The organism is Paenibacillus terricola, from assembly GCF_014779765.1.
In the GTDB taxonomy this organism is placed as follows: Bacteria; Bacillota; Bacilli; order Paenibacillales; family Paenibacillaceae; genus Paenibacillus_T; species Paenibacillus_T terricola.
The window spans coordinates 403420-461090 of sequence record NZ_JACXZA010000006.1 but is presented as its reverse complement, the minus strand read 5'-3'; the positions used below and the strand labels follow the sequence as shown (position 1 = coordinate 461090).

Sequence of the window (57671 nt, the reverse complement as noted above, 5' to 3'; positions counted from 1 at the left end):
GTTCTGGGGAATCTTCGGAGCAAGCTCGGTATGGAAAGATATCGGATGGAATACGATCGTTTATCTCGCTGCTATCTCGTCCATCGATCCAGCGCAATATGAAGCGGCGGAAATGGATGGAGCAGGCCGGTTAAGACGGATGTGGTATATTACACTGCCAGGTATTAAGCCGGTTGTCATCGTATTGTTAATTATGAATATCGGATATTTGATGGAATCGGGATTCGAACCGCAATACCTGCTCGGTAACGGTATGAACGTCGATTATTCCGAGAACATTGACATATTTGTTCTGAAATACGGGCTTCAGCAATTTAACTTCCCGCTTGCTACTGCGGCAGGCATGTTCAAAACGGTGGTCAGCTTCATTCTCTTATTCTCAGCGAATCATATCGCCAAGCGAATGGGACAAGAAAGATTGTTCTAGAAGGAGGGTTTCAACATGGCGAATTTGGCGTCTGTATCCAAGACAAGAAAGTTCTCGAGTCGGAACTCTTCTCTGGGTGACAAAATATTCGATATCATCATTTACGTAGTTCTCACTTTACTCATGGTCGTTACGCTGTACCCTTTCATCAATACGTTGGCCGTTTCTTTAAACGCCGCAGCGGATTCGATGAAGGGCGGTATTCACCTGTTGCCGCGGCAATTCTCATTGGAGAACTATAAGTTTGTATTCAATGAAAACACGGTATACAATGCGACGTTGATCTCCGTTCTCCGCAGCGTTATCGGTACAATCGTTACGGTATTCGCTTCGGCAATGGTTGCTTACACGATTAGCCGGCCGGAATACGTGTTGCGGAAATTCGTTACGATCGCCTTCATTATTACGATGTACATTAACGGAGGACTCATCCCGAACTTCTTGCTCATCCGGGATTTGGGCTTGCTTGATACCTTTGCGGTTTATATTCTTCCAGGCATCATCGGCGTGTTTAACTTGATCATCATTCGTTCCTTCATTGAACAATTGCCGGACAGCATTCTCGAGTCGGCTCGAATCGATGGAGCGGGGGACTTCAGAACATTCGTTAACATTGTGCTGCCGCTTTGTCTTCCTGTACTTGCGACAGTGGCGTTGTTCTCGACCGTATCGCAATGGAACTCTTGGTTCGATGTATTCTTATACAACTCGTCCAATGAGCATCTGAGCACCTTGCAATACGAGCTGCAGAAGATTCTGCAGAACTCGAATACGACTTCGAGCGCGGAGTCCGGGTTTGCGAACTCGGGCGCGGGCGATTCGATGAAAGTGTCGCCGCTCTCCATTCGCGCGACGATGACGATCGTAGCATCCGTGCCGATGATCATCATTTATCCGTTCCTGCAGAAGTATTTCGTCAAAGGAATGACGGTTGGCGGCGTGAAAGGGTAATAGAAACGAGCATAAGGAAGAAAGAGCAGGGGCCGAACACTAATGTGTTCGGCTCCTTTTTCGTTTATATCGCCAAGGGGAAACTCAAATTTTTGCATAAGAAGTGGTAGTCCTTATTTTATACTGCATGTACCAAAAAGTCTTATTGCAGGCAAAATTGAATGCGAATAGAGTTAGAGGAGAAATGGAAGCAAATTTCATAGTGCAGAAGGGATGGTCCTCGCAATGGAGTTCGGCTACTCGTTTGTTCCGAATGAAAGCTGCCAATATGACAGGGAACAAGGATATGGTTTCTCCTTGCCGCCTAAGCGTTCGAAGACAGAAGATATGAGAGATTCGTGGCCTGGCGATTATTTCGATTCCGTCATACCGTCGCTATTGATGGACGTGCCGAATGGCACCTACAAGGTGGCCTTAACGTTCGGCTCATCCGATGCCCCCACCGTAACGACGGTGAAGGAAGGTCTGGGACGACTGCGGCTGCATGAAGTGAAGACGGAAGCGGGTCAATCGGTAACGCATTCGTTTGCTGTACATGTGATGGACGGGCAGTTGAAGCTCGCTTTCGGCGGGGCGGCTCCTCTGGTGCAGAAGGTTGAAGTGAAGCGGGTGGCGGACATTCCGACCATTCATCTTGCCGGCGATTCGACTGTAACGGATCAACCGTCAGGTCATTATCCATATACGGGTTGGGGTCAAATGATCGGTCTGTTCCTTGCGGGCGGCATCGCGACAGCGAATTATGCATGCTCCGGAAGAAGCAGCAAGAGCTTCATCACGGAGGGACGTCTGAACCGGTTGGAGAAAAAGCTGCGCCGAGGCGATTTCCTTCTCGTCCAGTTCGCGCATAACGATGAGAAAGATAACGATGGAGGAACGGATCCTTTTACGACGTATCAGGCGTATTTGAAACAGTATATCGATGTTGCTCGCAGGCACGGGGCATGTCCGGTGCTGATCGCGCCGATGCATCGGCGTTTCTATGAAGAGGACGGCACGATTCGCAATACGCACGGCGATTATATCGAGGCGATGCGGCAGCTGGCCTTGCAGGAGCAGGTACCGTTCATCGACTTGGCCTCGTTAAGCAAAGCGTACTTCGAAGAGCTGGGAGAAGAGCGCTCCAAGCAGGTATTCCTATGGACAGAGCCTGGACAATACGAATGTCTTCCGGAAGGCACGCAGGATAATACCCATTTCTCCGAATTCGGCGCGATTGAGATTGCTAGGTTGGTCGCGCAAGGAATCCGTGATGCTGGAGTAGAGCCGCTCGTACACCATTTGATCGCTCAAAAGGAAGGGGCAGCGCTATGAAACCATCTGTATGCATAGAATCGGTGTTCCGGGGATTGGAACTGACGGAGGCATTATCTTTAGTCAAATCGAGCGGATATGATGCGTTCGAGTTCTGGAATTGGAGCAACAAAGACATCGACAAGATGCGGGCAGAGATGGATCGATTGGAGCTGTCTATCGCGACGTTCTGTACGGAGGGCGGGACTTTGGTCGATCGGGAAAAGCATCAAGCCTTCTTGGTCGGTCTATCGGAAACGGTCAAAGTTGCGCAGGGCCTGGGCTGCCGTTCTTTGATCGTAACGGCAGGGAATGAGCTTCGCGAGGTGCCGCGTGAAGCGCAGCTCGAGAATATCGTGGTCGGACTTCGAGCGGCGGTCCCGATTCTTGAAGCTGCGGGTGTCACGCTGACGCTGGAGCCGCTTAATACGGCGGTTGATCATCCGGGATATATCTTGGCAAGGTCCGACGAAGCATTTGACATTATCGATCAAGTTGGCAGCGAGCAGGTGAAGGTGTTGTACGATATCTATCACCAGCAGATTACAGAAGGCAATCTAGTCGCTACAATGCTGCCAAGGCTCTCGAGCATTGGCCATATCCATGCTGCGGGTTGCCCAGGAAGACATGAGCTGTATAAGGGCGAGATCCATTACGCCAACGTATTCCAAGCCCTTCGATCCGCGGGGTATGCCGGTTATGTCGGACTCGAGTATTTCCCTTCCGAGGATGCGGCCAGCGGCTTGGCGAAGGCAAGAGAGTTGTTCTTGTAGGTGACTAAATTGTTCATGACTTAGAAAGCCGAAGCATTAACGATGCAGATGAAAGACACATGTGCGGAATCATCCGCGCATGTGTCTTTCTTGTTAGGACAGTTAAATTGCACATAAAGTAAAAAACAGAGACATATGAAAGCGATTTCTTCTCGAATAAAATGAATGTGATAAACCTGAAGGCAGGAATTAATGCGGCCTTTACGAGAACGGGTCACATGGCATTAAGCCGAGGTGCCCAACCCATAGTGTGGTTACAAGCTGCAGTTCATTTAGGTCGGTAGAAAAGAGACATCTCCATTTGTCATACATTGAGTTGCTTCTTTTCTATTTTTTTGTGTGTCCAGAAGAGAGAAGTCTTTTGAAAGGTGGTGGTAAATTTTGATTGACGAGAACGGTTGAACGCTGCTTCGAGAGATTATTTATTGAAACGCATTGCCGAAATGGAGGTGCTTATTAGGTTCATTGAATGGAAACTCAATCCGTAATAATTCCATAAAGGGAGGAAATTTTTTTGAAAAGAGTAACTGCCTTTATATTGATGTTCGTTCTGCTTCTGAGCTGGATGCCCGGTTTTTCGCAGCGGACTGCGTCTGCAGCCATACAAGATTATAAAGTTCTAGATCTCAAATTTGATGATAACCTTAATGACAGTTCCGCCAGCGGCATTGCCGCAACGTGGAATGGAGACGCAGCAACCTATATTACAGGTAAGGTAGGGAAGGCCATTAGCTTCAATGGCACTAACAATTCCATTGATTTGGGGACGTTATCCGCACTGCAGCCGCAGAACTTAACGGTTTCCTTCTGGGTGAAGCCGGATGCCGCTCTGACAGGGGAGCATATGGTTGCGTGGTTCAAGCCGAATGGAAACTTTGCGGGCAATGGCTTCTACTTATCCATTCTCAACGATAACGTACCGCTGAAGCTGTCGACGGGAACGGCTCCGCAAGAGTCATACGTAGAAGGAAGCCGAGCTGCCTTCTTCCCGGTAGGCGTGTGGACACACATCGCAGTGACCTATGATAACGCCACAGGGACAACCGCCATTTATCGTAACGGCATCGCACAGCAGGTGAAGTATAATACAACAACGAAAAGCGGAATTGTAGGCAATGGTACGGACCATAAGTATCTTGGCGACAACTCGCCAGGATATGCCGGGGGATTTGCCAAGCTCAATATGGACGAATTCAAAGTATATAGCACTGTGGCAACCCCGTCTGAAATTCAGAGCCTATATACTACTGAAGGCGGAACAACATCTTTGACGGTTTCCACTAGCGGGACGAATATCATTGTAAATACCGGGGCGGGGTTAAGTTACATCATCAACCAGTATGGAGATCTGATATCCGCCAACATGAACAGCACGGAGCTGCAAGGTAATTACAAGCCTTCGCATACCAATTCCGGATTCCCTTCGGGGACTGTCTCCTATCAGCTATTCAATTCAGGTTCTACCGTGCTTATTACGGTTGCAACCGAACCGTTCACACATTACTATGCGTCCCGTGCAGGCGAGAATATTATCTATATGGCTACTAATATTACACAGGCGGTATTCGGCGAATTTCGATATATTTTCAGAGGAAATGGAAGCGTTCTCACTAATAGAATTGCGGAGTCGATGAATGAAGGAGCGGCTGGAACGGCCGAGAGCGGAGATGTTTATCTTCATGCAGACGGTCATACTTCATCGAAATATTACGGCAATGAACGGGCAAAGGATTTGTCCATTAAGGGCGTTACAGGCAATAACGTCGGTGTATTCGTAGCTTATGGCAGCCGAGAAAAAAGCTCGGGAGGTCCATTCTACCGAGATATTCAATTCCAAGACGCGGAGGTCTACAACTATACGTTCTCCGGTCACGCGCAGACCGAACCGCTTCGCCTCGGCTTGCATGGCCCCTATGCATATATTTTTACGACGGGATCAACGCCTAGCCTTCCGAGTTACAGCTGGATGTCCAGCCTGAATCTGCAGGGTTGGGTAGCCGATTCTACACGAGGCCGAGTTATCCTTAACGGTCTGAATGGCAGAGTGAGCGGTTACGACTATACGATAGGTTTCTCCAACAGTGATGCCCAATACTGGTATACCCCTGCTCCAGCGGGAACGACCTCCATGTATGGAATCATTCCCGGTACGTATGTCATGACCGTGTATAAGGGAGAATTGGCTGTGTACACGGAGAATGTGACGGTTAATCCAGGAGCCCCTACTACGCTTAATACGCGTACGATTACGGGGGATCCAAGCACTGCATCTGCTATCTGGCGGATCGGGGACTGGGACGGTACGCCGCTCGAATTTAAGAATGCCAGCAGTCTGTCGAGGATGCATCCATCGGACATCCGCAACGCGAGCTGGGGACCTACCACCTTCGCCGTCGGTAGTCCAGCGGATCAATTCCCGGCTGTACAGTTCCGTGGAGCCAATACGCCAACTACGATCACCTTCAACTTGACTGCTGCACAAGCAGCTGTTGCTCACACCTTGAAGATTGGAATTACGGTTGCGTATAACAATGGGCGACCGAATGTAGCGGTGAATGGCATAAATTATGGGGCAAGTATTTCAGCTCAACCTGCAGGACGAAACATCACAATCGGTACGTATCGTGGCAATAACACCACATACACCTACAACATACCAGCCTCAAGCTTTGTTGTCGGTACGAACACGATGGAAATTGGACCGCTTAGCGGATCGAGTGACCTTGGCTCGTGGCTCAGTGCGAGCTTTGCCTATGATTGCCTCGAATTGCAGTGAATTTATGCGTTCGCGTAGCATTACAAGAGATCGAATAGAGAAAGATTGATCGACAAATTCATTAGAAGCCGGACATCCTAGCGGGATGTACCGGCTTTTTATTTATAGCAGGGTATTCATAAATCATTCCCAGTCAGAAAAATGAACATAAATTAAAAATCACAGACATATGAAAGCGCTTTATAGCTCTCTATAATATAAATGCTTGTTCAAGAAACAACTATGATGGAGGGTCCCTATGAGAAAGTTTCCGATGATCCTGCAATTGGCTTTGATTTTATTCTGCGTGATGGCGATTCCTCTGGTTATCGTTACTTGGTTCAGCGGTGCACAGATCGTTCGAAATTCGGAGGAAGCCATTGCCGAGTCCTCGCTTGCAGGGTTGAATGCCAGTCAAATGCTAAATGAGAATGCACTAAATAACATTGCTCAGAATACGGTGCGCTTTGCTTCCGCTGGCACTTTTGATCGCATTCGTTCCATAGAATCCTACGTCAAACTCAATGCAGAATATCAGAATGTGCGCAATGCCAATACCATTCTCAATGAATTAGTCACATTGAATCAAAGCATTGACGGCATTTATTCTTCCTTCTTCTACTTGAACGATGCTGATTATGTGGTTTCATCCGACAAAGGCATTATTAAGCTCGCGAATTATGAATCGATCGACTGGATGGGTCAGGCCTTGCAAGAGCGGATAGGCATTCAAGGCGTTTGGTATCCCCGCATGAATGGCGCAGGCATCCACATCATTTCATTCATCTTCCCGTTAAATAGCCTTTCAACAGCTACGCAAGGCACGATTGTAATCAATTTAAAGGAAAGCCAAGTCGAGAAGTATTTGAATACTTCAAACTTCGGGAATCAGAATTATTGGCTAATGAAGGCGAATGGGATCATTATTTCTCAGACGGATAAGCAATTGCTGCTTACCAATGGCAACGAAGACCCCGAGCTTCAAAGCATTCTGGAACAGCAGTCTACGGAAGGCTATGAGGTGCGGGAGGTAGATCATAATCGGTTGATGTACGTCTGGTCAAGGTCGAATGAACTGGGCTGGATTAACGTAAGTAAATACTCGGTTGACGAGCTAATGAGGAATACGCACATTCTTCAGAAGAAAATAATTGTGCTCAATCTAGTCATTCTCTTCTTAGGCTCTATCCTAACGGTCATTGTTGCAACTTGGCTATCTAACCCGGTACGGAAGCTGGTACGAACGGTGCGTGAGCGAGTTCATCTAGGAGATGGCTCTAGGACGAATGAACTAGCGTTTCTGGAAAAGGCCTTCAGGAGAATGCAGGAGGATGAAGAAGAGCTCCATAGGCTGCTGGATGAGAAGGAGCATGACGTTCAGAAGGCAGCTATTCAAAACCTTCTTCGGGGGGAAGTAACCAGGGAGATCGAAGACATATTCCAAGCGCCTTATTATCTTGTCGTAGTGGCTTCCATTGATCGTTATCGTGAATATATGAACCGAACCAATCCTGAAACCCGAAAGTATCATCGTTATGCTTTAATTTCCCAGTATGATGGATTATTCCCATATGACGTAATAACAAGATGCGTTTATCAAGGCGACGGTCAATTTGTCATGATTATTAATTTCAATCAAGAGCTTTACGCTGATAACGGTAAAGTAATCGCAGCTATTCTCGGTATTATTAAACAACAGGCTGTGAAGACGCTTGAACATTCCGTAACGATCGGCGTAAGCCGATGCTCGGATGACATCGGCACGGTTCCGAATCAATTAGCTGAAGCGATGGAAGCGATCAAACAAAGGATGGTTGCAGGAAGCGGCTGCATCTTGCATTGGAAGAATGAGATGGCTCAGAGCACGAAGTATATTTATCCGGCTAACCGTGAGATGAGAATACTTAACTTCATAGACAATCGATCGCTTCATCAGATTAAGGAGGAGCTTGACAGCATCCGTAATGAAATCCAAACAGCGGAACATGTGTCGTTCGACAATATTTTATTTATTTACAACCAATTAGCGGGGGCAACGATTAAGCATCTCCGCGAGAACAATGTCAATACGACACGGATATTCACCAAGCGAGGAAGCATTTATGCCGCACTTGCGTCTTGCGATACGCTGAGCGAGATTGAAGAACATCTATATAGCTTCTATAGCGAAATCATTAAATATTTTACAAGTGCAAGCGAGTCGAAAGAGTCGAATCACGGTGAACGCATCGTCCATTACTTGAACGAAAATTATTATAAGGATATCGTCTTTGAAGAGATGGCCAAGGAAATTGGAATCAGCTATTCGTATATGCGCAAGATCGCATACGAGATGACAGGATTGAGTCTGGTCGATTATCTGAATAAGCTGCGAATCGACAAAGCCAAAGATATGCTGATGGACTCTGGGCAGACGATCGCACAAATCGCCTCAGAGGTTGGGTACTATAACGTCCGAAGCCTTAATCATTATTTCCGCAAATTCGAAGGGATGCCGCCAAGCAGCTTCAAGGCTGCCAAGATGAATGGCATTAAGCCTATCGATTGACTCCACTGTATTGCAACAGGTGTTTTTTGATTATAGGTGCATCAAATGATCTATTTTACGCTGAATTCATTAATATAAAGCGATTAAAGATCAGAATGCGACTGTCAGAATCATTATCTGTCGTTTACCGATCGGAAGAAGTGACGCTAAGATGAGGCCATCCGAGACACAAGCAAGGTCATACGGAAAGTCGCACAACGAGGAGGTGAAATCTTGAAATCTGCTGTCACTGCAACTATCAAAAACGAAAACGGTTTATTGGAAAAGAGCAAAGCGAAGAAGGGATTTAAGTATTATTTTCGCCGAGACTGGCAGTTCTACTCACTGCTGCTCATTCCTATTGCTTTCGTCCTGGTCTTCAAGTACGCTTCCATGTTCGGTCTTATTATCGCGTTCAAAAATTACCGAATAGCGGATGGCTTCTGGGGAAGCGAATGGGTAGGTCTTGACGTATTTAAACAGCTCTTCTCGAAACCGGACTTTGTCCGTGCGATTCGCAATACGTTGCTGCTCAATATATTGGGTTTGACATGTGGATTCATAATGCCGATCGTGCTTGCCTTATTGCTGAACGAGCTTAAAGGTGTCGTATTCAAACGTGTTAATCAGACGCTGCTGTATATGCCCCACTTTGTTTCATGGGTTATTATCGGCGCGATTGCCTATCAGTTGCTCGGCAAGGGCAGCGGTATGATCAATAATCTGATTGACCAGTTAGGCGGCGAACGCATTCCATTCTTACAGGATGATTTGCATTGGTTGTTTTCTTATATCGCCATCGGGGTGTGGCAAAGCATGGGCTGGGGATCGATTATCTATCTCGCTGCCATCAGCGGCATTAACCCGGAGCTTTATGAGGCTGCAACGGTCGACGGTGCCGGTAGATTGCGGAAAATGTGGAATGTGACGTTGCCTTCAATCCGACCAACCATCGTGACATTGTTGATTCTTAGCCTGGGCGGCATTATGGGTGGCTCTTTCGAGCATGTGTTTGCACTTGCGAATAAAGCGACCACCGAGTTTACGACGACGATTCCTGTCCTTGCGTTCCGATGGGGGATCGAGAATGGAAGCTTCAGCCGTGCAACAGCTCTAGGACTGTTCCAGTCTGTCATTGGGCTTATCCTGGTGTTGATTGCCGACCGTATCGCCAAGAAATTAGGCGAAGACGGATTGCTTTAGAGAGGGAGAGTACCATGAAACCATCCGTAAGCAGCTATGTCGTACCCCGTCGTTGGCGGTTCGATATATGGGATGTGCTGATTCGAATCGTATTGCTTGTAACATCATTATTATGCTTGTTTCCTTTCGTCCATATCATTGCCAAGTCGCTTAGCGATAACGCCTATGTAGTTGCCAATAAGGTATTCCTTATTCCGAAAGGATTTAACTTCGAGGCTTACGGCAAAATCTTTGCCGACTCAAGCATCATCAGATCGCTTTACGTCTCCATCGTCATTACCGTGCTATTCACGTTGCTTGGCATGATCGTAACCATTTGCGCTGCGTATCCATTATCGCGCAAGGATTTGAAGGGACGCACGTTGATTACCTTCATCTTCATGGTCACGCTGTACTTCGGCGGAGGCATGATCCCGGATTATTTGCTCATTCACAACTTGCACATGCTTGATACGATTTGGTCGTTGATTCTGCCAGGCGCTTTCAGTGCCTTCAATCTTCTCATCTTCAAGAGCGCAATCGCGTCAAGCGTTCCGGAAAGCTTGGAGGAATCGGCTCGAATCGATGGGGCTGGAGCTTACCGCATTCTGTACAGCATCGTTCTTCCATTGACTAAACCAACGCTTGCAACGCTGGCTCTGTTCTACGCGGTAGGCCGATGGAACGCCTACGGGGATGCGCTGTTCTATATCAAACAGAATGTTGAACTGCGGCCGCTGCAATTAAAGCTGTACTATCTGGTCGTGCAAGCGAGTGAAAGCTTCCAATTGGAGATTACGACTGTGTCTTTGACCAATCCGGAAGTACTCAAAGCAGCCTGCGTCGTATTCGCAACGCTGCCGATTCTTGTCGTGTACCCCTTCATTCAAAAGTACTTCGTGCAGGGGGTGATGCTTGGCGCAGTAAAAGAGTAGCAGTTATGAATGGCAGCGTTATAAAAAAGGGAGGATCTACATTTATCATGAAGAAAACGGCTAAGGTAAGCATGGTACTCGTACTCTTGATCGGTCTGCTTGCTGCTTGTTCCAAAGACAGCAATGAAAAGAAAACAGATAATCCAGAGCCAGCACAAACGACCACGACTACTGACAATCAGGAGACAACACCGGATAGCAAATTCGCTGATTATTCGAAGGGCTTCGAGAAAGCGGTTACGATTAAAATTCCGGTCTATGAACGCGCATTCGAAGGCTGGAATGTCAGCGATAACTACTATACGCGCTGGATTCAGAAGGAATTCGGCGGGAAGTACAACGTGAAAGTAGACTTCGTTCCGATCTCGCGCGGCGGAGAAGTGACGGATTACCAGCAGCTTCTCGCTGCAGGCAATGCACCTGATATCATCTACCATTACGACATGCCGCAAGCAATGGCATACTATAGCCAGAATGTTATGCAACCGCTTAATTACGAAGAGGTGGCGAACTATGCGCCAACTTACTGGAATAATCTGAAGGCAATCAATGAGCAATACGGCGTTCTCGACGGTAAGAATACGTTCGTCTTTGCTTCCCGTCCGGACTACGGCAACTTCGCTGGCATCATTCGCAAGGACTGGGTTGAGAAGGTCGGCATGAAAGTGGAAGATCTGACTTCCCTCGAGAAATTCAACGAAATGCTCGTGAAATGGAAGGAAGCAGGACTTGGAACGGCCGGCGCAGGATTAACGGCAAACATATATAACTACGCTGGCGCATTCCGCGATTATCCGGTCGATCCTAAAGAAAATGTAATCTATTCGGATATCGCTGTCGGCGAATTTACGACGAAGGCTACGGAAAGATGGCTGAAGAACCTTAGCTATCAGTATCATAACGGTCTGATTGACCCAGAGTTCTATCTGCGCAAAGACGGCGTTTCTCAGAAGGCTGAATTCGTAGCGGGCAGAACGGGTACTTTTGGCGATTATATGGCAAGCAACATGGATCTATTCGAAGCTACGAAGAAGAATAATCCGGAAGCTGAATTCGCTTATCTCCCTGCAGTTGCGGGCATTCCAGGCGGTAAAGATCTTCCGATTAACTCGCCATATCCGTTCGGCATGATTATGGGCATTAACTCTGCAACATCGGACGAAGCGCGTATCGCGATCTGGATGTACCTCGAGTGGATGAGTCAGCCAGACGTTCTGTTCTTCCTGCAGAATGGGGTAGAAGGCGAGAACTACACGCTGGACGCAGACGGCATTCCTGTGAAGAATGATGCATTTACCGGCGAATCCGCTCTTTCGAAGAACAACAACAAAGACTACTGGTGCCTTGTAACCGAAGCGCCGTCGTACGGCTCGGAAGAACAAACGCTTAAGGCGCTGAAGAAGTTCTGGACGCCGCCGGGTTATGAGCAGATCGTTGATGATATGCTCGCCGCAGCTGCAGAAGCTAAGGCAAAGAGAGGCACGACACATGATCCTATGTTTATCACTCCGATCGCTGCAGTGAACGAGTACAAGGCGGATCTGAACAACCTGTTCCAGGAGCTCTATCTGAAGATCGTAATGGGACCGGAAGATCAATTCGACAAGCTGTATGCAGCTGCGAAGGAACAATATCTGAAAGCTGGATATCAAGAGATTCTCGACGAGAAGTCGAAGGCCTATGATGCAGGTCAATTCATCAGCTAGTTAAACATTCGTGAAAGAGAGCTCCTTGAAACAAAGGGGAGCTCTCTTCTTCATGCCATGAAAGAAAACACCAAAATCAAAAAAACGAGACATATGAAAACGCTTTTAATTTCATTATACTATTCAGACGAAGAGCAAAGAGGATGTGTAATAGCATGTCACTAAGAGGGATTTTGAACGCCGATATTGGTCTAGGCACGATTAACCGCAACATTTATGGCCATTTCTCCGAGCATCTCGGAAGATGCATCTATGAAGGAATCTGGGTGGGAGAGGATTCTCCGATTCCGAACACGAACGGAATTCGCAACGATGTCGTGAACGCGCTAAAGCAGATCAAGATTCCGGTTCTCCGCTGGCCCGGCGGCTGCTTCGCTGACGAGTACCATTGGATGGACGGCATCGGTCCGAAGGAATCGCGCAAACGAATGATCAATACGCATTGGGGCGGCGTGGTCGAGAACAACCATTTTGGCACGCACGAGTTCATGGAGCTCTGCCGCCAGCTCGAGTGCGAGCCGTATATTAATGGCAATGTAGGCAGCGGCACCGTCCGCGAGATGTCCGAGTGGGTAGAGTATCTGACATTCCAAGGGGAGTCGCCGATGGCGGCGCTTCGTGCGGAAAATGGTCGGAAGGATGCTTGGAAGGTTACTTATTTCGGCGTCGGCAACGAGAACTGGGGCTGCGGCGGCCAGATGCGTCCGGAATATTATGCCGATCTATATCGTCAGTACCAGACGTATGTCCGCAACTATGACGGGAATCGAATTCATCGAATCGCATGCGGTCCGAACGTAGACGATTACAACTGGATGGAAGTCGCCATGCGTGAAGCCCATCGTTTCATGGATTCCATTACGCTTCATTACTATACAATACCAGGCCAGTGGGGCGAGAAGGGTGCAGCAACAGGCTTCTCGGAGGCGGAATGGTTCGAGACGCTGCGCAAGACGCTGAGGATGGACGAGCTAATCACGCGTCATACCGCCATTATGGATAAATACGATCCAACAAAACGAATCGGCTTGATCGTCGACGAGTGGGGCACTTGGTACGACGTGGAGCCGGGCACGGTTCCAGGCTTCCTTTATCAGCAGAACTCGCTGCGGGATGCGCTTGTCGCGGGCGTTAACTTTAACATTTTCCACAAGCACCGCGACCGCGTACGAATGGCGAACATCGCGCAGACGATCAACGTATTGCAGGCTGTTATTCTAACCGATGGCGAGCAGATGGTCTTGACGCCGACGTATCATGTATTCGATATGTACAAGGTGCACCAAGATGCGGAGTTGCTTCAACTGTCGTTGGAAGGCGGAAGCTACAGCTTCGAAGGCAAAGAAGAGATCCCGGCGGTAACGTCGACGGCGTCGAAGGACAGCGAGGGCAAGATTCACATCAGCCTCTGCCACTTGAATCACTTGGCGTCAGCGGAAGTGTCGATTGATCTTCGTGGTTTGGCGGATACGTCGTTGAAGGCATCTGGCGTTACGATTACAGGCGATGCCATTGATGTGCACAATACGTTCGATCGGCCCGACCAGGTGAAGCCGCAGCCGTTCTCCGAATGCTCGATCAAGGACGGCGTGCTGACAGTTTCGCTGCCAGCGATGTCGGTTACTACGATCGAGCTTGCATAGCCCCTCGGATGAATCGACTGACAAATGTCTCGGAATGCAAGGGCTGTCGCGAGGAATACAAAGTATCCGATGAGCAGATTAAACGATTGTTGGCTAGTCCCATGTTCTCCTCACCGGAATTGGTCGTGACCGATGAGGTTTACATGCAGCGACTGGCAGCATGCAACGGCTGCTCCAAGCTGGCAGGCAGCGTGACCTGCCAAGCTTGCGGCTGTATTGTGCCTGTCGTTGCCAAGCTGAGGCAGCGGCGATGTCCGCTCCCGGGCGGAGGTTTGTGGGAATCATAAGATTATAGGCTGATAGTTGGATATCCGTACAGGTGTCCAGATGTTTGGGCCAATATGCCATTGAAAAAGCTGCCGAATTATCGGTGGCTTTTAGTCTTTTCGTTTCGAGACAGTATTCAGCAAGCAGGGCATCTGATATAACGGTAGAAGAAAGTCAGCGTGAAAGGAAGGCTGCCCTTTGTTCAGTAAAATTCGAAATCTCAGTCTGACTAGGCAAATTCTATTACTGATTCTTATGATGCTGATCATCCTTCTGATTGCGTTCACGATACAAGATCGCATTGCAAAGCGAATTATTGAGCAGAAGGTGAAGGATTCGGCAGAGAAAATCTCGCTGCAGGTCGTCGAGAAGATGAGCAGCTTCAACGAAGATATACAAGGCATCTCGAACTTCTTATTCTATAGTCCGACGGTTCAGTCGTATTTGAACACGAGAGATGAATCGACACGAATTCTCAATCACCAAGAAATTCTTCTAATGTTCGATAATACGAATTCCATGAAAACAAGCATCAGAGGTATTCAGTTGTATGATATACAGGGCAAACAGCTTGCTAGATATGGGGAGGGAGACGATCTGGCCGAAGCAGGTCAGGTCAATAAATTAACCTATACCGGAAGATTGAATCTGGAGGCACGCCCTTCGGAGAACTTCTATGCCATTACTATGCCGGTATTCGGCATCGATAGTTATGGAGTAGCGACTGAATTGAAAGGCATTGGGCGTCTGTATATGGATGTGAAGAACTTCTATCCCATTCTAGAAGGGGCCCAAATAACGGACAATACCCAGGTTAGTCTTCTGGATGCAGAGAACAGAACGATTGTAAGCGAAGGAAATTTAACGACCAACGAAGTTTTAAACATTGATCAGTGGCAGAATAACTCCAATTATATCGTACAGTCGTTCATACTCCCTTATTCCAATTGGAAACTGGTGACGATTATTCCGAAAGGGGAGTTGTTGGAGGATCTAGATACAATTAAACAATTCAATATTTCGACTTATGCCGTTATGTTCGTGTTATTGCAGCTGTTTTTATTGCTCTTCTCTAATCGTATTCTGAAGCCGATTAAAGCGCTGCTGGATTTTGTCAAAACCTATCCTAAGCAAGGGGGGGACAACCGATTTAACGTTGTTCTTCACAATGAGATCGGCGTACTCGGTACAAACTTGAACAAAATGCTGGACGATATCAATTTATTAAGCGATGAAGTTCAGTCTGCTCAGAAGCGGATGTATGAAATTGAGCTGACGAAGAAACAGATGGAGGTTTCCGCGTATCGAAACCAGATTAACCCCCATTTTCTATACAATACGCTTGAGAGCATTCGTGCCGTCGCTTATTACCATGACGTACAGGATATTGTGAGCATCTCTGAATCACTGTCCAATATGTTCCGGTATGCCGTTAAGACCAATAACTTCGTGACGGTCAAGGATGAAATCGCGCACGTGCAAGAATATGCCCGCATTATAGATTTCCGATTCCGAGGAAGATTCCAATTTCAGTTCGTTGTGGATGAACGGTTGAAGGACATGCAGATGTTGAAAATGCTGCTGCAGCCGCTTGTAGAGAATGCCGTATATCATGGGCTTGAGCGAAAGGTTGGAGCCGGAACCGTAAGAGTCGAGGTTCATCGGCTGGAAGGCCAGCAGATACGCGTTGCCATACAAGATAACGGCAAAGGGATGGACGGAGGAAGGCTGCATGAAATAACAACGCGATTGCTTCAGTACAATTCACAACAGATACAGGGAGATGACAACGACAAGGGCATCGGCATGCTTAATATTTATCGTCGAATTAAGCTGTTCTATGGCGCTGCGGCTGAATTGACCATAGCAAGTGAACGGAATGAGGGAACGACAATTACGGTTACGTTCCCGGATCATCTGAACGAAACGTTCTGAGAGGGTGAAGGTTATGTATCGGGTATTAATTGTCGATGACGAACCATGGGTAGCCTATGGCCTATCTAAGCTCATTAATTGGGAGGAACACGGCTTTGAGGTGGTCGGTGAGGCGCATGATGGTTTAACGGCGATCGAGTTGATTACGCAAGAGAACCCCGAGGTTGTCATTTCGGATATTCGTATGCCCGGACTTGATGGCATTGAGCTGCTCGAGGAGATAAGGAGGCGCAAGCTGAATGCGACTGTCGTTCTAGTGAGCGGTTATTCGGAATTTCACTATGCGCAGCAAGCGTTGAAATTAGGCGCGTTCGATTATTTGTTGAAACAAGTCGATAAACGTGCGCTTGTTGAAACGATGTCGCGGCTGAAAGAAAAGTTGGATGACGAACAGCAGATGAATCGAGAGCCAGATGGCTTTCTTAACGACTTGTTTGATCTGCTGGATTATGATAGCCCCGTGACAATTGACCATTTTCTAACGAGCAAAGGCTATCGGTTTCAGCGTCCCCAATATTGTATAGTGAGCTGTCAATTCCCGTATGCCACCGTATCGCATAGCGATCAGCCGATTACCAAGGAAGGGATTGAATATCTTTCCTTTCGAACAGGACATAATCAAACCACACTGTTATGCAATTACGATGATAGTCACTCACCCAATGCCATGAACAATTGGATAGTCAATCACTTTGCTGATGCCGTTCATGTCGGGGGCAGTACGGCGGTTTCTAAGTCTGCCTTGTTATCGAAGCTTTATAGGGAAGCAGATATCGCGCTCTTTAGCTCTATATGCAACCCCGCACTAACTATAATAACTTATAAAGACCGCATAACAACGCCTGAGCTATCCGCCGATCTTCTTCTGCTGGAGCTTGCGATCAAAGAACAAAGGACATCTCATGTCAAGGAACTGTTGGCATCTATCGGAAATCGTTGTATACAACAGAATCTGCTTGTAGATCAAGTTACTGGAATGTACAACCAGATTGTGTCTTTGCTCCATAAATACTATAGCTTGATAAGTACAATGCGAGATGTCGAATTTATGACCTACGATCAGGTCGCTCGACAATACGGCAGCTATCATCAGTTGTTCGGCTGGCTTGAAGAGGTGTTCGGGACGCAGCATGAAACGGAATGGATCGTAAATAACGAACGAGTGAAGGAAATCATGCGATTCATAGATGCCAGATATACAGAGGATATTGTTCTAGGTGACGTGGCCAAACATTTCTCTATGAGCATCGGATATTTAAGCTCGCTTATTAAGAAACAGACAGGGAAGGGATATTCCGAATATATTACGGCCAAAAGAATTCAACGTGCAAAAGAACTGCTTGTCAATCCGACGTTATCCGTACAAGAGGTCGTGCAGTCAGTTGGATATAAAGATTATTTTCATTTCAACAAGCTGTTCAAGAAGCATGTTGGATTGACCCCAAGCAAGTATCGGAGGCTATAGGGGTCTGGTAAAATAAATCACCAAAATATAAAATCTCAACCATATGAAATTTTTGTCGCTCTATCTATAATAAACACACACTCAAGTAAGATCAGTCTTGGGGGGACTTAATATGAGGAAAGTATTCGTCTCCTTATTGGCAGCTGTGGTGATGATTGTAACGATAACGGGCTGCTTCGATAAGAATGGGAATCAAGAACGAGCTCTTGTTGATAACGAGTCGGACAAGCCGGTTTCTAACAATGCGGATCAAGTCGTTTGGTTCTCGGATGTAAGTAGTTGGACGCCCCCTTCTCCTTGGAGTACGGATCCTCAAACGGTTGAAGGCGCGATTACAGAGAAAACGGGGCTTACATTCGATTTCAATATCCCTACGCAAGATGGCGCAACAAAGCTGAGCTTGATGCTCGTGTCTAATGAGGAAATGCCCGATGTGATGACCATTACGAATGAGGTATTGGCAAAGAAGTTGATCCAGGCAGGCAAGGTGTGGGGGATGGAACAATTTCTCCAGGCATACGACCCTGACTCTCATTTGCTGCAGGATTTCCCGGAGGATTTGAAGCAGGTCATATCGGAGAGAGACGGAGGCTGGTATGCGCTTCCGAGCCACATCTCCACGAATGATATGAGAAATTTGTATCCGCCATCCAGTCAGTATTATAGCGACAGTCTATTGTACCGCAGAAATTTCGGCATCATGATCAATCAGAGCATTCTCGACAAATTGGGGCTCAAGCTGGAGGAAATAAGCACGGAAGACGGGCTCTTGCAAGCCTATCAGCAAATAAAAGATCGAAATCTCACGGTTGATGGCGCACCTGTTATTCCGCTTCAGGTAGACGGGAAAACCTACCAGGAAACAACGCTGGTGACGCTGCAAGATATGTTCGGCGTCATGCCTGTTGACAAGAACGGTGTATACCGAGATCGATTGCTTGCGCCTGAAACCAGGCATGCGCTTCATTTCCTATACCGATCGGCGCATGAAGGTTATTTTGGAGTGGGTCAGTTCACGATGGAAACAACCGCTGTCAAGTCAGAATTAATGACTGGCCGTGTATTCAGCTTTATTGGCAATACAGCCAACACGGGGCTCAAAGATATGGATTTCTGGGTCTCGCCAGGGCCCATTCTTTCAAATGAGGGGGCATCGCCGGTTATGGGCATATCGAAGGAAGCTCCTCCCGGCTGGATGCAGACCTATATATCGAAGACAACTCAACATCCAGAGAAGCTTGCCAAGTGGTTGAGCTACATGAGCAGTCCAGAAGGGATGATGCTCCATAATTTCGGCTTTGAGGGCAAGCACTACACGAAGAATGAACATGATCTGGTTGTTCTAACGGAAGAAGGCAAACAGGCGCAAGCTGGGTTTGCTGCATCGGGGGTTAGCGCTTTCTGGCCTTTCGCTAATGTCTCCTGGCATGATTCCGTCTTTCAAGCTCCGATGGAGATGACAGGTGCGGATGGGCTGGTTGTGTTGGCCGTTCAGTCTGCTTTCGGCAAGTCAAAACACACCGTCACTTATGAGAATGCTCCGTTCCGGCTGCCTGCCGATTACATCCAATCGGGCAGCAAGTTGTCGGAGGATCAGGAGCAGATCAATCGATATAAGGAATCTCAAATTACCAAAATCGTAATGGCTAAGAGCGATCAAGCCTTCTCCTCACTTTACGATGAGATGATCGTTAAACTAAGAAACCTTGGAATTAAGGCGATTGATGCCAAGATCAATGAGAAGGTACAAGAGCAGATGGATAAACTCAGCATCGATGTAAGGGGAGTCAACTCGTAAGATTCCGTCATGCCGGCCAAGGTACGGTCAAGGATTGTGCTTTGGCTATGCTATTTAAGCGCGATAGTAAGAAGAATCCTATAATGAGAACAATTGTATCAGCTGATTTGGACGGATAGATGCTTCAACAGGAATAATATTGTGAAAATAATCACAAACTTCGTGCCAGGTGAAGGAGTGGGACATAAATGACGGTTAAAGGAACATTGACCATTCGGACAACAAAACGCGAAGACTCACCGGGAGATTTGTTAGGCATGTTCTTCGAAGACTTGAATCATGCGGCTGACTCAGAGTCTGAAGGCAATCGATCCTGCGCATTTGATCCGATCGATCCACTGCATGTTCATACGTTGACCGCTTGGGAGAAGGTCGAGTGTGAAGACGGTCATCAGGATTTCGACTTAGCTAAGAAACATGCTCGGAAGCTGTTTTTGCAACATCAAGGTGATTATGAGCTTCAGGTTATTGCTCAAGGCTTCGAGAAGCCGTTTAAACAGGAGATGAGATCGATCGAAGGGATGATCGCGATTGCAACGGATCAAGGAGCCGCGGAATTTTCTCGGATTCATCTAATCGATCACGCAACAGGCGAAATTCAAGCACTTGGCGCCGAGCACACCGTTCTGTTCGATACGGAGCAAACGCGTGCTAATGGTAAATCGCGCCGCATGCTGGAGCTTAAAGCAATCGCGAGTGAGCATTACACGCTATCCCTTATAGCAAGAAGGATAGAAGGCAGCAAAGGCGTATTCATTCACTTCGGTCGGCGCGATGACCAGAATCAGATTATATGGGAGATTGGCGGACGGAAGAATCAGGATTCATTGATCAGTGCCTTTGTGGAAGGAAGAAGCTCCGTCCTTATCCAGAGCCTGTTCACGGTTGAGACGAATGTTGATTATCATCTAGTTCTCGTTGTTCATGGCAGAACAATCCGAGCCTATATCAATGGCATCCTTGTTGCGGAGACAGAGTATCGCACTGCCGTCATAGAATCACTCTATTATTCCTCCAGCATAGAAGAAGTGACAGGCGATATCATTCTCAAGGTTGTGAATGTTCAGGGTAAAGAGGCTGCTGCTGCCGTTCGTTTGGAGGATCTCGAGCTTACTCTACTTCATATTGAGGCCGCCCAACTATCGTGGCATGGGCTCCGCGAGGAGAACATTTGCGAAGAACCGGAACGTATCGTACCGGCTTACACCGAATTTGATTCGCAGGGAAGTACATTTGAATACATGTTTCCGAGTCGCTCGGTGACGGTCTTGCGGATGAAGAGCCATTCGGCAGCGAAGTTTTGTTAATGAACGCCCTTATTTGATTCTAGACGCGACAATTGATCAATTTTGCACAGTACAAGCTCTTTATGAGGGATATTGTCAAAATCCGCTGCAAATAATCAATACACGTCGTTTACCGGCCAGGGATGGGCCGATATGATGGGCACATCCCCAGTTGCGATAAACGAGGAGTTGGCGATGCGAAAGTCCCAACTGCACTTAATAAAATGAAACCGCTTCATTTTGCTGCCGGCGACATGAATGACTGCAATATCAAACGCATGAGCCTTTGCCATTCGCAGAGGCTTACGATATGGAGGACGAACATACATGCATATTCAAGCTTCAGTTACCGAATTAAAGCAAGTCATCGATCAAGTAGTGGATTATACGTTCGGCATGGATTTAACTTGGGATTGGCCAGGCGGCGTTGCCTTCTATGGCGTAAGCCGCGCTTTCGAGGTAACAGGCGAACAAGCATATCTCGAGAGAATGATTGCTTGGGCAGATGATTATTTCGAGGCAGGACTTCCTTCTGTATGGACGGTGAATGCATGCGCGATGGGGCATATGCTGATTACACTGTATCAGCATACGAACGAACAGAAGTACTTGGATCTCATCCTAAGCAAGGTCGATTATTTGGAGCATCACGCACTCCGTTTTGGTGACCGCGTGCTTCAGCATACCGTATCGGCTAGCAACGATTTTCCTGAACAATGTTGGGCTGACACACTGTTCATGGCCGCTTACTTCTTGATGCGCGTAGGCGTGTTACTGGAGCGAAAGCCGCTCATCGAAGATGCGCTTCATCAATTCGAACGCCACATTCACTATCTGCAAGATGAGGATACCGGACTCTGGTACCACGGCTATAACCATATTCATGGTGACCATATGTCAGGGATTTACTGGGCACGCGCCAATGCTTGGGCCGCTTATACGATGTCGCGCGCAGCAAGAGTTGTGCCCGAGGGCTATCTGTATCCGCCAATGATGCATATATGGAGCTCGCTGCGCGACCAGCTTGCCGCAATCAAGAAGCTGCAGCAAGACGATGGCCTTTGGGGAACGGTGCTCGATTATTCCGAAGCATACGGCGAGGTATCCGCAACGGCAGGCATAGCAGCTGCCATGGTTATGCAAGGCAATCCGCTGCATGCCAAATATGTGCAGCAAGCACTGAGCGGCGTACTAGAGAACATAGCTGCCAACGGGCGTGTTAAGAATGTCTCAGGAGGGACGGCTGTCATGAAAGATATTGCAGGTTATCTCGGCATTGACCGCAAATGGGCGCAAGGCTGGGGACAGGGCTTGGCGCTCGCCTATCTAACAGCGGTTCTCGAGATGACACAATACATGCAGCAGCGGCAAGCCGTTCCCGCCAAGCCGTAATTTTAGAAGCGATATCAAGAAAGGAGGGGATGCGGTTTTTGGATTTGCAGCTAGAGTTTGCATCCAGTTGAACAACTATTAACTAGGAGGTCCATGTGGTGACAGAACGAAGAAGCAGAAATTATTGGAGCAAGAAAGTATTGTCCGTCTTATTATCCATTGCTGTGGTTGCAGGCAGTTTCTCAGCGGGTACAGGCAATATCGCGCGAGCAGCGGATGCCCCAACGATTCCAACGAGCGGTCTGATTGCGGATTATTCGTTCGCAGAAGCGCCGACGGATGGGAAGACGGTAGTTAACAATGTTACGGGGGAAGGCGCGGTTGGTGCAGCAGTCGTACAGAACGAGCTGACGGCCAAGTGGGAGGATCAATCGCTTGTATTCAATGGGGTAGGAACCTCGAATACAGGGACAGGCACATGGGTGTCATTGCCTAACAACATACTAAGCGGCAAAACCTCGGCTACGATCAGCATTGAAGTGAAGCCAAGCGCAGCCATCATTACGAAAAACCATTTTCTGTGGAGCATCGGCAATGCAGGAACGGCAACCTATTGGTTCGCGAATACGCTGGTTCCTCGTTCTTCGATTAAGTACTACAATACGGAGAAAACAGCTCAATCTCCTAACAAGCTTGTTGCCGATCGCTGGTACAGCCTCACGTCCGTCATTGACGCGGATGCGAAGACGATCTCCTTCTACGTGGACGGAGTGAAGGTTGGCGAAACAACGGAGACGAACCTGTCACTCGCGCAAGTCGCAGATCAAACGCGGAATACGATTGGCCGCGCGCCATTCAACGATCCGATGTTCGAAGGTTCGGTATCGACCTTCCGCGTTTATGATCGTGCATTGAACGGAGGGGAAGTCAAGGCGATTTCCGATGTGGATGCAGGTCAGCATGCGCCGTACTTCCAACAGTTGGCGCAAGCTGCTATTGCGAGCGTTGCAGACATTGAGGTTAACTCCTCAAAGTTAAATCTTCCAAGCTATAATGGCACAGTAACGTGGACGTCCAACACGCCTGCTGTAACCATTGCCGCGGATGGCATTAGCGCGACCGTCGTGCAGCCGGCTGCTGGCAGCGAGCCGTTAGTTGGAACGCTTATCGCTACGATGACCCTTCGCGGTCAAAGCGTGTCTAAGAATGTAACCGTCACCATTCAGTCATTAACGTCGAATCCGATTCCGACAAGCGGTCTAATTGCGGATTATTTGTTCACGAAAGCGCCAGCGGATGGGAAGACGGTCGTGAACAACGCTGTAGGGGAAGGCGCAGTCGGTGCGGCAGTCGTGCAGAACGAGCTGACGGCCAAGTGGGAGGATCAATCTCTTGTATTTAATGGAGCGGGAACCTCTAATACCGGAACAGGTACGTGGGTCTCACTGCCGAACAATATCCTAAGCGGCAAGAACTCGGCTACGATCAGTATTGAAGTGAAGCCAAGCGCAGCTATCCTGACGAAGAACCATTTCCTCTGGAACATTGGCAATGCAGGAACGGCAACCTATTGGTTCGCAAATACGCTGGCACCTCGTTCGTCGATTAAGTACTACAATACGGAGAAAACGGCTCAATCTTCTAACAAGCTTACTGCTGATCGCTGGTACAGCCTCACGTCCGTCATTGACGCGGATGCGAAGACGATCTCCTTCTACGTGGACGGAGTGAAGGTTGGCGAAACAACGGAGACGAACCTGTCACTCGCGCAAGTCGCAGATCAAACGCGGAGTACGATCGGCCGTGCGCCTTTTAATGATCCGATGTTTGAAGGTTCGGTATCGACCTTCCACGTCTACGACCGTGCATTGAACGCAGGGGAAGTCAAAGCGATTTCCGACATAGATGCAGCTCAGCATGCGGGTTACTTCCAGCAGTTGATGCAAAATACCGTTGCGAGCATTGCGGATATCGAGATCGGATACTCGAAGTTAAATCTTCCGAGCTATAATGGCACCGTCAAGTGGACGTCCAACACGCCTGCGGTAATCATTGCCGCAGATGGTATTAGCGCTTCTGTCGTTCAGCCGGCAGCAGGCAGCGAGCCGTTGATTGGAACGCTTACCGCTACGATGACTATTAGGGGCCAAAGCTTGTCCAAAAATGTAACCGTCACCATTCAGCCGCTATCATCTAATCCGATTCCGCAATACGGGCTGATTGCCGATTATTCGTTCACGCAAGCTCCAGCCGATGGCAAGACGGTAGCGAACAAGGCTGCAGGAACGGGGGCAGTCGGTGCGGCAGTCGTGCAGAACGAGACGACGGCCAAGTGGGAGGATCAGGCTCTCGTATTCTCCGGCACCGGGAACTCTAATGCCGGAACAGGCACGTGGGTTTCACTGCCTGACAATATACTGAGCGGCAAGACCTCGGCGACGATCAGCATTGAAGTAAAGCCGAGCGCAGCAATCGTCAATAAAAACCATTTCGTGTGGAATATCGGCAATACCGGCACCGACACGTATTGGTTCATGAACACGTTGGCTCCTCGAACGACGATCAAGTACGGCGGCAGCGAGAAGAATGCGCAGTCCGCGGCGAGGTTGACGGGCGGTCTGTGGTACAGCATTACGTCCGTCATTGATGCGGATACGAAGACGATCTCGTATTATGTTGACGGTGTGAAGGTCGCTTCCACGCAGGATAGCGGCATGTCGATCGCGCAGTTGACGAATCAAAGCCGGAATACGATCGGTCGTTCGCCATACGATGATCCGATGTTCGAAGGCTCGGTATCGAACCTGCGCGTCTATGATCGCGCTTTGGAGGCCGATGAGATTAAAGCCATATCCGCTGAGGACGTAAAGCTTCATGCGGGACCATTAGCGCCGACCGGCCTTGTCGTAAACAAGGTCATCGTGTCGCCTGCAGGAGACTCGGCATCGGTACTGCTGCAGTGGGAAGCAGTGAAAGGCGCAGCCAAGTATAACGTATATCGATCGGTTGCAGGCCAAGATGACTTCAGTTTCCTACAGCAAGTGACAGGAACGTCCTCCACGGACGGGACGGTTGAGATCTCCACGAATTATGAATACCGAGTGACAGTCGTAACGAGTAGGGAGATTGAATCCGATCCGAGTACGTCTGTGACAGTCGAAGTGCAGCTTCCGACCGAGCCGCCCGCGGCGCCAACGGGACTCGCTATTACAGGCATAACGAAGACGAACATCGGATTGAAATGGACACGCGTAGGCGATGGCGTTCTATACGCGATTTTCCGGGCGGATTCCGCGAACGGAACGTATAGCGAGGTTGGCCGTACAGCGGAGACGATGTATATGGATAGTACGGCTGACACGTCTAACGTGTACTACTATATCGTAAAAACATTAAATTACGCGGGATTCTCACAAAGCTCGAATGTCGCTGCAAGTGTTCCTTTCGCGCCGCCAACACGCCCTACAGGCGTTAATGTAGGCAAAGTGAGTAATAAGACGGTTGTCGTAAAATGGGATGCTGTGCAGAACGCAGAAACGTACAACATCTATTACAAGCTCGCTGCTGAGGAGCAGTATGCATATGTCGGAACGGCATCGGCAACCACGTATCCCCTTCAAGGGCTGACGGAAGATACCGCTTACGATGTCAACGTGACAGCTTTCAACTTCAAAGGGGAGTCCGATCCGTCGGAGACAGCAGCTTTCCGTACGAAGAAGGCGTTGAAATTCGACTTCGGCGATGTCGGTACTCCTGTACAAGCAGGCTATAATGCGGTGAACGTTAATACAATTTATGATCCGCAAGTCGGTTATGGACTTGCTGCAGGAACCAGTGCGTGGTCTCGCGATCGCGGGCCAGCGGCTAACCCATCGGCGGAGCCGCTGCGAGACATGACGCGCGATTGGATCAGTCTCGCTGGTCAATTCAATGTCGATCTGCCGAATGGTGTATATGCGGTGAAGCTTTATTCAGGCGACCTCGCAGGCACACAAGGCGTCGACATCATCATAGAAGGCAAAGGCTATGGCTTTATGGGCAGGGCAAAGAATGCTGTTGCCGACCGCTTGATTGAGAACGTCCTTGTTTCAGACGGGCAAATGACGTTCGACTTCGCTGGAGTGGTTAACGGCATCGAGATTACTCAAATCCTGTTATCGCCGACAGCTCTGCAGAAGGATGCGCAGAATAACGATCCAATCAATCCGTATGTATCGCTTTCATGGACACCTTCCATGGAGACAATCAAGCTCAAATACAATGTTTACCGCAAGACCGACAATGAGAGCAAGTTCGTGCTGGTAGGAAGCACGGTGACGAGCGCTTATGTCGACCATACGGTAGATGCCGGATTAGAGTATGACTATCGGGTGACGGCTGTTGATGCTGCAGGCGTGGAATCATCGCCAACTGCTCCCCTGAGCGTCAATCTGAAGGATGAGTCGGTTTCGATCCCTTCGGTTCCCGTTGATTTGCAAATCGGAGCCGTAAACAAGAATGACTTGACATTCACATGGGACGCAAGCGCTGAAGCTAATGTCTACTATATCTACCGTGCGAAGAATGCAACTGGAGCCTATGAACGGGTAGGCAGAAGTTTGGAAACTTCTTTCACGGACACGACGGTACTGACATCGGCTCCTTATTACTACAAAGTTGCAGCGCTGAACGCTGGCGGGATATCGGAGCTATCCGATGTGCTGGTGACGCCTGTTGTAACGACGTTGTACCGTCAAGCGGAGTTCCTTGATCGTGCGCTCGTTGCGGTTAAAACGGACGATGGCATATATGTTGGATGGAAGATGCTAGGTACAGATCCTTCCGATATTGCCTTCAATCTCTATCGTGATGGCGTGAAAGTCAATGCACAACCGGTAACGGGAGCGACTAATCTGCTGGACGAGGACGGCACGGAGACCTCTGTGTACGTATTGAAAACCGTTGCAGCTAATGGAAGCGAGAAAATAGCTTCGAAAGAAGCCAGCGTATGGAATAAGAATTACTTGTCCGTTCCTCTGCAGAAGCCAGCAGATGACGTTATCCCTACCGGCGAGTCTTATACTTACTATGCTAATGATACCAGCGTAGGCGATCTCGATGGAGACGGCACCTACGAATTGATTGTGAAATGGGATGGACGCGGTGCTGATAATTCGCAATTCGGCTATACGGGTATCGTATACCTCGATGCTTATAAGCTGGACGGCACACTGCTGTGGCGCATCAATCTTGGCAAGAACATCCGGAATGGCGCTCACTATACGCAGTTCCTGGTATATGACTTTGACGGAGACGGCAAATCAGAGGTAGCCTTCAAGACAGCAGATGGAACAGTGGATGGTACCGGCGCTGTAATTGGCGATCCGAATGCGGACTATCGGAACACAGCCGGCTTCATTCTGGATGGGCCGGAATATTTGACCATATTCGATGGTTTAACGGGTAAAGCGCTTACGACGACAGACTATATTCCTGAGCGCGGCAATGTACAGGATTGGGGAGATGGATACGGCAACCGGGTCGACCGCTTCCTGGCAGCCGTGGCTTATCTGGACGGCGAGCATCCGAGTCTGATTTTCAGCCGCGGCTATTATACGAGATCGGTTATTGCTGCATATGACTACAAAGACGGACAGCTCGTTAAACGTTGGGTGTTCGATACGAACGAAGCTGGTTCGGAATACGAAGGCCAAGGCAATCATAACATTTCCATCGGAGATGTAGACGGCGATGGCAAGGACGAGATCACGTTCGGCGCGATGGGGATCGACGACGATGGACAACCACTCTACAACACGCGTCTGGAGCATGGTGACGCCATGCATCTGGGCGATCTCGATCCGACACGTCCGGGGCTTGAATTGTTCGATATCCACGAACATCCAGTTGAATATCGTGCAGAGATGCGTGACCCGTTGACAGGAGAGATTCTGTGGGGCATTAAGACCGATTTTGATGTTGGACGAGGATTAACGGCTGACATTGATCCGAATTATCTCGGTGAAGAAGCATGGGGTGCAGCAATCGTGAATAATGGTGCTGAACCAATTCAGGGTCTGTATAGCGTCAAGGGCGAGCTTATTTCGACCAAGGCTCCGTCTTCCACGAACTTCGCGATCTGGTGGGACGGCGACCTGAGCCGCGAACTGCTCAACCATGTAACTAGTGATGGAACCGGCACGATTGATAAATGGGATCCTGCAACGCAAACAACGTTCAATCTGTTGACGGCAGCAGGAACCCAGTCCAATAACGGAACGAAGGGTAATCCGAGCCTGCAGGCAGACTTGTTCGGCGACTGGCGCGAGGAAGCGATCTGGCGCAGCATCGACAGCACCGAGCTGCGAATCTATACGACGACTGATCTGACCGATACGCGTCTTCGTACGTTGATGCACGACCCGATCTATCGACTGGGCATCGCTTGGCAGAATGTTGGATACAACCAACCGCCGCATACGAGTTTCTACCTCGGAACGGGTATGGAAGAGCCTCCGGCTCCGAAAATCATCATTGTGGGTGATCATGCGCAGCCATTGGCAGAGGGGAAACCAGGCAAACCTGTTCTTTCGGATAACAATGGTCACGATAGCGGGCTTAAAGATGGGGATTATTCCGTTACCATGAACCTGTGGTGGGGCAATAACGGTAACCAATTTAAGCTTTATGAGAATGGTGTACTCGTAAGTTCTGTGAAACTGGCAGACGCATCTCCTAATGCGCAGTCTGTGAAAACCGATCTGAGCGGCAAGAAGAACGGTACTTATGTGTACACTTGTGAATTAACGAATTCGTTCGGCACAACCCAATGCGATCCTTATACTGTAACGGTAACGGATGCATTACCGGCGAAGGCGTCACTATCCCACGATAACTGGGATAAAGACGGCAACTACAAGGTGACGATGAATTTATGGTGGGGCACGAATGCTGCCCGATACGAGCTTTACGAGAATGGCACTCTAGTCGACACGCAATCGCTGGTGGCCAGCACGCCAGGTGCTCAATCCGCGGTATCCATCATTAGCGGTAAAGCTCCGGGTACTTATACGTACCAAGCAAAACTAATCAATGACGCCGGAGAGACGGCTACCTCAACTATAACCGTCACCGTTAAGAATTAATGCGCGCACCGAACTAGGATCAAACAACAGAAGCAAAGCAGTCATGTCACTAGTGGCTGCTTTGTTTCATTTAGACCGAGTCTTGTATCCGATCGGCAAAGAGAAAGGGGGACATGTTACATATGGTCAAAGGCATAAGCGTCAAATTGACAGTAATCGTGATTGTGCTCCTGATGCAGTTCACCATGGTTCCCTTCATGGCGATGGCAGCGAAGGAACCGTCTTTTGCCTTGACGATAAGCCCACAGACAACGACTGAAGGGCAGCAGGTGAATGTGAGTGTAATCGGCTCCAACCTTACGGATGTGTATGGGTTCGAACTTCAGATGAGCTTCGACGATAAGCTCCTGAGATATGAAAAGTCAGCAAGTGCAATAGCTGGCTTCTCGGTTCCTCCCAAAGACGCGTCAGGCGACAAGCTCTTATACGCGCATACGAAGATTGGCAAATCCGCTGGCGAGAGCGGAACCGTTGAGCTCGCGATATTCACGTTTACAGCATTGGACAAGACTGCCGAGCTTGCGGTCGTTACACTGGACAACGTCAAACTGGTCAATAGCGACTTGAAATCAACGGAGGCGGCAGTGAATGTATCGACCATCATCCCAATTCAAGCAGTTGAAGAAGCAATGCCGATCAGGTTCACGGACCTCAATGGTCATTGGGCGAACAATGCGATTGTACGTGCAGCAACGATGGGTATCGTGAATGGCTATGCGGATGGAACCTTCCGTCCTGATAATAAGATAACTCGCGCTGAATTCACGGCGATGATCACTCGTGCATTCGAATTGAAAGCAATAACAGTCGGTGTAACGCCTGAATTCGCTGATGCGGCTCAACTGCCAGGCTGGGCGCGAACGGCAATTGCCGAAGCATCCGCAGCTGGTATTATAACGGGCTATTCGGATCATACGTTCCGGCCGAATCAGCTCATTACGCGGACCGAGATGGCGGTTATTATTGTACGCGTTCTCGAACTCCCGCAAGATGCCAGCGGAAAGCCAACCTTCGCGGATTCTGACAGCATTCCGGCATGGGCACGCCCTTCCATTGCGGTGGCAGTGGAAGCGGGGATCATCAAGGGCAGCAGCGGCAACCAATTCCTGCCGAAAGGCAATGCAAGCCGTGCCGAAGCCGTAACCGTCATCGCTGCGGGCTTGGATTATCTTGCAGCAGTACAGTAACGTCCGAATACGACAGCAGATGCATGAGCGACGACACCTGAATTAGGAGGGGATGTTATGAAAGGAGGTGATTTGTCTTCGCGTTCGGTATTCATCCAGAGCCAAGCATAAAGCATTAGCAAAGGGAGGAATAAGGTAGAGATATTGAGGGAACTCGTTTGTTGGCACATCGTACATGAATTTCATACTCCCAAATCCATTTTGATCAGGAGGTACAAGAAGTGACACAACGAACAAGCGGAATTTTCCGGGGCAAGAAACTAATGTCCGTCTTATTGTCGGTCTCCGTCGTTGCAGGCAGCATCTCGGCAGGTGCGGGAAGCATGGTCTATGCTTCAAACGAATCAGCGATTCCAACCAATGGCTTGATTGCGGATTACTCGTTCGCAGAGGCGCCGCAGGACGGCAAGACCATTGCGAACAACTCGGCAGACGCCGAGGCGGTCGGAGATGCAGTCGTGCAGAATGAATCGACAGCCATGTGGACAGACAATGCGCTTGTGTTCTCTGGAGCAGGTACTTCCGTAAGCAACCCGATGGGAACGTGGGTGTCTTTGCCTAACGATATTCTAAGCGGCAAAACCTCCGCGACAGTCAGCATTGAGGTCAAGCCAAGCGCGGCAATCATTACGAAGAACCATTTCATGTGGAGCATCGGCAATACCGAAACTGCGAACTACTGGTTCGCGAACACGCTGGCGCCTCGTACGTCTTTCAAGTACGGCGGCACGGAGAAGACGGCATCATCCGTTACGCCGCTTACGGCTAATCGGTGGTACAACATCACGTCCGTCATCGATGCGGATACGAATTCAATTAAATATTATGTCGACGGCGTAAAGGTTGGCGAAGCGACAGACAGCAGCATGTCGCTTGCGCAGTTAACGGATCAATCACGGAATACGATCGGACGCGCTCCATATAATGATCCGATGTTCGAAGGGGCGGTATCGACCTTCCGCGTATACGACCGCGCGCTGGACGCGAACGAGGTCAAAACGATATCCGATGCGGACTCTAATTTGCACGCGGACGTCTTCGAACAGAGGTTGCAAGAAGCCATCGCGAAGGTTTCAGACCTGGTAATCGGATACTCGCCCGCAGACCTTCCGAGCTATAACGATACCGTGACGTGGACTTCGAACACACCGTTAGTGACGATCGCAGCCAACGGCATAACCGCTACTGCCATTCAGCCGATGGAAGGCAGCGAGCCTGCGATCGGTACGTTGACCGCCACGATGTCGATACGCGGTATCACTCTATCGAAGGACATAACGGTCAAGGTGCTTCCTGTATTGCCGGAAGTTCCGACGGCAACGAATGTTCCTCAGGACGGCTTGATCGCAAACTATTCGTTCATCGACGCCCCTTTGGACGGAAGAACCATCGTCAATACAGCGCCCAGAGAGACGGGCGTCGATTACATCGGCAATGCAATCGTGCAGAATCCTTCAACAGCCAAGTGGGAGGACCAATCCCTTGTTTTCTCGGGCGAGGGGAGTTCCGTGAGCAGCCCGACGGGAACGTGGGTGTCCCTTCCGAACGATCTGCTTAGCGGCAAGACGTCGGCTACGGTCAGCATAGAAGTCAAGCCGAGCGCAGCGATGATCAGCAAGTACCACTTCCTATGGAGCATCGGCAATACGGGAACCAATACGTATTGGTTCGCGAATGCGCGTGACCCTCGCACGACCATCAAGTACAGCGGTACGGAGAAAACCGCAGCCTCTGCCATGTCTCTTTCGGGGAATCGTTGGTACAGCCTTACGTCCGTCATTGATGCGGATGCGAAGAAGATCTCCTTCTATGTAGATGGGGTCAAAACAGGAGAAAACCAGGACAGCGACCTGTCGCTCGCGCAATTAGCGGATCAGTCGCGGAACACGATCGGACGCGCGCCATTCAATGATCCGTTATTCGAAGGAGCGGTATCGACCTTCCGCGTTTACGACCGTGCCCTGAACGCTGACGAAATTAAAGTCATATCAGATGAAGATGCCAAGCTTCGCGCACCTCAGGATCTGAAGGCCGACGCGATCCATGCGGACCCGGATCATCCTTCTGTTTCGCTTTCATGGACAGGTGCCAAGAATGCGAGCAAGTATAACGTATACCGTCAGAGCGTGGGATCGAGTAAATTCGTTCTGCTTGGAAGCTCGACGACAACTGAATATGCGGATGAACAGGTGGAACTGGGCTTCTCCTATCGGTATCAGGTTTCTGCCGTCGATGCAGCGAGTGCTGAATCGAGAGCGGCAGGGCCGATAACAGTAACGGTGGCCGATTCGAACGCCGCAATTCCCGACGCGCCGCTTCATCTTCGGACTGGCAAGGTGAACAAGAACGATTTGTCCATTGCTTGGGACGTAAGCGCAAATGCGCTCATCTATTACGTTTACCGTGCAGATAAAGCAAACGGCACGTTCGAGATAATCGGCAAGACGAGCGATGCAAGCTATACCGATACGGCGGTACTGACCACGATTCCCTATTATTACAAAGTTGCGGCAGTCAATGAAGGCGGCATATCTGCGCAGACCGAGACGCTGGCTACTCCTGCGGTGACCGTATTGTACCGTCAAGCAGAGTTTCTGGATCGCGCCCTTGTGGCGGTCAAGACGGATGCGGGTATTTACGTAGGCTGGAAGATGCTCGGCAATGACCCTTCCGATATTGCCTTTAACCTCTATCGTGACGGCGAGAAAGTCAATGCGGAGCCGATAACAGGAGCGACCAACCTGTTGGACGCAGACGGCATTGAAACGTCGGTGTACGAATTGAAAACCGTAGCAGCCGACGGGACGGAAGCGATGGCTGGCAAGGAAGCGAGCGTATGGAATCGGAATTATTTGTCTGTACCGCTGCAGAAGCCCGCCGATGACCTTCTGCCTAACGGAGAGCAATTCTCTTACTATGCGACGGATACAAGCGTTGGTGATCTAGATGGTGACGGTACTTATGAGCTAATAGTCAAGTGGGATGGTCACCCTTATGACAACTCTCAATTCGGTTACACGGGCAAAGCTTATATCGATGCTTATAAGCTGGACGGGACGCGGATGTGGAGGATTGATCTTGGTGTAAACATTCGTGCAGGCGCCCACTACACCCAATTCCTGGTTTACGACTTTGATGGAGATGGTAAATCGGAGGTGGCCTTTAAAACGGCTGACGGTACAGTGGATGGCACCGGTGTTGTTATTGGAGATCCGAATGCCGATTATCGTAATGAAGCCGGATTTATACTGGAAGGCAATGAATACTTGACTGTTTTTGAAGGGGTTACGGGCAAGGCCGTTTCGACCGTTAATTATGACCCGCCCCGAGGCAATGTAGCCGCATGGGGGGATGCATATGGCAATCGGGTCGACCGATTCCTTGCGGCTGTCGCTTATTTGGACGGCGAGCATCCGAGCTTGGTTTTCAGCCGCGGTTACTATACAAGAACGGTAATCGCCTCCTATGACTTCAAGGAAGGCGGACTGGTGAAACGTTGGGTTTTCGATACGAATAACGAGGACATCGGCAAAGCGTACGAAGGCCAAGGCAACCACAACCTATCCGTCGGCGATGTCGACGGCGATGGCAAGGACGAGATCACGTTCGGCGCAATGGCGATCGACGACGATGGAACGCCGCTCTACAACACACGACTCGGCCATGGCGATGCGATGCATTTGGGCGATCTTGATCCAAGCCGTCCAGGCCTTGAGGTGTTAGATGTGCATGAGAATAATGCGGTACCGTATGGCTTGGAATTCCGTGATGCTGAAACTGGCGAAACCATCTTTGGCGTTAAGACAGGCATTGATACAGGTCGAGGATTGTCGGCTGACGTCGACCCGAACTATCTGGGCGAGGAGGTGTGGGCTTCCACCATCGTGGACGGAAGTAATAAGTCGGTTACGGGACTGTATAGCGCAAGAGGTGAACTTATTACGACGAATGCTCCTTCATCTACTAACTTCGCGATCTGGTGGGATGGAGACCTGAGCCGTGAGCTTCTCAACCATGTGGCCAGCAATGGAACGGGCACGATTGACAAATGGGATCCAATAACCGAAACGACGGTCAATCTAGTGACGGCGCAAGGTACCCAGTCCAATAACGGAACGAAGGGCAATCCGGGATTGCAGGCAGACTTGTTCGGTGACTGGCGCGAGGAAGCGATCTGGCGCAGCGTCGACAGCACCGAGCTACGAATCTATACGACGACCGATCTAACCGATACGCGTCTTCGAACGCTGATGCATGATCCGATCTATCGACTGGGCGTAGCTTGGCAGAACGTTGCTTATAACCAGCCGCCGCATACGAGTTTTTACTTGGGAACGGGCATGGAAGAACCTCCGGCTCCGCTCCTCAACATCGTAGGCGGACCTGTTGCTGAAGAAGACACAACAGCGCCGCTGCTAAGCGGACTAGCCGATCAGCAACTGAAGGAGAGCGATGTACTCGCAATCGAGGTGACGGCGACCGATTCGGAATCGGACATTGAATCGCTGGTTATCACTTTCGACGGCTGGCCTGTTAAGAATGGTCAGGAAATGCCTCTTACAGGCTTGAGAGGTGATTACACGCTGACAGCAACGGCAGTGAACAAGGCGGGATTGTCGACAACCCACAGCGTTACGATTCATGTATATGGCGACGACGAGTTGTATGCTTCGATTTCCGGTAATCCTGCGAGCGTTGTTGGAGGCTCCGAATTTACAACTAATTATAAAATTCATAATGTTAATGAAAGCATTCTCGCACAGGATATAATCGTAACCTATGATTCGGCGGCGATCGAATTCCTTGGAGCGGAATCACTAGTGGAGGGATTCCAACTGATAAGCACTGATGCTGCGCCTGGCCGTATCCATATTATTGCGATTTCCGAAGGTGAAACCAATGCCATTGACGCAGATACGACGCTCTTCAAGATGAATTGGAAGGCGAAAGTACTGGACGAGTCGGTTTCCACTGTGATCGCAATCACGAACCGAACAGCCACTGGTGAAGGAGTGGAAAAGTCGGTTGCTGCCGCGTCGACAGGCGTAGTCATTCAGTCTACAGCGGACAAAACAGCGCTTATCTCGCTGCTTGCAAGCGCGCAAGAGCAATTCGACTTGGGGATCGTAGGTACCAAGCCAGGTCAATATTCGCAGCAGTCGAAAGATCGGTTCGGCGCCGCAATAGCCCAAGCATCTGTCGTTGCAGAGGACGAGCTGGCTACAGCTGCGCAAGTCGAGAAAGCGGTAGAAGAACTGACAGCGGCTATACATGCATTCGCAGCAACTGTCATTGTCGCGCAGCCTGGCGACACGAACGAAGATGGCGAATACTCCATTGGTGACCTCGGCATTGTCGCGGCGGCATATGGTTTAACTTCCGCCGATCCGCAGTGGGGCGCGAAGTATAGCAAATATGATCTCGACCATGACAATGTCATTGATCTGGATGATCTTGTTATTGTGGCATTGGGCATTTTGAACACGCCATAGATGCTAGCAGAACAATACTAATCTAGCAGGTAGGATCACGAAAGGAGGTCGCTCAGCCTCCTTTCGTTAATTTATGCAAGGAGGATGGTAATGAAACGCATTATCCTGGATCTGCCGCCGACGCCGAATTTCATATCGGTCAAACGTACGCATTATAGAGAAGGTGAGCAGTATGCAGAGCAGAACTGCACCGGAGTCTACGGTTGGTTGTTTGTCATTCGAGGAGCATTGTCTATTGGAGAAGGGAAGAGTCTGTGGCAAGTGGAGAAGGGACAGTCTATTCTGCTGCTTCCCGACCGCCATTACATTTCAACTGCCTCCTGTCATAATGAGACAATCTTCTATGAAGTCCGATTCGATTATCTAGGGCCGTATAGGGAAGATGATAATTTAGCGTGTTCGCCTCCTGATCGGCTCGCGTCTACTACTGTGTACCCTCTAATCATTTCGCAATATGGGGCGCTACAGCATTGCGCCAGAATCGAACGGCTTCTCAAACGTAAGATGGGGCTTACAGCAGAAGAAGGACCTTCTGAATATTGGAGAGGGCAGCAGCGGTTCATGGAACTGCTTCATTTGCTTGATGAGGAGCAGAAGGATCAGCACTGCACTTTGACATCGGTAAGAAGGCTTGCGGAGCTGACCGAGAGCTATTTGCGTCGGTGCTATGAGCAGGAACTGACGAACGAAGTGCTGGCAGAGGCCTTGCATTTTCATTCGAATTATATCGTTCGATGCATGAAGGAAGTCTACGGTTGCACGCCTTTGGAATATTTGATTCAATATCGACTTGAGCAAGCGATGCACCTGCTGTCCAATACGGAATTATCGGTGGCTGAGGTTGCTGAGCGCGTGGGCTTCAAGTATGCGCCGTACTTCTCCAATTGCTTCAGTCGATATAAAGGTTCCTCTCCCATGCAATATCGTAAAAGACAAAGGGCAGCACGTATTCCAGGTACGAATGAGAACGAATGCAACCATTCTCTACACGATTCCACAGGGCACAACCTCTCTGCTCGCAAGTGAGGGAAACAATGGAAACAATCAAATAAAACACAAAAATAAAAAAATACAAACCTATGTTAAGGATTGTTGTCATCATAGACTTATATAGTTCTTACGGTCTATCGCAACTGAGCTGAAGGAATGAAGATGGCATTGTGCTTAATTATTAAATTTTATTATTAGGTGCAAGCAAGTTGAACCTTAGGAGGATATATCAAGATGGAATATTATGTAGCGAAGAAAGGCTCCGATCAAGGACGGGGAACGAAACAGGATCCATTCCTCACTATCAACAAAGCGGCATCTGTTGCTGTGGCTGGGGACACGGTTATCGTTCATGAGGGCGTTTATCGTGAATGGGTTAAGCCCAAATACAAAGGACTAAGTGACAAGAGAAGAATTACCTATCGAGCAGCAGAAGGCGAGAAGGTAGTCATCAAGGGCTCTGAGCGCATTCGGGATTGGCAGCCCGTTGAAGGTCACGTGTGGAAAGTAGTCGTGCCGAACACATTATTCGGCGATTACAATCCATATGCAGAAGAAGTATTCGGCGATTGGCTTGTTACGATTGACGAGAAGAAACATCTGGGCGACGTCTACCTGAACGATATGTCCTTCTATGAAGTAAGTCGGTTTGATCTCTTACATAATCCAGTAGCAAGAACGGAAGTTAAGGACTTATGGACACAAAGAACGATCCCACAACACAATCCTCGGCAGACGACTTATGTTTGGTATGCAGAGGTGAATGAGAATCATACGACGATCTACGCAAATTTCCAAGGTGTAGATCCGAATCAAGAGCTTGTCGAAATCAATGTTCGTCGTTCTTGCTTCTATCCGGTTGAGACAGGAATCGACTATATTACCGTTAGCGGGTTCGAGATGGCACATGCAGCAACACCGTGGGCGCCGCCGACTGCTGATCAGCCCGGTCTGATCGGTCCGAATTGGAGCAAAGGCTGGATTATTGAGAACAACATTATTCATGATGCCAAATGCAGCGCAATCAGCATCGGTAAAGAAGCCTCCACAGGTCATAACTATCGTTCGGTCCGTCGAGATAAGCCGGGATATCAATATCAGCTCGAATCGGTCTTTACCGCAGAGCGTCAAGGTTGGAGCAAGGATACAATCGGTTCTCATATCATCCGTAATAATACGATTTACGATTGCGGGCAGAATGCGATTGTCGGTCACTTGGGTTGCATTTTTAGCGAAGTTCACCATAATCACATATACAACATTGCGGTCAAGCGTGAATTCTGGGGTCATGAAATTGCCGGCATTAAGCTTCATGCGCCGATCGATACCCAAATCCACCATAACCGAATTCATGATTGTACGCTTGGCATCTGGCTGGATTGGCAGATTCAAGGGACGAGAATCAGCAAGAACATCCTATATCAGAACCATCGGGATTTGTTCTTGGAAGTAAGTCACGGTCCTTATATGGTGGACCATAATATCTTGAACTCTGAATATGCGCTGGAAAATGTGGCCCAGGGCGGTGCGTACATTAACAATTTGATCGGAGGCAAGATGAGCCGTCGCAGGGTAATGAATCGTTCCACACAATATCACCTGCCGCATAGCACGCAAGTTGCCGGTTTTGCGCTGACATATGGTGGAGATGATCGATTCTACAACAACATCTTTATTGGAGAAGAGGTGGGGACCTACCACTTCAACGACTACACCACATCGTTAGAGGAATATATGGAGCAAGTGCATGAGATACATGGCGACGTAGAGGAATTCGAACGGGTTAAACAACCGGTTTATATTCGCAACAACGCCTATTTCAACGGTGCGGATCCGTTCGAAAGAGAAACGGAAAATATGATTGAGAGAGGCTACGATCCTCGCTTCAGCATTATCGATCAAGGAGAAGTAGGGTTTCTTGCCATAGAATTGCCCGAAAGCTTCGAGCATATTGCCGGCGAGATCCATTCAACAACGACACTGCCGCGGGTGCGCATTGTGGATGCCGAGTTTGAGAACCCAGATGGCAGCGAAGTAATCTTGGACACCGACTTGCTAGGTGAACGAAGGACCGAGCGCAGTGTACTTGGACCGATCGCTCATTTGAAGAGGGGTAAAAACTACATTAGAATTTGGTAGTTTGGTAGAGAGCCGTTAGTTATAGGGTAACTACGGAATATAATGAAACACAAATAAGCTGATGCCGTAATTGGCTCAGCTTATTAGTTTTAAGAGTCTGCTTTAAACGACATTAACGGTTAGAACGATATTGCGATAAGCGGGAGATAGCTCTTCCTCGGCCGTCATATTCAGAATCAAGGTGCCATCATAGGCGACATGTGCCGGGCTGACCATCGTATGACGACATGGGTCATGCAACCCCCCGGCTCCAGGTCCTGTGTGGGGTTCTGGAACGGGCCTTGCGTGATAAATATTGATTGGATTGCCTGCCTCGTCAATGGAGAAGGAGTTATGACCAGGGCCGCAGTGCGGCGCAATGCCATCCGTATTCGCCACGTCCTCCGTACTCAGTGCCGCAAAGGACGGATGCGACCAACTGGCAGGGTCCATGACATCCGCTCCCGCATCAGCAATCATGATCGCCGTGCAATAGTATTTGTCCACGGTAGCTCCTGCATAGCTCAAGTAAATCTTGCCGTTATACTGCAGAACAGCGGCCCCCTCAACAATGCCTTGATCGGTTAAATGGACATTATGCTTGCCATATTCAAACGGCCATTCGATGCTCTTGATTTGCACCGCTTGTCCTATGAGCTTGGCTGGGTCGGTTGGGTCGACTTGTTGGATATGGATGCGTGCATGGTTCGGCCAGATGTAGTAACCGACGCCATTGATCTCGGCAAAGGTCATATCGAAGCTGCATGGCGATTGCTCGATCGCTCTCGGCTTCCAATTGTACTGCTTCAGCATGCCGCCTTGGAGCATCTCATCGTGCGATCCGATATACTCGACCAGCACCATCGTACTGCACCAACTTCTACCGCTTGTCGCTTGTCTTGCCCCGACAAGAATGTACCACTTGCCATTGATCTTATGAACCTCCGGCGCCCATAAGAATGGGACGAAGCCGTCCTCGCCCCGCGGCACCCAAACATCGCTTTCCTCGGCATTTCGCAGCTCCGCAAGCGTTCTTGCCCGCCGCAGCGTGACGCGGTCATAGTCGACTTTGCCCATCTCTTTCTCTGTCCAAGCAGCCGGATCCGACTCCGGGTAATAAGAGCCTGTGGCGTAATAATAGCCATCATCATGATTGTACATGATGAACGGATCTGCTCTCTCCGGAATGTAGGGATAGTCGAACATGGATTGGACGACACGTCCTTTGACCTCATAGGCCCCTCGTTTCGTCGTATCCATGCTTTGAATATCTTCTGCGTCCCATTCGATCCGCAATTGCTTGCTGGAACCATCGCTGTAGGTTAACCGAACACGGTCTTGCAGGGCAGGGAGCTTGTCTCCCGCTTGAAGCGTCAAAGCTTCGATCGGTTCGATGCCCTTATTCGTAATAGGCGCATACTTGCGGATTACGCGCTCCAGTTCCTGCTCGGTCACTTCGAATTCGGCACTCTCACTTGCGACGGCGTTATCCGGAAGAGAACCGCTCAAGGCCTTCGCAGGATAGACTTGCTTCACGGGAGCCTGGAAGGATTGGAGCCCGTCGCAGGAGGTCGAAACATAAGAGACGCTGCCGTCGCCGCTTGTCCAATAGAGCTTATAGGAAGCTTCGGTCTCGTCATAGACGATGGTCGGACGCTCGACCGCCGCCCCATCCGCGTTTACCTCCACCCTTCGTTGATTGCGATAAAATAGCAGATCTTCTGAGTCCCATAGATAGATGCCGTTCCCTGCGTTGTTCTCCGATGCGATCAGGCCATAAGTGCCGTCAGGCTTGCGGAATAGGGAGGGAGAGCCCATTTGCGCATGAGGAGCATCCTCGACCGAATCGGTCCATTTGATATACAGGATCGGTTTGCCTTTGTTCAGCATGGTGAAGTCTTGTTCATCGGCGCGCTTGGCCGCGATGTATAGCGCATCCGATCGTCTGGAGTCTGCAGGCGTCAGGTAGCCGCCGTCTCCCTTACTTACATACGTCAGTATGGTTCCGCCAATTGTTTTCATCATACGAACCTCGCTTTTCATTGCAGAATCCTTGAGCTCTATGCTTCCTAATTGGTTATACATGCAGTTCAACTGCTAGACTACTAGCGATTTATGCTAATTTCTATAAAATTTCACACAAATGAACTTGGCTGAATCGAGCGATTGCGCATAAGCGAACAAAACACCAAAATGCAAAACCTCAACCATATGAAAACGGTTTACTTTCTTATATGCTAAGTTATAAAACTCGTTTAAACGTTTCTAAATTAGGGGGACAGCAGATGAGCGCTTATTTATTCGTTCATTTCAGAGAGAAGACGACGCCGGAAGGTGAACAGGTTTATTTTGGCGTCAGCAAGGATGGATTTAACTGGGAGCAAGTGAACGGCGGACAGCCGGTGCTGTGGAGCAAGCAAGGCGATCAAGGCGTTCGCGATCATACGATTGTGCGGACGAGGGACGGCCGATTCTATATTCTGGCTACCGATCTTAGTCTGGCGAACGGTTTCCATACGAAATATGAGAGCAGCTGGGAGAACATCTCGCGCAAAGGCAGCAGATGCTTGTCCTTATGGGAGTCGGGTGATCTGGTGAATTGGTCGGAGCAGCGGATGGTCGAGCTCGGTGACGAAGACTTTGGCTGCCTGTGGGCGCCGGACGTGCTGTATGACCGGGACCGCGACGACTATGTCATTCACTGGTCGTCCGCCCATGCTTCGAACAATTACGGGCACAAGGCGATTTTCTATACGCGAACGAAGGATTTCGTTCGATTCGACAGGCCGCAGCTGCTGTGCAGGAAGGATGGCAGCGGCATTATTGATCCGGCTATCTATGAGGAGAACGGAACGTTCTACCGCTTCTTGAAGAGCGAGGGCGACCCTGCCGGCATTATTCTGCAGGCCGGCAATACGTTGACCGGTACACACGAGCGGATCGAAGCATTCGACGAAGAGATGGCGAAGCTCGGCAGCAGCGCTTATGAAGGGCCTACGGCCTTCAAACTTGCCAATGGGCAATGGTGCCTGATGCTGGACTTCTTCGGCGTCAAGGGAGATGGACAAGGCTATGTGCCATTCGTTGCGGACGATCTCAATAGCGGACGTTTTATCCGCAGCGAGGGGCAGTTCAGCTTCCCTTATCGGTTCAAGCACGGCACTGTTCTGGCGATTACGGATGAAGAGTATGACCGTATCGTTAAGCATTATGCGTAGTAGAGGAAGTATCTATTATTCTAGATAAATCTGTAGAATCGTCACCTTATCATGCAAATACGGAGGTTAATATGAATAACGACGCTTTATACGGGTACGTATTCGTTCATTTCATCGGCGAGCAGGAGAACGGCGAGCAAATTTATATGGCGCTCAGCCGTGACGGCATGCATTGGCAGGATCTTAACAACAAACAACCGATTCTGTTGTCCTCTGTGGGTGAACAAGGCATAAGAGATCCTTATTTACTTCGGAGCGCAGATGGCAGCCGGTTCTATATCGTGGCGACAGACCTCTGCATCCATCGCCGCGGCGGATGGGGCAATGCGGAAGCAACAACGACGGGCAGCCGGTCGCTCATCATCTGGGAATCCAGCGATCTGATCAATTGGTCTGAGCCGCGTATGGTTGAAATCGCACCTGCGGAAGCGGGCTGCGCTTGGGCGCCAGAGGCGATCTACGACGAGGAAGCAGGCGATTATCTCGTCTTCTGGGCATCCAGCCGCGATGCACAGGATGGCGATGGCCGCGGACTGCATATCTATTGCAGCAAAACGACTGACTTCCGTACGTTCACGCCAGCAGAACAATACATTACGCGGGGCGAACGCCGCACCATTATCGATACGACTATTATTAAGGCGGGCAGCAAATATTACCGTGCATCCGGCGACGGCGAGATTACGATCGAGGCAGCCGACCGCCTTCTCGGCGAATGGGAGATCATCGCGACGCTTGATTCTCTTGGTCTCGGGCTGACGGGAAAAGATGTAGAAGGACCGCAGTTCTTCAAATTTAACAGAGAAGAGAAGTGGGGTCTTCTGGTTGATCAATACGCAACCAGCGGAGGATACCTGCCGATCATCACGACCGATATCGGAGATACGACAGGGCAGAGCTGGCGCAAGCCGGATCGCGATGAATATTCGTTCGACAGCTTGAAGAAGCGGCATGGCTCCGTCCTGCCGATTACGAAGAGCGAATATGAGGCCATGCTGGAGAAGTGGGGTTAAGCATGCGTAAGGCGGACATAACGATGTTGGATTCGTATCAACGAACATTAAGTAACGATCCCTCTGACGGAGAAGAATGGCAGGTGCCATATTACCTAACGCCAGGCACAATACTCCCTTCCGTCATTCGAGGTGAAGCTGTCACTTGGCAAGTATCATTGTCAGGTATGCTGAACGACGATGCCATCCTTCTTGCACCAAGCTATGAAATGAGCGCGGAGTTTCTATTAACGGCATCGACTTCCAACGAACAGTATAACTTCGCCGTTCGTGTCATAGGCGCGGACCATGTATGGCTGGCGGGTTATACCCGCCAGCCGGACAGCAACCCCAATGTATACAGCCGGTTCGTCGCAAGCAGTCTTCATCTGGCATTAAACACAAGAGATAATGAATTCGAACCGTTGAACAGCGGCTATGGCGTGCTGTTCCCGAAGGCGGACTACAGCGCATCGACAGCAGGAGAAACGAGACTCCTGACAGAGCCAAGACTATTCCGGCGACATCCGCAAGGGTTCGGCGTTCTGGCGAAACCGTTGAATTACGCGGGGGAGGCACTCCACGCCGGTGAACTGCTGTACTTCGAGACGGAGGATCTTGTTCATTACGAAGAGAAGGGCATGATTAAACTAACGGACGCCGAGATCGAGGACTTCAGCTGTGAACGGGACGCAGCAGTTCAGGCTTATCGAATTGGTTGGAGCGAGCAAGGCGGGCGCACGTATTGGGTCACAACAGAGGACTTTATTCATTTCGCTCCTGCTAAGGAAGGGCACGAGTTCCCTATAACGCAAGCAGATGTATCCATAAGCGATGCCAATATGGCACAGCTGCTGGCATTAACGACTTCTGAAGCGGAATATTTGTATAAGAAGCTGGGGCGTGTTCGCAATGTATCGGTTCAGGCGCCGACGATCATGATCAGGCAGGGAACGACATCCCCTCCGATCGACTCGATCCGAGCGGCCGCTCATTACTCGGACGGTAGCATAAGCTATAAGCGAATGACGGTCAGCGAAGATGAGCTTGCTGCGCTGGATTTGTCCAAGCCAGGCGAATATAAACTTAATGCTCGAGTAGTACGAACGAATTTCCCTTACCCAATGATGAGAACGAGGCCGGATCCGTTCGTACTGCTGTACCAAGGTCGTTACTACTTCATTGCGACGGATGACGATGGCCAGCGGAGAATCTATATCCGGTCTGCGGAGACGCTTGAGGGACTAGAGGACGGTCGAGCAGCAGAAACGCTGTTATGGGATGGGAACTTACCAAGTGGCGAACGGCACGGGCAGCATTGGGCACCGGAGCTGCATGTCATCAACGGCAAGCTTTACTGTTTCTTGGCGATCAGCGTCAATAATGATTGGCGCGGCGTACAGGCACACGTAGTAGAGCTTACGGGCACTGATCCGATGAATCCAGCTCACTGGGATACGCCAAGGCGTGTGTTGAACCGTCACGGCAAATTTATTGCGGACCTGGCTGATCGTGAGCACAGCATTTCGCTGGACATGACTTATTTCGAGCATAAGGGCCAATCGTATGTATGCTGGTCGCAGCCCGTATGGTTCGGGGATGATCGGGAATTAGCGTCGCTATACATTGCAACGATTCATCCGGACGAGCCTTGGCGGCTGACCAGTGACCCGGTTCGCATCTGTCGCAACGAGTATGGCTGGGACCGTAACGGCGGAGCGGCTTCCGGCGTATCGGAAGGCGCTTATATATTGAAGCGGGATGACCGTCTATTCATGGTTTTCTCCGGATCGAATGTAGGTCCGAACTATACGGTGGGCATACTGGAATTAATTGCCGAAGGGGATCCGCTTGAGCCGAATGCTTGGCGCAAATCGAATTATCCGCTCATGCATTCCCTGAGCTTGCCAGGACAGTATGGACCGGGTCATAACATGTTCGTGCAAGATGAGCATGGGGATTGGTACAACGTTTATCACGCATGCGGCATTGATGGTGGACGCCGCAATGCCAGCATTCGGCCGCTGCATTGGCGTTTCGACGGCTCGCCCATTCTAGATATGCGGGATGAAGAAGATTTGCTGCCGGAGCTTGAGACGATAACCTTAACAATTAAAGTCCAGTAACAGGTGCACATTGGATCAATGTATTTGATTCCAATGTGCTTTTTTCAATAGCGTGCAGCTTCAAGTTCGTCGGCTATTATAAGGAAATACTGTCCTTATCGGAGGAAATTATGCGGAACTTACTCAACAACATCAGCTTGATCAAGAAGTTGCTGTACCTGATTGTGTTCACGTTGATTGTCGTGCTCGTATCGTTCACGGTGTCCAACGCAGTCGCGCAGCGTACGGTAGAGAAGAAGGTGTCGGGTTCGGCGAACAAAATCGTCCTGCAGGTCGAGGAAACGCTGAACAGTTTCTTCGCGGATATGGACGGCATCTCTTACTCCCTTCTCTACAGCCCGATCCTTCAAGATTATCTGAGCACGGAGGATCCACTGACGAAGATATTGATGAATCCGGAGATTGTTGCTGAATTCACAAGCACGCTGGCGCTCAAAGAAAATATGATGGGCATCCAGCTGTACGACAAGGAAGGTGCGCTTACAGCTAGTGTGGGCAAGCCATTCTCTCCTGTGGAGAAGCGGACCGTCGATGAGATCGAATATAAGCTCGGCACTCCCGGGCAGACAGGAGATACGTATTATACGATCGCGGTTCCCGTCTATAATCTGCAGAATAACCTGCAGTTGAAGGATTATCGCGGGATGTGCGTGTTCTTCATGGATGTCAATAATTTCTCGGCCATTCTAAGCAAGTCGAAGCTGACGGAGCATTCTCAGCTGTTCTTGACCGATTCCGAGAACAAAATTATTACCGGCTCCGATGGAGTGAATACCCAGACGTTGTCTGAAGCGGAGAAGCATGTGACCGACAAGAACCATATCGTGCTGCGAACGACGATTTCTACGAACGGATGGGTCATCGTTAGTGATATTATGCGTTCCGAATTGTTCAGCGACATGAACTGGATTAAGCAGATGAATATCATTTCTTATGCCGTGATCTTCCTGATCTTCCTGCTGTTCCTGCTGCTATTCTATTCGCAGCTGCTGCGGCCGGTCCGAGCGATGAACGAATTCGTCAACACGTATGCAAGAAGTGGCGGACAAACACGGTTTAGCAGTGTTTATCGTAACGAGATCGGCGTCCTTGGTACCAGCTTGAACCATATGCTTGATTCGATCGAGCAATTGAGCGATGAAGTGCAGAGCGCCCAGCGCCGTATGTATGAGGCAGAGCTTGATCGCAAACAGCTCGAGATTGCTGCGTATCGCAATCAGATCAATCCGCATTTTCTATATAACACGCTGGAGAGCATTCGAGCGTTGTCGCTGTATCATCGGGCGAACGACATCGCCGAGATTACTGCTTCCTTGTCGCGGCTGTTCCGCTACTCGGTGAAAGGCGATAATTTCGTTACGATCAGGGAAGAGCTCGCGCATCTGAATGAGTATGGACGCATTATCGATTTTCGATTCAGAGGCAAGATCGGCATCCGTTTGGATGCGGAAGAAGAGCTTCTGGAGGTCCAGACCGTCAAGCTGCTGCTGCAGCCGCTCGTTGAGAATGCGGTATTCCACGGGCTGGAACCGAAACTGGAACCTGGAGAAGCGAATGTCAGTTTGCGTAGGCTCGGCGATGATCGAATACGAGCGATCGTATCCGACAACGGGGTTGGGATGGAGGAACCGGTTCTTCGCAAACTGACGGATTCATTCCGAAGCGAGGACGAAGCAGGATATCGTTCCGCAATGTCGGGCCACGGCATCGGTCTTGCGAACAGTTACCGAAGATTGAAGCTGTTCTACGGGGAAGAAGCGACGATCACGATTGTGAGCAGTCCAGGCAGCGGAACAACCGTTACGTTAGATTTTCCTAAGCACATTCAAATAAGTGAAGAAGGCAGCATGACGCGATAAGAGGGGGATGACGAGATGTACAGCGTACTAATTGTAGATGATGAGCCTTGGATCGCCTTCGGCATTGCCAACTTAATTGACTGGAATGCATTCGGATTCCAGATTATCGGCGAGGCTTATAACGGAATACACGCTTGGGAGATGATCGAGGGGGAGCGTCCGGATTTAGTCGTCTCGGATATTCGCATGCCGGGTCTGGACGGCATCAAGCTGCTGGAGCGAATTCACGATAACGGGCTGCCGACCAAAGTGATTCTGATTAGCGGCTACGCCGATTTCGTATATGCGCAGCAGGCGATTCGCTACGGTGCATTCGAATATTTGCTGAAGCAAATCGAGAAAGACCAGCTGGAAGAGACTGTGCAGCGGTTGATTGATCATCTTCAATCCAGTGGACAAGCCTCGCGGGAGCTCGATATGTTCTTGGAAGATTTATTCGATCTGCTGGAGCCGGACAATCGAATGACGGTGGGTAAGTTCCTAGAGCACAGAGGGTTATCAACGCAATACCCTCATTATCGGTTTCTGAACTGCATGTTCCCTGAATTGCCGAATACGAGGCTGGGAATCGAAGAAGCCTCCTTCGACACGCTGCAAGAAATTCGGTTCCGCACCGGACAGAACAAGCTGTCCATCCTTCTCATGTATGACGAAGAGAAGCATCCGCTTGATTTTCTCACGTACATCTCCAGCAATCTGGCCGATGCACACAGCATTGGCATTAGCGGGCTGGGAGATCCGGATACGCTGCTATCCCGTCTATATCAGGAAGCGGACATGGCCATGTACAGCGCACAGTTCTATGAAGATGAACGGATTGCCAGATATAAGCCAATGGAGATGTCCTTCGACCTGCGCAAAGATATTCTCCATCTGGAGGTTGCCATTAAAGAGCGGGATCAGGAAGAGATGGCTTCCTATATCGCCAAATTTGGTGATGGCTGCAAAGAAAACAAAATAAGCGTCGATCAAGTGGCCGTCATCTATAACCAAATTGTAGCCCTGCAATACAAATACGGCGGCCGTTCAACAGAAGCGGTGCTTGAGCCGTTATCCTATGATAGCCTGGTACGTCTGTACCATAACTCCGATCAATTATTCACAAGTCTGCAGGATGCGCTGGTCAATGCGACCGACAGCGATTCCGGCATTCCGAGCGGCTTGACGAAGCGAATCTTGGATTACATCGACGAGAGCTTCACGCAGGATATTCTATTAAGCGATATCGCACGCCAATTCAAGATCAGTCTTGGCTATGTGAGCTCCTTGATCAAGCGGGAGACGGGAAGCACGTATACCGACTATATTGCGGAGAAGCGTTTGAATCTGGCGCGCAGTCTGCTTGCAGATTCGAGTTTATCCGTACAAGAAATCGTACAGCGGATCGGGTATAAGGATTATTTTCATTTCAACAAGCTGTTCAAGAAGCATTACGGGATCACGCCGAGCAAATATCGGAAATTGTAGGCCCGTCCGATATCCGTGAACAGAACACCAAAACAGTGAAACGAGGCCATATGGACGACTCGATAGAGCGTTTACAATTTGAAGTGTAACAAGGCACTCATTCGAGGAGGGTTAATACAGATGAAGAGAAAGAGAAGGTTTGCACTTGGCGTTACACTGGCGCTGACGATGGCATTGACTGCTTGCGGAGGTTCAGGTAACAGTAATGAAAGCGCTTCTGATTCGACAAAGCCTTCGGATTCAACGACTAGCGGACAAACGGACAAGGCAGTATGGTTCTCGTCCGTCGATTTCTGGAATCCACCAGCGAAATGGAATACGGATCCGAACTCGGTTCAGGGAGCTATTACAGCGAAGACGGGCCTTACATTCGAGTTCAACATTCCAGCGCAAGACGGGGATACGAAGCTCAACCTGATGCTGTTGTCCAACAAGGATTTCCCGGACGTACTGACGATTACGAACGACGTTATGGTCAAGAAACTGATTCAGTCGGGCAAGGTGTGGGAACTCGAAGAGTTTCTGAAGAAATACGATCCAGAATCTCATCTCCTCACAGATTTCCCTGCCGACGTCAAAGAGGTTATCGAGAAGCGTGATGGTGGGTTCTATGCTTTCCCGAGTCATATTAGTTCAGATGACGCTCGCAAAGTTTATCCGCCATCTGGCCAATTCTATATTGATACAGTGGACTATGCCTCCAATGGTGGAATTCTGGTCAACTCCAATATTCTTAAGGAAATAGGCATGACCTTGGACGATATCAAAACCGAGCAAGGGTTGCTGCAAGCATATGAGAAGGCTAAGGGCTTGAAGGTCAATGGAGCACCAGTCATCCCTCTGCTTGTTGACGGCAAAAGTTATCAGGACGCGACGCTGCCGTTCTTGCAATATACTTTCGGTGCAATGAGAGTGGATAAGGACGGCAACTATCGTGATTTGCTGCTCGCTCCAGAGACAAAAGATGCGCTGGGCTTCCTCTATAAGTCTATGAAGGGCGGTTATTTCGAACCAGGACAAATGACGGTCGATAACGCGGCAGTGAAGGCGGATATCGCTTCAGGACGTGTATTTACGTTCATCGGTAATACGGCGAATACGTCCTTTAACAATTATGACTACTGGACATCCTCGGGACCGATTTTATCCGATAGCGGGAAGAAGCCTACTATGGAAAAATCAACTCTCGCCGGTGGTGGCTGGATGAAGACGTTTATTTCTAAAGATACAAGGTATCCAGAAAAGCTGGCAAAATGGATTAGCTTTATGTCAAGTAAAGAAGGTATGCTGTTGAGTTCATACGGCTTCGAGGGTAGAGATTATACCTTTGACGACAAGGGGCTGCTCGTCAAAACAGAAGAGGGGTTGAAGAACGCGACAGATTATATGAACACTGGTGTCGGGGCATTCTGGCCATTTGCCCACACAACATTCTCTTATTCGATTCAACAACCTCCAACTATGGAAACTGATAAAGCTGCTGTAATTGCTGTTCAAGCGCAATCTGCCTATGGCAAGGACCCAGCCACTCAGAAGTATGTTAATAACTCACTGAACCTACCGGCCGACTATTTCGCTGCAGACAGCGAGAACTCAAACATTGAAACGCAGGTTAAAGCCTACAAAGAAGCGCAAATCGCTAAAATCATCATGTCGAAGAGCGATGAGGAATTCAATTCGCTGTATGAAGATATGGTCGCGCAGCTCAAGAAGCTCGGTCTCGAGAAAGTGGACGCGGAGAAGAACAAGTACGTGCAAGAGAAGAACAAGGAATACGGTATTGAAGTGAAAGGTATCAATTCCTAATTCACTTTGACAGACGAAGAGCAGGCAGCGGCAGGCCGGGTTACAGCTTGCTGCTGCTACTGCTTCCTGGAATGGAGGGAGCCGTAATGGCGATGACCGCAGACAAGGTGAGTGCAGAGAAACAGAAAGCTCCCAAGAAGCTGAAGTCTTTTAAGCTTGGGTTCGATTTCCGCACCCAATTGGAATTGAAATTAATGCTGCTGCCAGCAGTTTTGTTCATATTTCTATTTGATTTCACCCCGCTGTTCGGGCTGATTATGGCATTCAAGAACTTTGATCCTGTCATGGGGGTCAAGGGAATCTTCACGGCGGATTGGAACAACTTCACGCACTTCAAGCGGGTGTTCGATAACTTCCAATTCTGGCCAATGGTGCGCAACACGCTCGGCATTAACCTGATCGGCGCGGCCGTCAGCATTCCTTGTACGCTCATGTTTGCCTTGCTGCTCAATGAGATTCAGAATGCGAGATTCAAGTCTTTCGTTCAGACGATTACGTATCTCCCGCACTTCCTGTCGTGGGTTATATTCGGCGGACTGTTCATTACATTGCTCAACTCTGACGGTATCGTCAACTATGTGCTGCAGCAGCTCAATCTCATTGACTCTCCGATACAATTCCTTGCGGATCCTAGCTACTTCTGGGGCGTAGCCATCGGAACGGGACTGCTGAAGGATATCGGCTGGGGCGCGATTCTCTACTTGGCTGCGATGGCCGGTGTCGATCAGAGCCTGCATGAGGCAGCTTCGATCGATGGAGCGGGACGCTTCAAGCGAATGCTGCACATTACGATTCCAGGCATCCTGCCAACGCTGATGGTACTCGTTATATTCGCGGTGAGCGGCATGTTGAACAACAACTTTACCCAGATCTATGTCCTGCAAAATTCGCTGAACCTTCCGGCGAGTCAGGTTATCGATACGTATGTATACCAGACCGGTCTACTTAACTTCCAGTTCTCCTCGGCAACGGCGATTGGTCTGATGAAATCCGTATTCGCGTTGCTCTTGTTATTCGGTGCAAACTGGACGTCGAAGAAAATAACGAAATCGGGTTTATTCTAGGAGTGAGATTATATGGTTGGAGGCAAACACTTCGGAGAGCGCGTATTTAATGGTACGACGATGGCGCTCATGATTCTCTTGATGATCATGACCATGTATCCCTTCTGGTTCTCCGTCATTAGTTCATTAAACACGGGCGATGGCCTGCTTCGGTCACCTGTCTTCCTATGGCCGCGCGAATTTACGATTGCCAGCTGGAAGGCTGTGCTGAATGATCCTGGCATTCTGAAGGCTGCGGGCATTACAGCTTTAAGAACGGTCATCGTCACATTATTCTCTACATTGTACACTGCGATGTTCGCGTACGCGTTCTCTCGACCTTATTTGAAACGCAAAGGGTTCTATGCAACGATCGGCTTCATCAGCATGTATTTCAGCGGGGGCTTGATCCCGTCATACATGCTGATGACCTGGCTTGGTATCTACGATACGTTCTGGGTCTATATTCTGCCTTCGCTGTTCGGCGGCTTCTGGAACGTCATTATCTTCAATGCGAACTTCAAGAGCATTCCAGAAGCGTTGTTCGAATCGGCCAAAATGGATGGTGCGAGCGAGTTTCGCATTTTCTTCCAGATCATCACGCCGCTGTCCAAGCCGGTGCTTGCGGCATTGTCCGTCTTCACGGCGGTCGGCATCTGGAACGATTACGGCGCAACGCTGTACTTTACGCAGTCGCCTGATTTGCAGACGCTGCAATACGTCATTCTTCGGCTCATCCAATCGAACCGTGCGGTCGAGAACATGATGGGATCCGCCAACGGCGTCAACCTGGCGGTTCAGAGCCTCGTCAATCAAACAGGCGGCGTTGGTTCGGTAACCGCCCGCACGGTTGAATTGGCTGCAATGGTTATCGCTTCTCTGCCGATGATCATCATGTATCCTTTCGCACAGCGGTTCTTCGTGAAAGGGGTACTGCTGGGGTCGGTTAAGGGGTAGGGGTTTTAGAAACAGGCGTACTTCAATGATAGATTAGAAGAATGCATCCCGATCCGCATCATTTGAATCTGGGAATCCGCTATGCCTATATCTCAAGTCCTGAACTGTATAGCGGAAGCGAGTACTTTGATATTTTCTCCATCAACTGTTATGAGAAAGAATGCAATGCTGCGGTGGAAGAGGTGTACGCCAATGTGCGCATGCCGGTTATGGTTGGGGAGTTCCACTTCGGTTCCATAGATCGAGGGCTGCCAGCCACTGGTATTCGAGGGGCGAGAGACCAAGAGAACCGCGGCAAGGCTGTACGCCATTACATGGAACAAGCAGCGGCGCTGCCGTACTGCTTGGGCGTCCATCATTTTCAGCTGAATGACCAGCCTTACCTCGGTCGTTTCGACGGCGAGAATTACAACATCGGTCTTGTTGATGTCTGTAACCGTGAGTACGTGGAGGTCACGGGACCTCTGGCTGAAGCTAATAAACGGCTCTACTTGCTCCGACAGGGAGTCGAGAAGCCGATCTCGGAGAAGGTCGAGTATATTCCTGCGATTTTCTATTAAATTGGGGATAGGTCACGCCCACTTCTTCCGATACTGATGCGGCGTGATGCCCATGTGCGTTTTGAACAGCTTGCAGAAATAAGAGTTATTCGTTAAGCCAATCTCTTCGGCGATCCAGGAGATTGGCTTATTCGTCGTGGTGAGCAGCAGGACGGCTTGGTGAATCCGTCGAGTGATGAGATACTCCGTGATGCTGACGCCTGTCGCTTCTTTGAACAAATGTGACAGGTGATAAGAGGATAGATGCAGCGCTCCAGCCATATCATCGAGCCGGAACGGCTGCTTGTAATTCGCCTCGATCCAGCTAAGAATATGCTCCACCTGATAGTTGCGACGGCGGCCGTGATCGGCAGTCGGCTGTTCGCTCTGTTTACCCCACGCCTGCTTGATCGCACGGAAGAGACCGACGAGAAATAACGAGATTTCCTCGCGTTTGTCGGACTCTGACAGCGTCGGGATTAGCTCGTGCATGTTGCGGAACAGTTGATCCAGCATGCCCGTGTCATCGAGTTCATAGAGGCATGGATAGGGCAGTTTGCCCACATTGATATAGTTGTAGAACGCGTGAAGAGCTGGCCATGGTTCAAAATGCGCATCAAACATCGTTGGTTCGAATATCGCGAGCGAGCGTTCAAAACATTGATTGTCATCGTACTCCAACTGAAGGTGATGAAGCTGGTAGGGCTGAAAAATACACAGCATCCCCGGCTTAATGGCATAGCTGTTATTATTAACGATCATCGTCCCGCGGCCCTGATGAATGTACAGAATTTCGATGCCGAGGTGGGAATGGAACGTTTCCTTATGCTCGTAATTGACACTCTTGCGTTTATAGGCAAAATGCAATGGCGTATGTATCAGGCCATGTGCAAGCAGCGACATCCACTTGTCCTCCCTCTGTCAGCCAATCGTTCACTCTATCAGGATCTATTCTCACTATATCGAAACGCTTACATCGGTACAAGGAAAAACCGCAACAGAGCGTTATTTTCTCCGCTATGGAAGATCACTATCAACTGCCGGATCGGGCTATTATCAATGTATAACTAGCAGCGCAATGGAGGGGACATGAAACATGTTGAAGATAGCGATCATCGGCGCAGGAGCAATCTCGTCTGCTCATATTCAAAGTTACTTGCAGTTCCAGGATCGGTGTCAGATTGTTGCTCTATGCGATCTCTATACGGAGAAAGCAGAAGAGAAGAAACAGCAGTTCGGCCTTGATAGTGCGAAGGTTGTTAAGGACTATAAGGAGCTGCTTGAAGACGGTATCGATATCGTATCGGTGTGCATGCCGCCTTACTTCCACGCACCGGTCTCGATCGATTTCATGAACGCGGGCAGCCATGTTCTCGTGGAGAAGCCGATGGCAGCGTCGCTCGAAGAATGCGATGCGATGATTGAAGCAGCGGTGAAGAACGGGAAGATCCTCTCCGTTGTTGCGCAGAATCGGTTCACCAATCCGCTGATGAAGCTGAAGAGCGTACTGGACAGTGGGCTTGCGGGCAACATTTTGCATGCTCAAGTGGATTCCTTCTGGTGGCGCGGTCACTGCTACTATGACCTGTGGTGGCGCGGCACTTGGGAGAAGGAAGGCGGCGGCTGCACGCTCAATCATGCGGTTCACCATATCGATGCGCTGCTATGGATGATGGGACGGCCAACGCAAGTTCAAGCGTTCATGAGCAACGTTGCGCATGATAACGCGGAAGTCGAAGACTTGTCGATTGCGATGCTCAAATTCCCGAATGGCGCGCTGGGCCAAATTACGAGCTCGGTTGTTCATCACGGCGAAGAGCAGCAAATGATTTTCCAAGGTCAGAAGGCTCGGGTTTCGGCTCCTTGGAAGCTAACCGCATCCAGCTCCATGCAGAATGGATTCCCGAAGAAGGACGAAGAGCTGGAGCAGCAGATTACCCAGCTGTATAACGAACTGCCGGATCTCGCTTATAAGGGCCATGCGGCTCAAATCGACAACGTGCTGCGCGCAATCGAGACGGGCGGGCCTGTCCTGATTGACGGGGTGAGCGGGCGCAGTACACTGGAATTAATTACGAGCATCTACAAGTCTGCTTCGACTGGCGAGCTTGTACAGCTTCCGCTGGCGAAGGACGATCCTTTCTATACGGCGGAAGGCCTGAAGCAGCATGTTACGCATTTCTATGAGAAAAGCGGACACGTCGAGAATTTCGCCACTCAGCAGATTACGATCGGAACGAGCCTGGAAACCAAATAAAATATACGGATAACCGATAACAGGGAGGACGATTGCTATGTCATCGAACGACGGAATGAATTATGCCCCGAAGGGCAAGCCCAATCCGGTTGTGGAGCCGGGACAATTCGTAATCGCAGCGGTAGCGCTTGATCATGGTCACATCTATGGAATGGTGAATGGACTGCTGGAAGCGGGTGCGACGATCAAGTGGGTGTACGATCAAGATCGCGCGAGAGCGGAAGCGTTCGCTAAGCAATACCCGCAGGTGCGAATCGCAGACTCGGAGGAAGAAGTGCTGCAGGATGCGGAAGTGCAGCTCGTAGCAGGTGCGGCGATTACGTCCGAACGCTGCGCGCTTGGACTTCGTGTGATGGACTCGGGCAAGGACTATTTTACAGATAAAGCGCCGTTCACGACGTTGGAACAATTGGAATCCGCTCGTGCCAAGGTGCGTGAGACAGGTAAGAAATACGCGGTGTACTATAGTGAACGTCTGCACGTAGAGTCGGCAGTCTACGCAGGCCAACTTATTGAGCAGGGTGCGATCGGACGTGTTATCCAAGTCACGGGTTTCGGTCCTCACCGACTGAATGCGCCGGTACGGCCTGATTGGTTCTTCCAGAAGGAACGTTATGGCGGCATTATTTGCGATATTGGCAGTCACCAGATCGAGCAGTTTCTGTTCTATGCAGGTTGCAAGAAGGCAGAGGTGCTGCACAGCAAAATCGCCAACTACAACAACCCGCAGTACCCCGAGCTCGATGATTTCGGCGACGCAACGCTGCTTGGCGATAATGGCGCAACGGGTTACTTCCGCGTGGACTGGTTTACACCGGATGGGCTTAGCGTATGGGGAGACGGACGTACGCTCATTCTTGGAACGGAAGGCTATATTGAGCTGCGTAAGTACAACGATATCGGGAGAGAACGCACAGGCAATCACGTGTATCTAGCGAACCAAGAAGGCGAATTCCATTTCCATGTCAGCGGTCAAGTCGGCTATCCGTTCTTCGGGGAGCTTATTCTGGACTGCCTCAATCGGACGGAGAATGCGATGACCCAGGAGCATGCGTTCTTGGCGGCGGAGTTGTGCCTCCGGGCGCAGGTGGATGCGGTGAAGATTCAATAAGAGCAAAGCACTAAGCAGCACAACAGCCGGGCATCCGCTAGAGGATGGCCGGCTTATTTGTTACGGAAACTTGCGTATTGTATCTATCACTTAAAAAAAGCCCGGACTGCATTAGCAGCCGGGCGTTGTGCGATCAATTAGCAGACAACTGCACGGAGAATAATAACCAGCAGTATGAAAAGTACAAGAATTACACCAATGGAAGAAAATCCACCTGCACAGCTGCAGCTACAGCTACAGCTATAGCCACCTGCGCCACCTAAAAATCCCATTTGTCTTCCTCCTTTCTTGCTTCAGAAGCATTGTATGAGTTCATGCTGATCGTGGAGCGGGCACATGAACAAAATGGGCGAATGGAAGGGATCATTCGTTGTGACAAGCTATCTGTTTAACGACTAGTGTTGAGCAACACTTTACTCACGTAACTCGAATACCAGTCAATTCTTATGTGGTAAGACAAAGGTGGGACGTCATAGTTTTAACAATAGATTTATGGTGCGGAGATAGCGGCATGATCTTAAGAACTTCATAAGCTTGTCATGCCAGGGACGGAGGTAACAGAATGTCTTCTCATGGTGAAGGGGTACTTGCGGTTGGTTCCGGAGCAATCCTGATCGCGCTTGTTCAGGGATGGTATGAGTCAGGTTTATCCAATATCACCGTGCATGTAACGAACACGCAGCCTACAGACATAGGGGAGCTTAAGATCATATTGGAACAGGCGCTGCTCAGCGATTCGGAGGCAGCGCTGAATATCCTAGAAGCAGCAGAAGGCAATAAGGTGGATTGGGAGGCTGCGGTTCGACCGTACTCCTTTATCCTATATGCCGCTCAGCATGGTGACCTAGAGGAATTCCAGATGCTTCGGGCCGCTTGTTTGGCACAAAAGAAGCCGCTGCTCCCTGCTATGGGCTTGCAAGGAATAGGGTTGGCTGGACCGCTGTTAGACCCGGAAGAAGACGGTTGCTGGGAGTCCGCTTGGAGGTGCGTGCAAAGATCCATTGTTAAGGCGGACTGGCGGCCTTATTCGGCCGCGACTTCAACCTTATTATCGAATCTCATCGTGAATGAATGGCATAAATGGATGGCCGGTGAACCAAATTGCAGAAA

General features: G+C 49.6%; 36 protein-coding genes (2 of these 36 only partly in view). 33 read left to right on the top strand and 3 right to left on the bottom strand.

The annotated features are described in order from the left end of the window. The 21 genes from H8B09_RS23755 to H8B09_RS23655 all read left to right on the top strand — a co-directional run. Nucleotides 1-427, top strand: partial view of an ABC transporter permease gene (locus tag H8B09_RS23755; RefSeq protein ID WP_191206058.1) — the 3' end only. Its footprint begins 560 nt before the window's first position; only the last 427 of its 987 coding nucleotides appear in the window; its start codon lies beyond the left edge, outside the window; it ends in the stop codon at nt 425-427. 15 nt (nt 428-442) lie between these two features. Continuing rightward, entirely contained in the window at nt 443-1378 is a 936-nt protein-coding gene (locus H8B09_RS23750; RefSeq protein ID WP_191206057.1) for a carbohydrate ABC transporter permease, read from the top strand. A 225-nt stretch (nt 1379-1603) separates the two neighbouring features. After that, nucleotides 1604-2692, top strand: coding sequence for a rhamnogalacturonan acetylesterase (locus H8B09_RS23745; RefSeq protein WP_191206056.1), 1089 nt, complete (start codon nt 1604-1606; stop codon nt 2690-2692). After that, nucleotides 2689-3444, top strand: coding sequence for a hydroxypyruvate isomerase family protein (locus H8B09_RS23740; protein WP_191206055.1), 756 nt, complete (start codon nt 2689-2691; stop codon nt 3442-3444). The genes H8B09_RS23745 and H8B09_RS23740 overlap by 4 nt, the downstream gene beginning before the upstream one ends. A gap of 514 nt (nt 3445-3958) precedes the next feature. Next, nucleotides 3959-6220 carry a rhamnogalacturonan lyase B N-terminal domain-containing protein gene (locus H8B09_RS23735; protein WP_224753919.1) on the top strand — a complete coding sequence of 754 codons (2262 nt, stop codon included), beginning with the start codon at nt 3959-3961 and terminating at the stop codon, nt 6218-6220. A 238-nt stretch (nt 6221-6458) separates the two neighbouring features. Continuing rightward, nucleotides 6459-8747 carry an AraC family transcriptional regulator gene (locus H8B09_RS23730; protein ID WP_191206054.1) on the top strand — a complete coding sequence of 763 codons (2289 nt, stop codon included), beginning with the start codon at nt 6459-6461 and terminating at the stop codon, nt 8745-8747. A 237-nt stretch (nt 8748-8984) separates the two neighbouring features. Then, nucleotides 8985-9929: an ABC transporter permease gene (locus H8B09_RS23725; protein WP_397376093.1), complete on the top strand. Its 945-nt coding sequence runs from the start codon at nt 8985-8987 to the stop codon at nt 9927-9929. Between the two features lie 14 nt (nt 9930-9943). Further along, entirely contained in the window at nt 9944-10843 is a 900-nt protein-coding gene (locus H8B09_RS23720) for a carbohydrate ABC transporter permease (protein WP_191206053.1), read from the top strand. 47 nt (nt 10844-10890) lie between these two features. After that, a complete protein-coding gene (locus H8B09_RS23715) occupies nt 10891-12549 on the top strand; it encodes an extracellular solute-binding protein (protein ID WP_191206052.1) in 1659 nt (552 codons plus the stop codon). Nucleotides 12550-12704: 155 nt separating this feature from the next. After that, nucleotides 12705-14192 (top strand): alpha-N-arabinofuranosidase, encoded by a 1488-nt coding sequence (locus H8B09_RS23710; RefSeq protein WP_191206051.1) that lies wholly within the window; start codon nt 12705-12707, stop codon nt 14190-14192. Nucleotides 14193-14200: 8 nt separating this feature from the next. Continuing rightward, nucleotides 14201-14479 (top strand): hypothetical protein, encoded by a 279-nt coding sequence (locus tag H8B09_RS23705; RefSeq protein WP_191206050.1) that lies wholly within the window; start codon nt 14201-14203, stop codon nt 14477-14479. Between the two features lie 178 nt (nt 14480-14657). Next, a complete protein-coding gene (locus tag H8B09_RS23700) occupies nt 14658-16394 on the top strand; it encodes a cache domain-containing sensor histidine kinase (protein WP_191206049.1) in 1737 nt (578 codons plus the stop codon). Nucleotides 16395-16407: 13 nt separating this feature from the next. Beyond that, on the top strand, nt 16408-17859 hold the full coding sequence (locus tag H8B09_RS23695) for a response regulator transcription factor (RefSeq protein WP_191206048.1): 1452 nt from the start codon (nt 16408-16410) through the stop codon (nt 17857-17859). A 112-nt stretch (nt 17860-17971) separates the two neighbouring features. Continuing rightward, nucleotides 17972-19657, top strand: coding sequence for a type 2 periplasmic-binding domain-containing protein (locus H8B09_RS23690; protein ID WP_191206047.1), 1686 nt, complete (start codon nt 17972-17974; stop codon nt 19655-19657). Between the two features lie 188 nt (nt 19658-19845). After that, the gene (locus tag H8B09_RS23685; protein ID WP_191206046.1) at nt 19846-20964 is read left to right on the top strand and encodes a hypothetical protein; all 1119 of its coding nucleotides are present in this window, start codon (nt 19846-19848) and stop codon (nt 20962-20964) included. A 306-nt stretch (nt 20965-21270) separates the two neighbouring features. Continuing rightward, nucleotides 21271-22335 carry a glycoside hydrolase family 88/105 protein gene (locus H8B09_RS23680; protein WP_191206045.1) on the top strand — a complete coding sequence of 355 codons (1065 nt, stop codon included), beginning with the start codon at nt 21271-21273 and terminating at the stop codon, nt 22333-22335. 98 nt (nt 22336-22433) lie between these two features. Continuing rightward, nucleotides 22434-29399: a rhamnogalacturonan lyase family protein gene (locus H8B09_RS31095; protein WP_191206044.1), complete on the top strand. Its 6966-nt coding sequence runs from the start codon at nt 22434-22436 to the stop codon at nt 29397-29399. Between the two features lie 122 nt (nt 29400-29521). Further along, nucleotides 29522-30586 (top strand): S-layer homology domain-containing protein, encoded by a 1065-nt coding sequence (locus H8B09_RS23670; protein WP_191206043.1) that lies wholly within the window; start codon nt 29522-29524, stop codon nt 30584-30586. A 221-nt stretch (nt 30587-30807) separates the two neighbouring features. Beyond that, a complete protein-coding gene (locus tag H8B09_RS23665; protein ID WP_191206042.1) occupies nt 30808-36078 on the top strand; it encodes a rhamnogalacturonan lyase family protein in 5271 nt (1756 codons plus the stop codon). A 90-nt stretch (nt 36079-36168) separates the two neighbouring features. Next, on the top strand, nt 36169-37104 hold the full coding sequence (locus H8B09_RS23660) for a helix-turn-helix domain-containing protein (protein WP_191206041.1): 936 nt from the start codon (nt 36169-36171) through the stop codon (nt 37102-37104). Between the two features lie 198 nt (nt 37105-37302). Next, complete coding sequence (locus H8B09_RS23655) at nt 37303-39207, top strand: NosD domain-containing protein (protein WP_191206040.1); 1905 nt, start codon at nt 37303-37305, stop codon at nt 39205-39207. A gap of 102 nt (nt 39208-39309) precedes the next feature. On the opposite strand, the gene H8B09_RS23650 is transcribed toward H8B09_RS23655, so the two are convergent. Further along, on the bottom strand, nt 39310-41211 hold the full coding sequence (locus H8B09_RS23650; protein ID WP_191206039.1) for a family 43 glycosylhydrolase: 1902 nt from the start codon (nt 41209-41211) through the stop codon (nt 39310-39312). A gap of 260 nt (nt 41212-41471) precedes the next feature. On the opposite strand from H8B09_RS23650, the gene H8B09_RS23645 reads away from it, so the two are divergent. The 9 genes from H8B09_RS23645 to H8B09_RS23605 all read left to right on the top strand — a co-directional run bounded on the left by H8B09_RS23645 (nt 41472) and on the right by H8B09_RS23605 (nt 53214). Further along, the gene (locus tag H8B09_RS23645) at nt 41472-42404 is read left to right on the top strand and encodes a glycoside hydrolase family 43 protein (protein WP_191206038.1); all 933 of its coding nucleotides are present in this window, start codon (nt 41472-41474) and stop codon (nt 42402-42404) included. A gap of 71 nt (nt 42405-42475) precedes the next feature. Then, nucleotides 42476-43417 (top strand): glycoside hydrolase family 43 protein, encoded by a 942-nt coding sequence (locus H8B09_RS23640; protein ID WP_191206037.1) that lies wholly within the window; start codon nt 42476-42478, stop codon nt 43415-43417. A gap of 23 nt (nt 43418-43440) precedes the next feature. Then, nucleotides 43441-45522, top strand: coding sequence for a family 43 glycosylhydrolase (locus H8B09_RS23635; protein ID WP_191206036.1), 2082 nt, complete (start codon nt 43441-43443; stop codon nt 45520-45522). 110 nt (nt 45523-45632) lie between these two features. Next, nucleotides 45633-47381, top strand: a complete 1749-nt coding sequence (locus H8B09_RS23630; protein WP_191206035.1) for a cache domain-containing sensor histidine kinase — start codon at nt 45633-45635, stop codon at nt 47379-47381. 15 nt (nt 47382-47396) lie between these two features. Next, nucleotides 47397-48848 carry a response regulator transcription factor gene (locus tag H8B09_RS23625; protein WP_191206034.1) on the top strand — a complete coding sequence of 484 codons (1452 nt, stop codon included), beginning with the start codon at nt 47397-47399 and terminating at the stop codon, nt 48846-48848. A gap of 120 nt (nt 48849-48968) precedes the next feature. After that, nucleotides 48969-50654 (top strand): type 2 periplasmic-binding domain-containing protein, encoded by a 1686-nt coding sequence (locus H8B09_RS23620; RefSeq protein WP_191206033.1) that lies wholly within the window; start codon nt 48969-48971, stop codon nt 50652-50654. An 86-nt stretch (nt 50655-50740) separates the two neighbouring features. Further along, a complete protein-coding gene (locus H8B09_RS23615; RefSeq protein ID WP_224753917.1) occupies nt 50741-51718 on the top strand; it encodes an ABC transporter permease in 978 nt (325 codons plus the stop codon). A 12-nt stretch (nt 51719-51730) separates the two neighbouring features. Next, nucleotides 51731-52654, top strand: a complete 924-nt coding sequence (locus H8B09_RS23610) for a carbohydrate ABC transporter permease (RefSeq protein WP_191206032.1) — start codon at nt 51731-51733, stop codon at nt 52652-52654. 41 nt (nt 52655-52695) lie between these two features. Further along, nucleotides 52696-53214, top strand: a complete 519-nt coding sequence (locus H8B09_RS23605; protein ID WP_224753916.1) for a hypothetical protein — start codon at nt 52696-52698, stop codon at nt 53212-53214. Nucleotides 53215-53226: 12 nt separating this feature from the next. Here the strand turns inward: H8B09_RS23605 and H8B09_RS23600 are convergent, their stop codons facing one another. Beyond that, nucleotides 53227-54096, bottom strand: a complete 870-nt coding sequence (locus H8B09_RS23600; protein WP_191206030.1) for an AraC family transcriptional regulator — start codon at nt 54094-54096, stop codon at nt 53227-53229. 193 nt (nt 54097-54289) lie between these two features. Between H8B09_RS23600 and H8B09_RS23595 the strand changes: the two genes are divergently transcribed. Together H8B09_RS23595 and H8B09_RS23590 are read left to right on the top strand one after the other, a co-directional pair. Further along, nucleotides 54290-55450: a Gfo/Idh/MocA family protein gene (locus H8B09_RS23595; RefSeq protein WP_191206029.1), complete on the top strand. Its 1161-nt coding sequence runs from the start codon at nt 54290-54292 to the stop codon at nt 55448-55450. A 37-nt stretch (nt 55451-55487) separates the two neighbouring features. Further along, a complete protein-coding gene (locus tag H8B09_RS23590) occupies nt 55488-56561 on the top strand; it encodes a Gfo/Idh/MocA family protein (RefSeq protein ID WP_191206028.1) in 1074 nt (357 codons plus the stop codon). Nucleotides 56562-56698: 137 nt separating this feature from the next. Here H8B09_RS23590 and H8B09_RS30720 read toward each other — a convergent pair whose 3' ends face one another. Beyond that, nucleotides 56699-56833 (bottom strand): YjcZ family sporulation protein, encoded by a 135-nt coding sequence (locus H8B09_RS30720; protein ID WP_224753915.1) that lies wholly within the window; start codon nt 56831-56833, stop codon nt 56699-56701. Between the two features lie 290 nt (nt 56834-57123). Between H8B09_RS30720 and H8B09_RS23585 the strand changes: the two genes are divergently transcribed. Continuing rightward, a protein-coding gene (locus H8B09_RS23585; RefSeq protein WP_191206027.1) for a hypothetical protein crosses the window boundary here: on the top strand, nt 57124-57671 show its 5' end (the start). It continues 988 nt past the right edge of the window; 548 of the gene's 1536 nt are visible here — the first part of the coding sequence; it begins with the start codon at nt 57124-57126; its stop codon lies off the right edge, out of view.

Bases quoted from the DNA above. Each gene is read 5' to 3' on its own strand.
- H8B09_RS23750 (WP_191206057.1), top strand. From the start codon at position 443: ATGGCGAATTTGGCGTCTGTATCCAAGACAAGAAAGTTCTCGAGTCGG.
- H8B09_RS23745 (WP_191206056.1), top strand. From the start codon at position 1,604: ATGGAGTTCGGCTACTCGTTTGTTCCGAATGAAAGCTGCCAATATGAC.
- H8B09_RS23740 (WP_191206055.1), top strand. From the start codon at position 2,689: ATGAAACCATCTGTATGCATAGAATCGGTGTTCCGGGGATTGGAACTG.
- H8B09_RS23730 (WP_191206054.1), top strand. From the start codon at position 6,459: ATGAGAAAGTTTCCGATGATCCTGCAATTGGCTTTGATTTTATTCTGC.
- H8B09_RS23720 (WP_191206053.1), top strand. From the start codon at position 9,944: ATGAAACCATCCGTAAGCAGCTATGTCGTACCCCGTCGTTGGCGGTTC.
- H8B09_RS23715 (WP_191206052.1), top strand. From the start codon at position 10,891: ATGAAGAAAACGGCTAAGGTAAGCATGGTACTCGTACTCTTGATCGGT.
- H8B09_RS23710 (WP_191206051.1), top strand. From the start codon at position 12,705: ATGTCACTAAGAGGGATTTTGAACGCCGATATTGGTCTAGGCACGATT.
- H8B09_RS23705 (WP_191206050.1), top strand. From the start codon at position 14,201: ATGAATCGACTGACAAATGTCTCGGAATGCAAGGGCTGTCGCGAGGAA.
- H8B09_RS23695 (WP_191206048.1), top strand. From the start codon at position 16,408: ATGTATCGGGTATTAATTGTCGATGACGAACCATGGGTAGCCTATGGC.
- H8B09_RS23690 (WP_191206047.1), top strand. From the start codon at position 17,972: ATGAGGAAAGTATTCGTCTCCTTATTGGCAGCTGTGGTGATGATTGTA.
- H8B09_RS23685 (WP_191206046.1), top strand. From the start codon at position 19,846: ATGACGGTTAAAGGAACATTGACCATTCGGACAACAAAACGCGAAGAC.
- H8B09_RS23680 (WP_191206045.1), top strand. From the start codon at position 21,271: ATGCATATTCAAGCTTCAGTTACCGAATTAAAGCAAGTCATCGATCAA.
- H8B09_RS23670 (WP_191206043.1), top strand. From the start codon at position 29,522: ATGGTCAAAGGCATAAGCGTCAAATTGACAGTAATCGTGATTGTGCTC.
- H8B09_RS23660 (WP_191206041.1), top strand. From the start codon at position 36,169: ATGAAACGCATTATCCTGGATCTGCCGCCGACGCCGAATTTCATATCG.
- H8B09_RS23655 (WP_191206040.1), top strand. From the start codon at position 37,303: ATGGAATATTATGTAGCGAAGAAAGGCTCCGATCAAGGACGGGGAACG.
- H8B09_RS23650 (WP_191206039.1), bottom strand. From the start codon at position 41,211: ATGATGAAAACAATTGGCGGAACCATACTGACGTATGTAAGTAAGGGA.
- H8B09_RS23645 (WP_191206038.1), top strand. From the start codon at position 41,472: ATGAGCGCTTATTTATTCGTTCATTTCAGAGAGAAGACGACGCCGGAA.
- H8B09_RS23640 (WP_191206037.1), top strand. From the start codon at position 42,476: ATGAATAACGACGCTTTATACGGGTACGTATTCGTTCATTTCATCGGC.
- H8B09_RS23635 (WP_191206036.1), top strand. From the start codon at position 43,441: ATGTTGGATTCGTATCAACGAACATTAAGTAACGATCCCTCTGACGGA.
- H8B09_RS23630 (WP_191206035.1), top strand. From the start codon at position 45,633: ATGCGGAACTTACTCAACAACATCAGCTTGATCAAGAAGTTGCTGTAC.
- H8B09_RS23625 (WP_191206034.1), top strand. From the start codon at position 47,397: ATGTACAGCGTACTAATTGTAGATGATGAGCCTTGGATCGCCTTCGGC.
- H8B09_RS23620 (WP_191206033.1), top strand. From the start codon at position 48,969: ATGAAGAGAAAGAGAAGGTTTGCACTTGGCGTTACACTGGCGCTGACG.
- H8B09_RS23615 (WP_224753917.1), top strand. From the start codon at position 50,741: ATGGCGATGACCGCAGACAAGGTGAGTGCAGAGAAACAGAAAGCTCCC.
- H8B09_RS23610 (WP_191206032.1), top strand. From the start codon at position 51,731: ATGGTTGGAGGCAAACACTTCGGAGAGCGCGTATTTAATGGTACGACG.
- H8B09_RS23605 (WP_224753916.1), top strand. From the start codon at position 52,696: ATGCATCCCGATCCGCATCATTTGAATCTGGGAATCCGCTATGCCTAT.
- H8B09_RS23600 (WP_191206030.1), bottom strand. From the start codon at position 54,096: ATGTCGCTGCTTGCACATGGCCTGATACATACGCCATTGCATTTTGCC.
- H8B09_RS23595 (WP_191206029.1), top strand. From the start codon at position 54,290: ATGTTGAAGATAGCGATCATCGGCGCAGGAGCAATCTCGTCTGCTCAT.
- H8B09_RS23590 (WP_191206028.1), top strand. From the start codon at position 55,488: ATGTCATCGAACGACGGAATGAATTATGCCCCGAAGGGCAAGCCCAAT.
- H8B09_RS30720 (WP_224753915.1), bottom strand. From the start codon at position 56,833: ATGGGATTTTTAGGTGGCGCAGGTGGCTATAGCTGTAGCTGTAGCTGC.